This window comes from Aurantimonas sp. A2-1-M11, assembly GCF_036549475.1.
GTDB lineage: Bacteria > Pseudomonadota > Alphaproteobacteria > Rhizobiales > Rhizobiaceae > Aurantimonas.
Window position 1 is genome coordinate 1 of sequence record NZ_JAZHLI010000029.1, and the last position, 54,728, is coordinate 54,728.

General features: G+C 68.4%; 45 protein-coding genes and 1 pseudogene. 24 read left to right on the forward strand and 22 right to left on the reverse strand.

Annotated elements, in window-relative coordinates; genetic code table 11:
- The first annotated feature begins 966 nt into the window (after window positions 1-966).
- Entirely contained in the window at window positions 967-2,907 is a 1,941-nt protein-coding gene (locus VQ042_RS14100) for a M23 family metallopeptidase (protein ID WP_331820317.1), read from the forward strand.
- A gap of 170 nt (window positions 2,908-3,077) precedes the next feature.
- Here the strand turns inward: VQ042_RS14100 and VQ042_RS14105 are convergent, their stop codons facing one another.
- Window positions 3,078-3,296 (reverse strand): hypothetical protein, encoded by a 219-nt coding sequence (locus VQ042_RS14105; protein ID WP_331820319.1) that lies wholly within the window; start codon window positions 3,294-3,296, stop codon window positions 3,078-3,080.
- Between the two features lie 113 nt (window positions 3,297-3,409).
- Between VQ042_RS14105 and VQ042_RS14110 the strand changes: the two genes are divergently transcribed.
- Entirely contained in the window at window positions 3,410-4,309 is a 900-nt protein-coding gene (locus VQ042_RS14110) for a LysR substrate-binding domain-containing protein (RefSeq protein ID WP_331820321.1), read from the forward strand.
- A gap of 116 nt (window positions 4,310-4,425) precedes the next feature.
- On the opposite strand, the gene VQ042_RS14115 is transcribed toward VQ042_RS14110, so the two are convergent.
- The gene (locus VQ042_RS14115) at window positions 4,426-5,502 is read right to left on the reverse strand and encodes an extensin-like domain-containing protein (protein WP_331820323.1); all 1,077 of its coding nucleotides are present in this window, start codon (window positions 5,500-5,502) and stop codon (window positions 4,426-4,428) included.
- A 258-nt stretch (window positions 5,503-5,760) separates the two neighbouring features.
- Here VQ042_RS14115 and galE point away from each other — a divergent pair, with 258 nt between their 5' ends.
- Window positions 5,761-6,750 (forward strand): UDP-glucose 4-epimerase GalE, encoded by a 990-nt coding sequence (gene galE / locus VQ042_RS14120; RefSeq protein WP_331820325.1) that lies wholly within the window; start codon window positions 5,761-5,763, stop codon window positions 6,748-6,750.
- Window positions 6,751-6,853: 103 nt separating this feature from the next.
- The gene (locus VQ042_RS14125; protein WP_331820327.1) at window positions 6,854-7,927 is read left to right on the forward strand and encodes a phospholipase D-like domain-containing protein; all 1,074 of its coding nucleotides are present in this window, start codon (window positions 6,854-6,856) and stop codon (window positions 7,925-7,927) included.
- Here VQ042_RS14125 and VQ042_RS14130 read toward each other — a convergent pair.
- From VQ042_RS14130 to VQ042_RS14150, 5 genes are all read right to left on the reverse strand, one after another.
- Window positions 7,888-8,634, reverse strand: coding sequence for an endonuclease/exonuclease/phosphatase family protein (locus VQ042_RS14130; RefSeq protein ID WP_331820329.1), 747 nt, complete (start codon window positions 8,632-8,634; stop codon window positions 7,888-7,890). The genes VQ042_RS14125 and VQ042_RS14130 overlap by 40 nt on opposite strands.
- Before the next feature lie 200 nt (window positions 8,635-8,834).
- Entirely contained in the window at window positions 8,835-9,719 is an 885-nt protein-coding gene (locus VQ042_RS14135; RefSeq protein ID WP_331820331.1) for a PCC domain-containing protein, read from the reverse strand.
- Window positions 9,720-9,768: 49 nt separating this feature from the next.
- Window positions 9,769-11,394, reverse strand: a complete 1,626-nt coding sequence (locus tag VQ042_RS14140; protein WP_331820333.1) for an acyl-CoA synthetase — start codon at window positions 11,392-11,394, stop codon at window positions 9,769-9,771.
- 2 nt (window positions 11,395-11,396) lie between these two features.
- Window positions 11,397-12,566, reverse strand: coding sequence for an acetyl-CoA acetyltransferase (locus VQ042_RS14145; RefSeq protein WP_331820335.1), 1,170 nt, complete (start codon window positions 12,564-12,566; stop codon window positions 11,397-11,399).
- Window positions 12,563-13,498, reverse strand: a complete 936-nt coding sequence (locus tag VQ042_RS14150) for an IclR family transcriptional regulator (RefSeq protein ID WP_442880088.1) — start codon at window positions 13,496-13,498, stop codon at window positions 12,563-12,565. Before VQ042_RS14150 ends, VQ042_RS14145 begins: the two co-directional genes overlap by 4 nt.
- Window positions 13,499-13,688: 190 nt before the next feature.
- Between VQ042_RS14150 and VQ042_RS14155 the strand changes: the two genes are divergently transcribed.
- From VQ042_RS14155 to VQ042_RS14210, 12 genes are all read left to right on the forward strand, one after another.
- The gene (locus VQ042_RS14155) at window positions 13,689-14,714 is read left to right on the forward strand and encodes a DctP family TRAP transporter solute-binding subunit (RefSeq protein WP_331820339.1); all 1,026 of its coding nucleotides are present in this window, start codon (window positions 13,689-13,691) and stop codon (window positions 14,712-14,714) included.
- Window positions 14,715-14,784: 70 nt separating this feature from the next.
- Window positions 14,785-15,270 carry a TRAP transporter small permease gene (locus tag VQ042_RS14160; protein ID WP_331820341.1) on the forward strand — a complete coding sequence of 162 codons (486 nt, stop codon included), beginning with the start codon at window positions 14,785-14,787 and terminating at the stop codon, window positions 15,268-15,270.
- Window positions 15,263-16,588, forward strand: coding sequence for a TRAP transporter large permease (locus VQ042_RS14165; RefSeq protein ID WP_331820343.1), 1,326 nt, complete (start codon window positions 15,263-15,265; stop codon window positions 16,586-16,588). Before VQ042_RS14160 ends, VQ042_RS14165 begins: the two co-directional genes overlap by 8 nt.
- 96 nt (window positions 16,589-16,684) lie before the next feature.
- Window positions 16,685-17,827, forward strand: coding sequence for a glycine cleavage system aminomethyltransferase GcvT (gene gcvT / locus VQ042_RS14170; RefSeq protein WP_442880089.1), 1,143 nt, complete (start codon window positions 16,685-16,687; stop codon window positions 17,825-17,827).
- 17 nt (window positions 17,828-17,844) lie between these two features.
- Entirely contained in the window at window positions 17,845-18,207 is a 363-nt protein-coding gene (gene gcvH, locus VQ042_RS14175; protein WP_331820345.1) for a glycine cleavage system protein GcvH, read from the forward strand.
- An 11-nt stretch (window positions 18,208-18,218) separates the two neighbouring features.
- Window positions 18,219-21,071, forward strand: coding sequence for an aminomethyl-transferring glycine dehydrogenase (gene gcvP / locus VQ042_RS14180; protein WP_331820347.1), 2,853 nt, complete (start codon window positions 18,219-18,221; stop codon window positions 21,069-21,071).
- A 178-nt stretch (window positions 21,072-21,249) separates the two neighbouring features.
- On the forward strand, window positions 21,250-22,230 hold the full coding sequence (locus VQ042_RS14185; RefSeq protein ID WP_331820349.1) for a Bug family tripartite tricarboxylate transporter substrate binding protein: 981 nt from the start codon (window positions 21,250-21,252) through the stop codon (window positions 22,228-22,230).
- A 206-nt stretch (window positions 22,231-22,436) separates the two neighbouring features.
- The gene (locus VQ042_RS14190) at window positions 22,437-22,907 is read left to right on the forward strand and encodes a tripartite tricarboxylate transporter TctB family protein (protein ID WP_331820351.1); all 471 of its coding nucleotides are present in this window, start codon (window positions 22,437-22,439) and stop codon (window positions 22,905-22,907) included.
- Window positions 22,908-22,913: 6 nt separating this feature from the next.
- Window positions 22,914-24,425 carry a tripartite tricarboxylate transporter permease gene (locus VQ042_RS14195; protein WP_331820353.1) on the forward strand — a complete coding sequence of 504 codons (1,512 nt, stop codon included), beginning with the start codon at window positions 22,914-22,916 and terminating at the stop codon, window positions 24,423-24,425.
- 153 nt (window positions 24,426-24,578) lie between these two features.
- The gene (locus tag VQ042_RS14200; protein ID WP_331820355.1) at window positions 24,579-25,229 is read left to right on the forward strand and encodes a TetR/AcrR family transcriptional regulator; all 651 of its coding nucleotides are present in this window, start codon (window positions 24,579-24,581) and stop codon (window positions 25,227-25,229) included.
- Window positions 25,230-25,323: 94 nt separating this feature from the next.
- On the forward strand, window positions 25,324-26,508 hold the full coding sequence (locus VQ042_RS14205) for an efflux RND transporter periplasmic adaptor subunit (protein ID WP_331820357.1): 1,185 nt from the start codon (window positions 25,324-25,326) through the stop codon (window positions 26,506-26,508).
- Window positions 26,505-29,921, forward strand: coding sequence for an efflux RND transporter permease subunit (locus VQ042_RS14210; RefSeq protein WP_331820359.1), 3,417 nt, complete (start codon window positions 26,505-26,507; stop codon window positions 29,919-29,921). The genes VQ042_RS14205 and VQ042_RS14210 overlap by 4 nt, the downstream gene beginning before the upstream one ends.
- A gap of 22 nt (window positions 29,922-29,943) precedes the next feature.
- Here the strand turns inward: VQ042_RS14210 and VQ042_RS14215 are convergent, their stop codons facing one another.
- Window positions 29,944-31,092, reverse strand: coding sequence for a CaiB/BaiF CoA transferase family protein (locus tag VQ042_RS14215; protein ID WP_331820361.1), 1,149 nt, complete (start codon window positions 31,090-31,092; stop codon window positions 29,944-29,946).
- Window positions 31,093-31,270: 178 nt separating this feature from the next.
- On the opposite strand from VQ042_RS14215, the gene VQ042_RS14220 reads away from it, so the two are divergent.
- The 4 genes from VQ042_RS14220 to VQ042_RS14235 all read left to right on the forward strand — a co-directional run bounded on the left by VQ042_RS14220 (window position 31,271) and on the right by VQ042_RS14235 (window position 35,186).
- Window positions 31,271-32,800, forward strand: coding sequence for a fumarate hydratase (locus tag VQ042_RS14220; protein WP_331820363.1), 1,530 nt, complete (start codon window positions 31,271-31,273; stop codon window positions 32,798-32,800).
- 92 nt (window positions 32,801-32,892) lie between these two features.
- Window positions 32,893-33,393, forward strand: a complete 501-nt coding sequence (locus tag VQ042_RS14225) for a cupin domain-containing protein (RefSeq protein ID WP_331820365.1) — start codon at window positions 32,893-32,895, stop codon at window positions 33,391-33,393.
- Between the two features lie 84 nt (window positions 33,394-33,477).
- On the forward strand, window positions 33,478-34,443 hold the full coding sequence (locus tag VQ042_RS14230; protein ID WP_331820367.1) for a ribokinase: 966 nt from the start codon (window positions 33,478-33,480) through the stop codon (window positions 34,441-34,443).
- 200 nt (window positions 34,444-34,643) lie between these two features.
- Complete coding sequence (locus VQ042_RS14235; protein ID WP_331820369.1) at window positions 34,644-35,186, forward strand: cytochrome b; 543 nt, start codon at window positions 34,644-34,646, stop codon at window positions 35,184-35,186.
- A 16-nt stretch (window positions 35,187-35,202) separates the two neighbouring features.
- Here the strand turns inward: VQ042_RS14235 and VQ042_RS14240 are convergent, their stop codons facing one another.
- The 4 genes from VQ042_RS14240 to VQ042_RS14255 are packed head-to-tail and all read right to left on the reverse strand — an operon-like array spanning window position 35,203 to window position 38,436.
- Complete coding sequence (locus VQ042_RS14240; RefSeq protein WP_331820371.1) at window positions 35,203-35,991, reverse strand: methyltransferase domain-containing protein; 789 nt, start codon at window positions 35,989-35,991, stop codon at window positions 35,203-35,205.
- Window positions 35,988-37,034, reverse strand: a complete 1,047-nt coding sequence (locus VQ042_RS14245; protein ID WP_331820373.1) for a glycosyltransferase family 4 protein — start codon at window positions 37,032-37,034, stop codon at window positions 35,988-35,990. Before VQ042_RS14245 ends, VQ042_RS14240 begins: the two co-directional genes overlap by 4 nt.
- Entirely contained in the window at window positions 37,031-37,429 is a 399-nt protein-coding gene (locus tag VQ042_RS14250) for a 6-pyruvoyl trahydropterin synthase family protein (RefSeq protein ID WP_331820375.1), read from the reverse strand. The genes VQ042_RS14245 and VQ042_RS14250 overlap by 4 nt, the downstream gene beginning before the upstream one ends.
- Window positions 37,430-37,464: 35 nt before the next feature.
- Window positions 37,465-38,436, reverse strand: coding sequence for a zinc-dependent alcohol dehydrogenase (locus VQ042_RS14255; RefSeq protein ID WP_331820377.1), 972 nt, complete (start codon window positions 38,434-38,436; stop codon window positions 37,465-37,467).
- A gap of 349 nt (window positions 38,437-38,785) precedes the next feature.
- On the opposite strand from VQ042_RS14255, the gene ribA reads away from it, so the two are divergent.
- Window positions 38,786-39,925: a GTP cyclohydrolase II RibA gene (gene ribA, locus VQ042_RS14260; RefSeq protein ID WP_331820379.1), complete on the forward strand. Its 1,140-nt coding sequence runs from the start codon at window positions 38,786-38,788 to the stop codon at window positions 39,923-39,925.
- A gap of 10 nt (window positions 39,926-39,935) precedes the next feature.
- Here the strand turns inward: ribA and VQ042_RS14265 are convergent.
- The 5 genes and pseudogenes from VQ042_RS14265 to VQ042_RS14285 form a co-directional block, all read right to left on the reverse strand.
- Window positions 39,936-40,583 (reverse strand): annotated as a pseudogene (locus VQ042_RS14265) (FkbM family methyltransferase); the annotation flags it as partial.
- Window positions 40,584-40,696: 113 nt separating this feature from the next.
- Window positions 40,697-42,616: a glucans biosynthesis glucosyltransferase MdoH gene (gene mdoH, locus VQ042_RS14270; protein ID WP_331820383.1), complete on the reverse strand. Its 1,920-nt coding sequence runs from the start codon at window positions 42,614-42,616 to the stop codon at window positions 40,697-40,699.
- A 180-nt stretch (window positions 42,617-42,796) separates the two neighbouring features.
- A complete protein-coding gene (locus VQ042_RS14275; protein ID WP_331820386.1) occupies window positions 42,797-44,524 on the reverse strand; it encodes a CRTAC1 family protein in 1,728 nt (575 codons plus the stop codon).
- Window positions 44,521-45,951, reverse strand: coding sequence for a di-heme oxidoredictase family protein (locus VQ042_RS14280; RefSeq protein WP_331820388.1), 1,431 nt, complete (start codon window positions 45,949-45,951; stop codon window positions 44,521-44,523). The genes VQ042_RS14275 and VQ042_RS14280 overlap by 4 nt, the downstream gene beginning before the upstream one ends.
- Entirely contained in the window at window positions 45,948-47,192 is a 1,245-nt protein-coding gene (locus tag VQ042_RS14285; protein WP_331820390.1) for an ROK family protein, read from the reverse strand. Before VQ042_RS14285 ends, VQ042_RS14280 begins: the two co-directional genes overlap by 4 nt.
- Window positions 47,193-47,351: 159 nt before the next feature.
- Here VQ042_RS14285 and xylF point away from each other — a divergent pair, with 159 nt between their 5' ends.
- From xylF to VQ042_RS14300, 3 genes are all read left to right on the forward strand, one after another.
- Entirely contained in the window at window positions 47,352-48,395 is a 1,044-nt protein-coding gene (xylF, locus tag VQ042_RS14290; protein ID WP_442880090.1) for a D-xylose ABC transporter substrate-binding protein, read from the forward strand.
- 205 nt (window positions 48,396-48,600) lie between these two features.
- On the forward strand, window positions 48,601-49,911 hold the full coding sequence (locus VQ042_RS14295; protein WP_331820392.1) for a sugar ABC transporter permease: 1,311 nt from the start codon (window positions 48,601-48,603) through the stop codon (window positions 49,909-49,911).
- Window positions 49,908-50,738, forward strand: a complete 831-nt coding sequence (locus VQ042_RS14300) for an ATP-binding cassette domain-containing protein (protein ID WP_331820395.1) — start codon at window positions 49,908-49,910, stop codon at window positions 50,736-50,738. Before VQ042_RS14295 ends, VQ042_RS14300 begins: the two co-directional genes overlap by 4 nt.
- A 143-nt stretch (window positions 50,739-50,881) precedes the next feature.
- Here the strand turns inward: VQ042_RS14300 and xylB are convergent, their stop codons facing one another.
- Genes xylB through VQ042_RS14325 form a run of 5 tightly spaced genes read right to left on the reverse strand, consistent with a single transcriptional unit; the run spans window position 50,882 to window position 54,491 of the window.
- Window positions 50,882-52,339 carry a xylulokinase gene (gene xylB / locus VQ042_RS14305; RefSeq protein WP_331820397.1) on the reverse strand — a complete coding sequence of 486 codons (1,458 nt, stop codon included), beginning with the start codon at window positions 52,337-52,339 and terminating at the stop codon, window positions 50,882-50,884.
- A gap of 25 nt (window positions 52,340-52,364) precedes the next feature.
- A complete protein-coding gene (locus VQ042_RS14310) occupies window positions 52,365-52,763 on the reverse strand; it encodes a type II toxin-antitoxin system HicB family antitoxin (protein ID WP_331820399.1) in 399 nt (132 codons plus the stop codon).
- Window positions 52,760-52,957: a type II toxin-antitoxin system HicA family toxin gene (locus VQ042_RS14315; protein ID WP_331820401.1), complete on the reverse strand. Its 198-nt coding sequence runs from the start codon at window positions 52,955-52,957 to the stop codon at window positions 52,760-52,762. The genes VQ042_RS14310 and VQ042_RS14315 overlap by 4 nt, the downstream gene beginning before the upstream one ends.
- 39 nt (window positions 52,958-52,996) lie before the next feature.
- On the reverse strand, window positions 52,997-54,310 hold the full coding sequence (gene xylA / locus VQ042_RS14320) for a xylose isomerase (RefSeq protein ID WP_331820403.1): 1,314 nt from the start codon (window positions 54,308-54,310) through the stop codon (window positions 52,997-52,999).
- A 49-nt stretch (window positions 54,311-54,359) separates the two neighbouring features.
- A complete protein-coding gene (locus tag VQ042_RS14325; RefSeq protein ID WP_331820405.1) occupies window positions 54,360-54,491 on the reverse strand; it encodes a hypothetical protein in 132 nt (43 codons plus the stop codon).
- Between the last annotated feature and the right edge of the window lie 237 nt (window positions 54,492-54,728).

Consider the following 54,728-nt stretch of genomic DNA (forward strand, 5'->3'; position numbering starts at 1 on the left):
CAGGCAAACAATCCGCCGCCCACGCTTCTCTTTCTTCTCAATCTTCAATTGTCAAAGAGCACGCCAATCAATGATCGGCGGCGGGAAACCGGACAATATCCGGTCAAACCCTGTGGAGGGTCGCTACAGAGCGGCTCTCGATAGATGTCGACGATGGCGGCGCAAAACCAAACCGGTCAGAACAATTTGCCCCGAACCAGCTCCCGGCAGACCAACCGGCCCGCCCCGGCGCCACCGCCGTCGTCGATGAACGCGATATAGGCTACCCTCTTCCCTCCTGTCAACGACCCCAGTCGCAAAAACTTCGCAAAACAACCGGGGCGCCCGACGGGAGGTCGCCGACTACCGGCAGTGGTGGAATGGATTGCGCTTTACAGGATGGGATCCGGACGCAAACGCCGTCGGCCATCTCCCGTGCCCGGCGGCGAACCTGAACCGTCTGCGATACGCGAGCTCCTCAGGGCCGCTCGGCATTTCGCGGCGCCCCGCGGGACACAGCGTAGGAAAGGCGCGGCCACGCCGACGATCTCTTTCGCTGTGGAGCCCCGCTGGAGTGAGAGTCCAGGTCCCGTTCAGCGTCGTCGGTCGGGCGCCACAGGAACCGCAGACAGCCGTTACCTTCTTCAGCGGGATCGCGCGGTGCACTTCCCTCACCCCGACCCGGACCGGCTGCGACGGGCCGTAACAGGGACAGGACCGCATAGCCGCGCGAGATGGTGACGCCCGCGCCGGCGTCTCTCTGTAGGCAGATGTCTCCGCCTATAGGGAGGACGCCGCTTTTGCAGGGGAGCGTGGGCCTGGCCCTGCCGCAATCAGCGCCAATGGCTTGAGACCCGCCCGCCCGACCTGTATGCCCATGGGGCTCGGGTGACGTTCGACAATCCGGCGCCGGCACATGGTCGATATTTCGCCACCTTGTGCGCCGAAGGCGGGAACGGGGATTCCCACAGGGCGACGACGAGAGGGATGGTGCGCTTGCCGCAACTTATGCCGGCATTCGGGGACGAACCGCCGCTGATCAGCGACCGAAGGCGCAAGCCCGACCGTCGCCAGGTCTCGGCGCGCTGGCTGGCCGGCACGCTGCTGACCGGGCTGACCTCGACGGCATTGATGGGCATCGCTTTGTCTGCCGCCCTCGACGGTCATCGCGGCGCCGCCAGGCCCGCGGGTCTGGCCGCCGCCTTCGCCCCCAGCGACGATTTCAACGCCAAGGGTGAGCGCGTGGTGGCCACCGCCCTGCCCGTGGCGCGCAGCCGCCAGGTGGTCGAATTGTCGACCATGACCCGGGAGGGCGACCGCGAGGTCATCCGCACCCTGCCCTTCGGCTACGTCAACATGCTGCTCGGCGCCCGCCACCAGACCAGCGTCGACTACCCGGCCTTCGATCCCCTCAACATCTTCGCCGATCCCGAGACGGACGAGGAGGGCTCGGCCGACGACGAGACCCAGGCCGCCCAGCTCTATGGCGCGCGGGTCGAGGCCGAGGTGCGCCTGAAGGTCGAACCCTTCGCCTTCGACAGTGCCAGCTACGAAAGCGACACCGCCATCGCAGCCAGCGAGGTGGAACGTCTTGTCCGTCAGGTCTCGCCATCGCTCTCCTATGCGCCGGTCCAGGTCGCGTCGCTGAACACCGTCGATCCGCTGCGCTTCAATCTGACCAGCGACACGCCCGAATACGAGCCGGGCTCGGCCTTCCGGGTGATCGAGGAGAACGTCTCCCTCGCCCCGTCCGACGCCGGTGCCGAACGACCGCAATTCCACGAGGAAGTCATCCCGCTGCGCGAGGCGGCGAAGATCGCCGCCGTGCTCGCGGCCAACGGCTATGACGAGACCCGGAGCGGGCCCGCCGTCACGGCGCTGGGCGAGCGGCTGGAAACGGATGCCCTGGAGCCCGGAGACGCCCTGCGCGTCGGCGTCGAGACCATCGGCGAGACGGCCGAGGTGGTGCGCCTGTCAGCCTATCGCGGCGTCCGGCATCTGGGCACGGTTGCCGAGACCGAGGATGGCCCCTTCGAACCGGCCCAGGCGCCGGAAATGGGCGGCTCTGTCGCCGCCGCCTTTGACAGCAGCGAGAGCGAGGCGCCGATGCGCGCCAAGATGCCGACCGTCTACGACGGGCTCTACCAGGCGGCCCTCGCCTATGGCCTCAACGACCGGCTCTGCCAGCAGCTCGTCCATATGCTGGCGACCGAGGTCGACCTGCAGTCCCGCCTCAGCCCGACCGACAGGATCGCGGTCTTCTATTCGATGGAAGAAGGCAAGGAAGCGGCCACCGACGAATCCGAGATGCTGTTCGTCGAGGTCCGCTTCGGCGACACCGCCAAGCGCTTCTATCGATTCCGCCCCGAGGGTGCGGACAGCGCCGACTATTTCGATTCCGACGGCCGCAGCGCCAAGCAGTTCCTGCTGCGCAAGCCGGTGCCCAACGGCCGCTTCAGCTCCGCCTTCTCGACCGGGCGCAAGCATCCGGTCCTGGGCTATGTGCGCCCGCACTGGGGCGTCGACTGGGCGGCCCGCGGCGGCTCGCCGATCCTGGCCTCCGGCGACGGCGTGGTCACGAAGGCCGGCTGGGCCAGCGGCTACGGCCGGCAGACCATCGTCCGGCACGCCAATGGCTACGAGACGTCCTATTCCCACCAGAGCGGCATTGCCAAGGGCGTGAAGGCCGGCGCGCGCGTGCGCCAGGGGCAGGTGATCGGCTATGTCGGCTCGACCGGACTGTCGACCGGCAACCATCTGCACTACGAGATTTCGGTGAACAACCAGAAGGTCGACCCGATGCGTATCAAGCTGCCCTCGGGACAGGTCCTGGAAGGCGAGGAACTGGCGACCTTCCAGCGCGAGCGCGACCGCATCGACGAATTGCTGCGCGAGCGGGTGGAAACGCCCTTGCTGGCGGCCCGTTGAGACGGCGCCGGCATGCGAGGCGCCCGCACGTGTCGATCGCCTGACGGCGTCGAACCGCGGCGATGGTAGCAACGGCATCGGCAGATGAACGGCATCGGACGTCGGAACCACGATGCGGGGAGTCAACCTGTCAGAGCCTCTCGCGGGCATCCCGCCCGACGCAAGGCATTCTAATCGAAGGCGTTGAGGGAGCGCACGAAGCGGCTTTCCTCGACCATGCGCCAGCGCAGGCTCTGGGACAGGGGAACCACTTCGCTGGGACGTCCCATGTCGCCCACATCGGCTCGGATGTGGGAATCCAATCCCGCCATCGACCGCTCCAGCCGCTCGGCGGATTTCATGGCCGATCCGGCGCGCTGCGAGCGCTTTGCAAGCTTCAGTCCGAACATGTCGCACCCTTTCGACGCATCCCCATCGATCCTGGCGATGTGCGACACTCTGACTGGTAAATCCAGCGATAAGAATTAAACTGATCGGTGAGTTGCACTCATCGGTTATGCGCATGCCCCGGCACACCCATCTTCCCCTGATCGACACCGATCTCGTGCGGACCTTCGTGACGATCTGCGACACGGGGAGCTTCTCGCGGGCCGCGGACCGGGTCGCGCGCACGCCGTCGGCGGTCAGCCTGCAGATGAAGAAGCTGGAAGAGCTGCTGCGCCGCGAATTGTTCATGCGCGACGGGCGGGCCGTGCGCCTGACCAGCGACGGCGAGGCGTTCCTGGGCTATGCCCGCCGCATGATGGATCTGAACGAGGAGACGGTGGCGCGCTTCCTGACCCAGGGGATCGAGGGGCGCGTCATCTTCGGCGCACCCGACGACATCGGCTACATCGCCGTGCCGCAGATCCTCAAGCGCTTCGCCTCCACCCATCCGCAGGTGGAAGTCGACGTGAAGCTGCGCTCCAGCGACGACCTCAGGCGGCTCTGCGATGCCGGCGATCTCGACCTGGCTGTGCTGGCCTGCGACGATTACGGCCAGCGCAAGGTCACCATCGTGCACACGGAAAATCTCGTCTGGGCCGGGCTCCGGCACGGCCGGGCGATCGCCAAGCAGCCCCTGCCGCTGGCACTGGCCAGCCGCGGCTGCGCCTGGCGGGCCATTGCCCTCGACGCGCTCGACGCCGCCCATGTGCGCTACCGCATCGCCTATTCCAGCGGGCACTCCCAGGGCCAGATCGCGGCGGTCCTGGCCGATCTCGCCATCGCCCCGCTGCCCGAGAGCCACGTGACCGCGCCGTTGCAGCGGCTCGGCGCGGCCGAGGGCCTGCCGCCCTTGCGCCAGTACGAGGTGGCGCTGCTCAAGCGCCGGGGCTGCAGCGCCGTCGCCGAGGCGCTCGCAGAACATGTCGTGGCAAGCTTCGCCGACCTGCAGCCGACGGCGCCGCTGGCCTTGGCCTGATACGGGCCGTCCGTCGACGGGTTCGGCGCGCGCCTGCGCGGCGTCCATGCATATCCGCTGGGTCGGATCGCAGAAGCCGCCGTAAAGGCCGGCCTGTTCCGAGGCCGCGCCGCCGGTCACTTGCAGTAGGTGCCTCCCCGCCGGCGCGCGGCAATGTCGAGATGGAAGTGCGTGGCGTGGTCGGCGTCAGTGCCCGGGCCGAGCACGGTCTTGAACGGACCGCAGGCACCCTCGCGGACCGAGCGCTGGAACGCCTGTTCGGGCGAGCCCTTTTCCTGCGCCTCGACCCCCACCCTGCGTCCGCTGGCAAAACCGAAATCGGCGATGTCGATGGCACTGCCGCGGGCATGTTCGGAGATCCGGCTGCCCGAGGAACGGCTGCGGCAGACATAGGTGGAGGCATGGCGGAATGCCGAGAGCGTGTCGTCCGGAAACTGCGTCTTCGCCGCGGGCACCACGCTTGTCGTCATCCAGATCTCCAGCGCCAGCGCCGAGCGGCAGAGAAGCTGCGTCGGCTGGGACATGAGCACGCCCGACGAGAGGCGGTCGAGATCGATCGGGCGCAGGACGCCGCAATCGCCCTCGCTGATGCTCTCCCCGACCGTGTATTCGACGCCGCGGCGGGTGAGTTCGGCTTCGCAGGTCCTGGCATCCGCGATGGCCGCCGCCGCCTCCACCGCGGCAGCCGGCGTGATCGCCGGTTCCCGCGCGCGCAGCTCTTCGGGCGTCGCCCGCTCGTCGGGCTGCGCCGAAACCGGGGCCGCAGGCGCCGCTCCCGCACTGCCGGCAGGGCGACGTTCCGGCAGCGGAATGGCGGTGACAGGACGCTCGGCGGCCTCTTCGCCGGTCAGGGCAGGGTCGGGCATTGTTGCGGCCTCGTCCGATTCGGGGGACGGGGGCGGGGCCGCCGATGCAGCAGCCGTTGCCGCGACGGCCGGCTTGTCGTCGTCGCTGCTGGCGCTCGACGGCGAGTCGGCGCCGGGTGCGTCCGCATCCCCTTCATCAGGCCGGCTTGCAGGCAATGGTACGGCCTCGGCGCCCTCGCCTTGGGTTGTCGCGGCATCCGGCGCTTGCGCGACCACCGGGCCGGGGGCCGCCAGCATCGCCGCGACCAGCGCCGGTATTGATACGTCCAGAAGCCTCCGACGAAGGGACAGGATGCGGCCGGGCGAGCCGGTATCGGTTCTCAGCATGGGACTTCGCCTCGACGCTATTGCCTGTGACATGCCACGGCATGAAGGCAGATCGATGGTCGCACCTAGTGGCGCACGAACGGCTGGCCAGTATCCGCTGGGGAAGCTCGGCGACGATCCGCAAGACCTGGGCCCTGCTCTCCGGTATGACCGTAGTCTGTCCCGCGTCTGGCGCCCTCTTGCACTGCACCGCGGGATCGCGACACAGTGCCCCGGCAAGGGTCGACAGGCACCGGCGCAGACCGTGAAAGGGACAGGATGAGCGTTCTCGTGACCGGCGGCGCCGGCTATATCGGCAGCCACATGACACTCGCGCTCCTCGCGCGCGGCGAGGAGGTCGTGGTCGTGGACGATCTGCGGACCGGGTTCGACTGGGCGATTCCCGAGGGGGTCACCTTTGCCCGGGGCGACATCGGCGACGTCGCCTTTCTCGACCAGGTGTTCAGCGCCCACAAGCCGGAGACGGTGCTGCATTTCGCGGGCTCGATCGTGGTGCCCGAATCCGTCGCCGATCCGCTGCGCTATTATGCCAACAACACGGTGAATTCGCGCCTGCTCATCGAAACGGCGGTCCGTCACGAGGTCACACATTTCGTGTTTTCATCGACCGCCGCCGTCTACGGCATGCCGGGCGACGAGCCCGTGCGCGAGACCGCCGATCTGCGGCCGATCTCGCCCTATGGGCGCTCCAAGCTGATGACCGAAATGATGCTGGAGGATACCGCCCACGCCCACGCCATCCGCTATGCCGCCCTGCGCTATTTCAACGTCGCCGGTGCCGATCCGCAGGGCCGCACCGGTCAGTCGACCAAGGGCGCGACGCATCTGATCAAGGTGGCCTGCGAGACCGCTCTGGGCCTGCGCGACCATCTCGACATCTTCGGCAGCGACTATCCCACGCCCGATGGCACGGCCGTGCGCGACTACATCCATGTCTCCGATCTCGCGGCCGCCCATCTCGACGCCATCGGGTACCTGCGCGGCGGCAATCCCAGCATCGTCTGCAATGTCGGCTATGGCCGCGGTTTTTCGGTGCGCGAGGTGCTGGAGACCGTCCGTAAGGTGCATGGCCAGGATTTCGATATCCGCACGGCAGGCCGGCGGGCGGGCGATCCGGCGATGATCGTCGCCGATGGCAGCACCGCCCGTCAGAAGCTGGGGTGGACGCCGAAATACGACGATCTTCCTACCATCGTCGCCGACGCCCTCCGCTGGGAGGACCGCCTGCGCTTTCGCAACCTGCGGTAACGACGTACAGCCCCACGGCTTGCGACCGGCCGCACAGCAACCTTCCGCCACGCGGTCGGTTTCGTCTGTCCTTGAAATTTCGGCGAAACCCGAACGATTGTGCATGGATGAGATGAGCGGAAATGGCCTGAGGGCATACGGAACCGGCGCGGCGACCGGCCGGTGGGACCCGGAGGATCGCTCCGACTGGCAGATCTTTCACGCCAACCGGACAATCTGGGAGGCGGTGCTGTCGCTTTGCGACGGCGCGCGGACCAGCCTTGCGATCGAACAGTATATTTTCGGCGCCGACATCATTGGCACGCAGCTGATGGATGTGCTGACCGCCGGTGCGCGGCGCGGCGTCCATGTCCGCCTGCTGGTGGACGCCTATGGAAGCGCCGATCTGGTCCGAAGCGCCCAGGTCGAGACGTTCCGGCGCGCCGGCGGGGAACTCGTCCGCTACAATCCGGCAAGCCGGCTCCTGCGCAACCCGATCAGCGGCATGCACCGCCTGCATCGCAAGTCGGTCATTGCGGACAGCTGCCGGATGATGGCCGGTGGCGCCTGCTACACCGATCGCATGTCCGACTGGCGCGACACGATGGTCCGGATCGAGGGCCCGATCGTGCCGCACGCCCTCGCCGCCTTCGAGACGGCCTGGGCCTATGCCGAGGGATTGTCGGCGCAGCGCAGCCGCAGCCATGCGGCCGAGGCGGCCTGCGGCGCCGGATTCTGGAATTATCTGACCAGCGACCCGGTGCGCCCCGCCCGCCAGGAGATCTACCAGACGCTCCTGACGCGGCTGGACAATGCCCACCGGTCCATCGACCTGGCCACGCCCTATCTGTTTCCCGATTTCAAGATCTGGGCCGCGCTCACCGGCGCGGTCGAGCGCGGCGTGCGCGTGCGCCTGCTCATGCCCGCCCGCAGCGATCACACGTCCATCGATCTCGTATCGCAGCGCTTCGCGCGCGCGCTCGCCCGACGCGGCGTCGAAGCCTATGGCTATCTGCCGGCCATGATGCACGCCAAGCTCGCCATCATCGACGAGTGGAGCATGGTCAGCAGCTTCAATCTCGACATCCTCAGTATCGGCCTGAATGTCGAGAACGGCCTTGGCACGACGTCGCCGGCCTTCCGCGAGGAATTGCTGGGTCAGTACGAGTGCGACATCGCCACGTCGCGCCGCTTCTGATCGCTGCCGGCGCCGGTCAGCGACAGGTCGGCCCAGACCGGCAGGTGGTCGGAGGCCAGGCGGGCCCGTTCGGACGTGTGCACGGCCGCTGCGTCCACATGGATGTCGAGGCTGGTGATGATGCGGTCGAAGGAGACGAAGGGCATCTGCGAGTGAAAGCTGAGCCCCGGCGCAATGACGTGATGGTCCTCGGCGAAATGCGCCAGGCACCCGCCTTCCGTGTTCCACTGGTTGAGATCGCCCATCATCACCGTCGGCAACGGCTCTTCCAGCTTCGCCAGCTGGTCGAGAACCGCCCGGGCCTGCCGCTTGCGCCACAGGCCGACGAGGCCGAGATGCATGCCGACGACACGAATCGCCACGTCGCCGATCTGAAGATCGGCCAGCGCCGCGCCGCGCGGCTCCAGCGCCGGCAGAACCAGCCGCATCCGGCGCAGCAGCACGATGTCCTTGCGTACCAGAATCGTGTTGCCGTGCCAGCCGAGACTGCCCGGCCGCACGCCGAAGCGGATCGGCCTGAAATGCGTCATGTCGGAGATCAGGCTGGGCGACAGGGACGAGAGACGGTCGCCGAGCCGGCGATCGACCTCCTGGAGCGCGACGATGTCGGCATCCAGCTCCTGCAGGACATCGAGGATCTGTTTCGGCCGGCGGCGCCAGTCGGTGCCGACGCTCTTGCGGATGTTGTAGGATGCGACGCGAAACATGAGACCTCGTTCTCAAGCCGGGCCGGGATCATTGCCCCTGTCCGCCTGACCTGCAATGACCCTTCATGGGTGAAAGAGCCGGAATGCGGGATACGCCGGCCGCCGGCGCGCCGGTATCACGACCGGGGAAATGAGCCAGCGGCGAGTTCGATCCATCGTCCGGGGTATTCCGCGCGCCAGTCCGGATAGCCGGTTCCCCGTCAGGCCGGTTCCGGCATGGGATCCGGCCGGGCCGGCAGGATGACCAGTTCGAAGGTCACGCAGACCGGGTTGTCGCCATGGACCAGCCGGCCCTCGAAGATCCGGCCGTCCATCGCCACCACGCTGATGTCGAGCAGCGGCGCCGCCAGCCCGCCCTCGAGTCGGCCGTCGCGGAGCAGCAGTTCCGAGGCGTAGGACTCCATCGACGCGCCGTCGGCAAACCGGGCGCCGTTGAGGCTGCCGATGCCGAGGATGCGGGCCTCGCGGATGCCGCGCTCGGCGCAGATCGCCGCGATCGCGGTTCCCAGATCCTGATTGGGCCGCAGCGTGACGGCGAGCGCGCTGGCGGTATCGGTGCCGCCTGGATTGCCGGGCACAGTCTCGGCGGCAAACAAAGTGAAATTCGTCTCCGCGTCGTGCCGCGCAATGAAGCTGGCACCGACGAGCCCGGTGCCGCGCACCCGCAGCGGTTCGGCCGTGCGCGTTTCCAGCGGCAGCATGTGGCCCATGGCGCGCGCACCTTCCGGATCGGACCAGATGCCATGGCAATGGAGAAACGGCTCGCCTTCGCGCCAGCCCACGATGGCGCCGGCCGCCTCGACGGTCACGACGCCCTCGGGCGCGAAGGTCTCGCTGTACCAGGCGGCGTGGCTCGGGCCTGGGGACCCGGCGGGCATCACGTAGCGAAACGGTGAAAAGCGCCCGCCGGACAGGGTCACATAGGCGCCGTCGCATCCGGCGGTCCCCAGGCCCTGTGCGATCCCGGCATTGACGATCTCGCCCGCCGGCACGGTGAAGTCGAGCGGCACCGCCCGCGCCGCGGCGACGGACGATCGTTCGGCCGCCGGCGGGCCCGGATGCACGATCCGGCGCGGCGTCGTCATGGCCGGCCGGTTCCCCGGCAAGTCGTCGGACGGATTGCTCGCCCAAGGGTCACGCCGCGCGCTCCCCGTCGATCAGCCCGCGTTCTTCCAGCGCCTGGCGAACCAGCTTCTTTGTGATCTTGCCATAGGCCGATTTCGGCATTTCGTCGAAGAACACGAAGCGCTTGGGCAGCTTGTATCGCGACATCTTGCCGTCGAGGAATGCCCCAAGCTCGCTCTCGCCGACGCTCTCGCCGGAGACCGCCACGCAGACCGCGATGCCGACCTCGCCCCAGACGGGGTCGGGCACGCCGACCACCGCGACCTCGCTGATCTTCGGGTGCGCGAGGATCTTCTCCTCGATCTCGCGCGGATAGACGTTGGACCCGCCGGAAATGTACATGTCCGAGGCGCGGCCGGTGATCGACAGATAGCCTTCGGCGTCGAGATGGCCGAGATCGCCGGTGCGGAACCAGCCGTTCCGGAACGCCTTCGCATTGGCGTCGGGGTTGTCGTAATAGCCGGCAAAGACCGCCGGTCCGATGACGCAGATCTCGCCGGTCTCGCCGGGTCCGAGCTCGGCGCCGGCCTCGTCCTGGATCGAGACCGCCATTCCGGTGCGCTCGTAGCCGCAGCTGCCGATACGCGCTGTTCCGTCGTCGGCGGAATGCTCGTGCGCCGGCAGGACAGTGATGTTGCCGGTCACCTCGCCAAGCCCGAAATACTGCACGATGACCGGACCCAGAACCTCCAGCGCCCGCTTCTGGTCGGCGCGGTACATCGGCGCGCCGGCATAGATCACGTGGCGCAGCGAGGAATGGTCGTGTCCGGCCACTGCCGGATGCTCGACCAGCATCTTCAGGATCGTCGGCACCGTGAACATGTTCGACACGCGCCACTGCTCGACCAGGCGCCAGGCGGCGGCGATGTCGAAGCGCTCGGTCGGCATCAGGATGGTCTTGGCGCCCGCCGCCACCTGGGCAAGCTGGTGGACGCCGGCCCCGTGCGACAGCGGGGCGACCACCAGCGAGGCGTCGCGCGGTCCGGTCCCGGGCATGAGGTCGCAGAGATGGTTGGTCGCCACGAAGGACATCTGGCCGTGGGTCAGCACCGCCGCCTTCGGACGCCCGGTGGTGCCCGACGTGAAAAAGAACCAGCAGGGATCGTCGCGGTCCACCGCCGCATTCGCCACCGTCGCACCGCGATGGGCGGCAACGAGCGTGTCGTAATCCTCGCCGAATTCGGCCACGCCGATCGCGACGACGAAGCCGAGATCGTGACAGGCCGCCCGACACGCCGCGGCGTGGTCCGGAAAGGCGGCGTTGCAGATCATGCCCGTCGCGCCGCTCGCCTTGGCGAGATAGGCGACCTCGTCGGGGGTCTGGCGAAAATTCGTCGGCACCCAGACCGCCCCGAGACGGAAACAGGCGAACATGGATTCGAACATCTGGTTGCAGTTCTGCGATTGCACCAGGATCCGGTCGCCCTTCGCCACGCCGTAGCGATCGCGAAGCGCCACCGCCATGGCCGAGGCCCTGGCGTCGATCTCGGCCCAGTTCCACTGCGCCTCGCCCCAGACGAGGCCGACCTCGTCGCCGAGGCGGCGGGCGGCCCTAGTCAGGAAATGCGCGAGATTGGCGACCCGGGTCGATTGCGGCGCGACGCCGCCCTTCGGGCCTCCCGTCCCATCGTCCATGGTCACTTCGCACGCTCGAGGATGGAGACGTAATTGGCGACCGCTGCGCCGCCCATGTTGAAGACGCCGGCCATCTTTGCGCCCGGCACCTGCATGTCGCCGGCCTCGTTCATCAGCTGCATCGCCGCCATCACATGCATCGACACGCCGGTGGCGCCAATCGGATGGCCCTTCGACTTGAGCCCGCCCGAAGGGTTCACCGGCAGCCGGCCGTCCTTGGCCGACACGCCGTCGCGGATCACCCGGTAGCCCTGGCCGGGTTCGGCCAGGCCCATCGCCTCGTATTCGATCATTTCGGCGATGGTGAAGCAGTCATGGGTCTCGACGAAGTCGAGATCGTCCAGCGATACCCCGCCGTCATCCAGCGCATGGGCCCAGGCACGGCGCGCCCCGGCGAACTCGGTCACGTCGCGGCGGCTCAGCGCCAGGACGTCGTTCATGTGGCGGCGGGACCTGAAGGCGATCGCCCGCTCCAGGCCGGCCGCCGTCTCCTCGTCGGCCAGCACGATGGCCGCCGCGCCGTCGGAAATCAGCGAACAGTCGGTGCGCCGCAGCGGCGGCGCCACATAGGGGTTCTTGTCGGAGATCGTGTTGCAGAACTCGAAGCCGAAATCCTTGCGCATGTGGGCGTAGGGGTTCGCCATGCCGTTGCGATGGTTCTTGGCGGCGATCATCGCCAGCTCCGCGGAGCGGTCGCCGTGCTTCTGGAAATATTGCTGGGCGATCCGCCCGAAAAGACCGGCGAAGCCGCCCTCGACCTCGGCTTCCTCCTCGCGATAGCTGGCGCCCAAAAGGATGTCGCCGGTCTGGACGGTCGGGATCGCCGTCATCTTCTCGGCGCCGACCACCAGCGCGATGCGGCCGCGGCCCGATTCGATGAAGTCGATGGCACCGTAGAGCGCTGCCGAGCCTGTGGCGCAGGCATTCTCCATCCGCACCGCCGGCACCATGCCGAGACCCTCATGGGCCATGCCGACGAGGGCGCCCTGGAAGTCCTGCTTGGAGAAGCCGTTGTTCATGACGCCGACGAAGATGCCGTCGACGCTCTCGGCGCCGATGCCGGCATGTTCCAGCGCCGGGGCGACCACCTCGCCCATCAGCGCCTGGGTCGTCGGGGCCTCGGACTTGCCGAAATGGCTGTGCGACCAGCCGACCATCTGTGCCTTGCTCATTGCCTGATCCTCTCGGGTTCGATCCGCGCTACCGCCGTCCCGCTGTCGGAACCGGCCAGGCCTGCGCGCCTGCCTGCCTGTAGTGTCGCCTGCGTCCTGCCGCTGCCGCCTCGCGGGACGGCCCGTTCATCGCCGGCGGGGGCGAACATGCGCCTCAACCGTGCCTCGACCGCCTGCACTTCGCTGCCGATGAGGGCCGCCAGCTCGCGCTGCCGCGCCTCGCCCATGCGGCTGTCGATCGCCGACAGGCTGAGCGCACCGGCCACCCGGCCGTCGGGGTAGCGCACGACCCTGGCCACGGCCCAGGAATTGGGGAGGACCAGTCCCGGATTGACCACCCAGCCGCGCTCGCGGGCCAGCGCCACATGCTCGCGGATGATGTCGGAGGAATAGAGCGGATAGTCCGCCGACACGATCGCATTGTTGGCGGCCAGCACCCGGTCGATCTCCGCGTCGGGCAGCGCTGCCAGGATCGCCAGCGATCCGCCGCCGACGCCGAGCGGGTGGCGGTCGCCGACCTCCAGCGCATGGGTGCGGATCGGATAGGCGCCCTCCTCGCGATGCAGGCACACCGCAAAGGTGTCGCGCCGCACCGACAGGAAGCTGGTGTCGCCGCTGCGCGCCGACAGGGCAATCAGGCTCTCCATAGCGACGTCGAGAAGTCCGTAGCGGCGCGAGGCCAGCACGCCGAGAACGAAGGATTCCTCGCCCAGATGATAGCGCCGGCTGACCGGATCCTGCTCGACAAGCCGCGAGCGCATGAGCGCCAGGAGCAGGCGCCGCGCAGTGGCGCGGTTGAGGCCGCTTTCCTCCACCACCTCGGACAGGGCGACGCCGCCGGCGTGCCGGCTGATCAGCGACAGCAGCGCGAGCGCCCGGTCGACGCTCTGGGCTCCGCCGATCTCGCGTGCGACGGGTTGGTTCACACCCAATCGCGCCTCCTGGATGTCCACATGATGGATGGTGTTTCTCAAGGGCTCATTGTTCAGCAAACGATATCCGGTTGCAAGCGGTCCGCCATGCTGGCAAGCTTCGCCCCGCATGCAAGGTCGATGGTCCACCATGTGGATGCTCGGGAGGACGGAGCCGGCCTTTGACTTCATTCGATCGGGAGGACCGACCTTGAAATTTTCCAGACTCGTGGCCGCGACGGCCATCGCCACCACGCTCGCCGCCCTGCAGCTGACGCCGGCCTTCGCCGAGACCCTGCGCCTGTCCCACAACACCAACGACACGACGACGTGGCAGAAGGGCGCCGAGAAGTTCAACGAACTTCTGAAGGAAAAGAGCGGCGGCGAACTCGACATCCGCATCTTCCCGAACGCCCAGCTCACCGGCGGCGACCAGATGAAGCAGGCCGAGATGGTCGGCCGCGGCGCCCTCGACTTCGTCGTCACCTCGGCGATCAACGTGACCCCGCTGGTGCCGGAAATGGCAGTGTTCTCGCTGCCCTATCTCTACGGCGACTATGACGACGTCGACGCCACCACGGCGGGCGCCCCCGGCGACCGCATGGAAGAGATCATGGCCGAGAACGGCATCGTCGTCCTGGCCTGGGGCGAGAACGGCTTCCGCGAGGTGACCAACAACGTCCATCCGATCAAGACGCCGGACGACCTCAAGGGCCTGAAGATGCGTGTCGCCGGCCCGATGTATATCGATGTGATGAACGCGCTCGGCGCCAACCCGCAGCAGATGCAGTGGACCGAGACCTTCTCGGCGCTGCAGCAGGGCGTCGTCGACGGCCAGGAGAACCCGATCGGTGCCGTGATCATCCCGCAGCGGGTCTACGAGGTGCAGAAGTACATCACCCCCTGGCACTATTCCTACGATCCGATCTTCGTCGGCGTCAGCCAGAAACTGTGGGACAGCTGGGACGCGGAGCGCCAGGAGATGGTGCGCGCCGCCGCCGAGGAGGCGATGACCTACCAGAAGGAGATCACCCGCGAGGACACGGCCAGCGGCATCGAGTTCCTGAAGGAAAAGGGCATGGAGGTCTACGAGCCGAGTGCCGAGGAGATCGACGCCTTCCGCCAGGCGACCAAGTCCGCCTACGACACCTGGGCCCAGAAGGTCGGCCCGGATCTGGTCGCGCTGTTCGAGGACGCCGTCGCCGAGTCCGCCGGTGGGGCCAAGCCCGCCAACTGACGTTCATGGGCGGCGATCCACGGGTCGCCGCCCCCTCCCCACCCGACCCGCCGGCCAGCTGGATATGTCGATGCGCGCAGTTCTGGAGGATGCGGAGAAGATCGTCTGCGCGGTGATCTTCCTGGTGATGACCGGGATCGGCTTCCTCAACGTGGTCGTGCGCTACCTGACCAGCTATTCCTTCGCTGCCACCCAGGAAATCCTCCTCAACGGCTTCCTGCTGCTCACCGTCTTCGGGGCGGCGATCGCGGCGCGCCGCGGCGAGCATCTGGCCGTCACCCTGTTCGCCGACCTGCTGCCGGCCGGCGGCAGGCGGTTCGCTCTCTGGCTGTCCACCATCCTGTCGGTCGCTCTGCTCTGCCTGTCGGCCTGGTACTGCTTCGGCCTCGCCCAGAACCAGTATGCCAGCGGCGTCACCTCGCCCGGCCTGCAGGTGCCGGCCTGGTACTACACGCTCGGCCTGCCGCTGGGCTTCCTGCTGATCGCCGTCCGCCTCGTCCAGCAAACGCTGGGCTTCGACCGCACGCTGCGCGGCGGGGAAGACCGGCATGCCTGATCTCGATCCCGGCACCCAGATGGTGGTGCTGTTCTTCGTCCTTCTGTTCCTGCGCGTCCCGGTCGCCTTCGCGCTCGGCTTGTCCTCGCTCTACGCCATGTGGGTGATCGGCTTCGGTCTGGACCTCGTCGGCGACCTGCTGTCCAGCGGTATCTCGAAATTCTCGCTGCTGGCGATTCCGTTCTTCATCCTCGCCGGCACGCTGATGGGCACGGTCGGCATCGCCGAACGCATGATCCGCTTCTTTCGCGTGCTGGTTGGCTCGCTGCCGGGGGGCATGGGCATCGTCGGCACCGTGGTCTGCCTGTTCTGGGGCGCCGTCAGCGGCTCCGGCCCCGCCTCGGTCGCGGCGATCGGCCCGCTGATCATCAAGGGCATGGCCGAGGACGGCTATCCCCGCCCCTTTGCAGCGGCGCTGGTCTGCACCGGCGCGGCCCTGTCGATCGTCATCCCGCCCTCGATCGGCCTCGTCATCTACGGGGTCATTGCCGAGACCTCCATCGCCGAACTGTTCATCGCCGCGATCCTGCCGGGCGTGGTGATGGGCGCGCTGATGCTGCTGACCTTGCCATTCGCCAACCGCGCCCGGGCGGCCGCCCATGCCGGCACCGGCCTCGCAGGGCTTGCCCCGCCGCCCTATGCCGACCGGCCCTATGGCGAGCGGCTGGCGCGGTCTTTCGTCGACGCCATCTGGGGCCTGCTCACGCCGGTCGTCATCCTCGGCGGCATCTATGCGGGAATCTTCACGCCGACCGAGGCGGCGATCGTCGCCACGGTCTACGCGCTGCTCGTCGGGCTGTTCGTCTACCGCAGCCTAACCTGGCGCACCCTGTATGCGGCGCTGGTCGAGGCAAGCTCTTCCTCGGCGGTCGTCATGCTGGTCGTCGCCTTCGCCAGCCTGTTCGGCTGGGTGGTGACCATCGACGATCTCGTCGGCAAGTATTCCTCCGTGCTGCTGGGGCTCAGCGACAACCAGTGGGTGATCCTGGCCGTGATCATGCTGGTGGTGCTGATCGCCGGGATGTTCATGGACGCGATCACCATCATGTTCATCACCCTCCCGATCTTCCTGCCGGTGGTGCGCGAACTGGGCTGGGACCCGGTCTGGTTCGGCGTCGTCCTGATGGTCAATCTGGCCATCGGCCTGTTCACCCCGCCGGTTGGAATCAATCTGTTCGTCGCCGCCAACATCACCCGCCTGTCACTGGAGAAGATCGCCCTGGGGGCCATTCCCTTCCTCCTGACCAGCCTCGTCGGCCTCGCCCTCGTCGCCGCCTTCCCGGACCTCTCCAGGCTTCTCATCGCCTTCATGGGGTGATCGCCGCGCGGTGCCGTCGCCCGCGCCCATGACGAGCGCGGCGAAGACGGCTATCGTCGCACCGACGGCACCTGTCGCCCCGCAACGGAGATTCCCTTGGCCGAGACCCCCGCCCTTCACACGACGCCGCTCGACGCCCTGCATGTGGCGCTCGGTGCCCGGATGGTGCCCTTCGCCGGCTATTCGATGCCGGTGCAATACCCCGCCGGCGTCATGAAGGAGCATCTCCACACGCGCGCGGCCGCAGGCCTGTTCGACGTCTCGCATATGGGTCAGGTGGCGATCCGGCCGACATCCGGCGAACTCGCCGACGCGGCGCTGGCGCTGGAAACGCTGGTGCCCGTCGATGTCGCCGGCGTGAAGGAAGGCCGCCAGCGCTATGCCGTCTTCACCAACACCTCGGGCGGCATTCTCGACGACCTGATGATCGCCAATCGCGGCGACCATCTCTTCCTCGTGGTTAATGCCGCCTGCAAGGACGAGGACATCGCCCATCTGCGCGCGGGCCTGGAGGGGACCTGCGAGGTCACGCCCCTGACCGACCGCGCGCTGCTGGCGCTGCAGGGCCCGGCCGCCGAGGCCGCGCTCGCCACGCTGAACCCGGCCGTCGCCGAGATGCGCTTCATGGACGTGCGCGAATGCGACCTTCTGGGTGCGGCCTGCATCGTCTCGCGCTCGGGCTACACCGGCGAGGACGGCTTCGAGATCTCGGTTCCGGCCGAGGCCGCCGAGCCGCTGGCAAAGGCGCTGCTGGCACTGGAGACGGTGGAGCCGATCGGTCTCGGCGCGCGCGATTCGCTGCGCCTGGAGGCCGGCCTCTGCCTTTATGGCAACGACATCGACACGACGACGACCCCGGTCGAGGCGGCACTGGAATGGTCGATGCAGAAGGTCCGCCGCACAGGCGGCGAGCGCGAGGGCGGCTTTCCCGGCGCGGACATCATCCTCCGGCAGATGGCCGATGGTGCGACGCGCCGTCGCGTCGGCCTGTCGCCGGAAAGCCGCGCACCCGTGCGCGGCGGCACCCGCCTCTTCGCCGAAGCTGAGGGCGGCGCGCCGATCGGCACGGTCACTTCCGGCGGTTTCGGTCCGACACTGGAGGCGCCGGTCGCCATGGGTTACGTTCCCGCCGAACAGGCCGGATCGGGCACCCGGCTCTTCGCGGACGTCCGTGGCAAGCGGCTGGCCGTGATCGTCACCCCCCTGCCCTTCGTCACACCCGGCTACAAGCGCCGCTGAAGCGAGAGGACGTTCATATGCTGAAATTCACCGAGGAACACGAGTGGCTGCGGATCGAGGGCGACATCGCGACCGTCGGCATCACCGAGCATGCCACCACCCAGCTCGGCGACCTCGTCTTCGTCGAACTGCCGGCGGTCGGCGCCAGCTTCGCCAAGGGTGACGACGCCGCCGTGGTCGAATCGGTCAAGGCCGCGTCGGAACTCTACGCGCCGCTCGACGGCGAGATCACCGAGGTCAACGAAGCGATCGCCGACGACCCGTCCATCGTCAACAACGACCCGCTCGAGGCCGGCTGGTTCTTCAAGATGAAGCTGTCCGATCCCTCTGCCGCCGACGCGCTGATGGACGAGGCCGCCTACAAGGCGATGGTCGGGTAAGGACGAAGACTATGGGCACCGAATTCACCGACTACGATCCGTATGATTTCGCCAACCGGCGTCATATCGGCCCGTCTCCCGCAGAAATGGAGGAGATGCTCCGGCTGCTCGGCGTCGACAGCCTCGACGCACTCATCGACGAGACCGTGCCGGCGTCGATCCGCCAGGCCGAGCCGCTGGAGTGGGGCCCGGCGATGACCGAGCGCCAGGCGCTCGACGCCCTGCGCGAGACCGCCGACCGCAACGCCAAGCTCATCTCGCTGATCGGCCAAGGCTATTACGGCACGATCACGCCGCCGGTGATCCAGCGCAACATCCTGGAGAACCCGGCCTGGTACACGGCCTACACGCCCTACCAGCCGGAGATCAGCCAGGGCCGGCTCGAGGCGCTGCTCAACTTCCAGACGATGATCTCGGACCTGACCGGTCTCGACATCGCCAGCAGTTCCCTGCTCGACGAGGCGACGGCAGCGGCCGAGGCGATGGCCATGGCCCATCGCGCCTCCCGGTCGAAGCGCGACGTCTTCTTCGTCGATGCCGACTGCCACCCGCAGACCATCGCCGTGATCCGCACCCGCGCCGAGCCACTCGGCCTGTCGGTGGTGGTCGGCGATCCGATGCGCGACCTCGTGCCGTCGGATGTCTTCGGCGCCATCGTCCAATATCCGGGTACCTACGGCCACGTTCACGACTTCACCGCGACCTTCTCCGCGCTCCACGCCGAGAATGCCCTTGCCATCGTGGCGGCGGACCCGCTGGCGCTGGCGCTTCTCAAGACGCCGGGCGACATGGGCGCCGACATCGCCATCGGCTCCATGCAGCGCTTCGGCGTGCCGATGGGCTATGGCGGCCCGCACGCCGCCTACATGGTCGTCAAGGACGCCCACAAGCGCGCCATGCCCGGCCGCATCGTCGGCGTGTCGGTGGATTCGCGCGGCAACCGCGCCTATCGGCTGGCGCTGCAGACCCGCGAGCAGCACATCCGCCGCGAGAAGGCGACGTCGAACATCTGCACCGCCCAGGTGCTGCTCGCCGTCATGGCCTCCATGTACGGCGTCTTCCACGGCCCGACCGGCATCAAGGCAATCGCCCAGCGGGTGCACCAGCGCGCAGCTCTCGTCGCTGCGGGCCTCGAACGGCTGGGCTACACGATCGAGCCCGGCGCCTTCTTCGACACCATGACCGTGGAGGTCGGCCGGCTGCAGCGGGTGATCCTCGACGCGGCAGTGGCCGGCGGCGTGAACCTGCGCAGGATCGGCGACGACCGGATCGGCATCAGCATCGACGAGCGCACCCGGCCCGGCAACATCGAGGCGGTCTGGCGCGCCTTCGGCGGCGATTTCGCCTTCGAGGATGTCGATCCGACTTATCGGCTGCCGGAGGGCATGCTGCGCAAGAGCGAGTACATGACCCATCCGGTGTTCCACATGAACCGGGCCGAGAGCGAGATGACGCGCTACATGCGCCGGCTCTCCGACCGGGATCTGGCACTGGACCGGTCGATGATCCCGCTCGGCTCCTGCACGATGAAGCTCAACGCCACGGCCGAGATGCTGCCCATCACCTGGCCGGAATTCGCCGAGCTGCATCCCTTCGTGCCCCAGGACCAGGCCCTCGGCTACAAGGCGCTGATCGACGATCTGTCGGCCAAGCTGTGCCAGATCACCGGCTTCGACGCGGTGTCGATGCAGCCCAATTCCGGCGCGCAGGGCGAATATGCGGGTCTTCTGACCATCCGTGCCTATCACCACGGCCGCGGCGACACCCACCGCGACATCTGCCTCATCCCGACATCGGCCCACGGCACCAATCCGGCCTCGGCGCAGATGGCCGGCATGAAGGTCGTGCCGGTGCGCTCGGCCGAGAACGGCGACATCGACGTCGAGGATTTCCGGGCCAAGGCCGAACGTCACGCGGACAATCTGGCCGCCTGCATGATCACCTATCCCTCGACCCACGGTGTCTTCGAGGCGAGCGTCGCCGAGCTCTGCGACATCGTCCACGCCCATGGCGGGCAGGTCTATCTCGACGGCGCCAACATGAACGCCCTGGTCGGCCTGGCCCGGCCCGGCGACATCGGCGCCGACGTCTGCCATCTCAACCTGCACAAGACCTTCTGCATTCCCCATGGCGGCGGCGGTCCGGGCATGGGGCCGATCGCGGTGAAGTCGCATCTGGCGCCGCATCTGCCGGGCCATCCGCAGACCGGCGGCGAGGCCGGCCCGGTCTCCGCCGCGCCCTTCGGCTCGCCCTCCATCCTGCCGATCTCCTGGAGCTACTGCCTGATGATGGGCGGTGCCGGCCTGACCCAGGCGACCAAGGTGGCGATCCTCAACGCCAACTACATCGCCCGCCGGCTGCAGGACGCCTATCCGGTGCTCTACAAGGCGCAGAACGGTCGGGTCGCCCATGAGTGCATCATCGACACCCGCATCCTGCAGGAGACGGCCGGGGTCACCGTCGACGATGTCGCCAAGCGGCTGGTCGATTGCGGCTTCCATGCTCCGACCATGAGCTGGCCGGTTGCCGGAACGCTGATGATCGAGCCGACCGAGTCCGAGCCGAAGGCCGAACTCGACCGCTTCTGCGACGCGATGCTGGCGATCCGCGAGGAGGCCCGTGCCATCGAGAAGGGCCGGATCGATCGCGAGAACAACCCGCTGAAGAACGCCCCGCACACGGTGGAGGATCTGGTCGGCGACTGGGATCGGCCTTACAGCCGCGAGCAGGCCTGCTTCCCGCCGGGCGCGTTCCGCGTCGACAAGTACTGGGCGCCGGTCAACCGCGTGGACAACGTCTATGGCGACCGGAACCTCGTCTGCTCCTGCCCGCCGATGGACGCCTATCAGGAGGCCGCCGAATAGCGCCGGGCATCGGTCGGCCGGCTAACGTATACATTGACAGGAGGGGCTGCGGCATCGATAGTCACAGCCGGAGTGAGGGCGCCGCCGGCTGGGCGGCGCTTCGGAGGAAACGAGGCGGGACACCCTGCCTCGGCAGTGGGTTGCCATGTGCCGCCCCGCAATCGATCTGGGAGGATCCATGTACAGACGCACCTTGATGTCCATCGCCGCGGCGCTGATGGGAACGACGCTGCTCGGCGTGGGCGCAGCTTCCGCGCAGAGCTATCCTGACCGGCCGATCCAGATGATCGTGCCTTGGGGCGCCGGCGGCGGCACTGATGCGGTGGGCCGCATTTTCGCGTCGCTGCTGCAGGAGGAACTGGGCGTTCCGGTCAATGTCGTGAACCGCACGGGCGGCTCCGGCGTGGTGGGGCACAGCGCCATCGCCAATGCCGAGCCCGATGGCTACACGATCGGCGTCATGACGATCGAGATCGACATGATGCACTGGCAGGGCCTGACCGAGCTGACCTACGAGGATTTCGACATCCTCGCCATGGTCAATGCCGATCCGGGCGGCGTCATGGTCTCGGCCGATTCCGAGTATGATTCCCTCGAGAAGCTGCTCGAAGCCGTCAAGTCGCAGCCCAAGGGCACCTTCAAGGCCTCCGGCACCGGCCAGGGCGGCATCTGGCATCTCGGCCTCGCCGGCTGGCTGCTCTCCGAAGGCCTCGAGCCGGACCAGGTGACCTGGGTGCCGAGCCAGGGCGCGGCACCGGGCATCACCGACATGGTCGCGGGCGGCGTGGACATCGTGCCGTCGTCGCTGGCCGAGGGCCGCTCGATGATCGACGCCGAGCGCGTCCGTCCGCTGGCCACCATGGCGGCCGAACGCCAGGACGCGTTCCCGGACGTGCCGACACTCAACGAGGCCACCGGCTCGGACTGGACCCTGGCGGTCTGGCGGACGATCGTCGGCCCCGACGGCATGCCCGACGACGTCAAGGCCACGCTGACGGCGGCCATCGAGAAGGCCTACAACAGCGACCAGTACCAGTCCTTCATGAACGACCGCGGCTTCGGCATGCGCTGGGCCTCCGGCGACGAGGCGACCAAGATCGTCGCCGATGACGACGCCAGCCTCGGCGAAGTCATGAAGAAGGCCGGACTGGCCCAATAGCAGGACAGATGGCGGCGCCTTCGGGCGCCGCCATTGCTTTGCAGTCACTGCGACATGTCGGCCGACGTTTATGCCGGCGGGCCGCAGCCCGATGCGTCCTGTCCGCGCGCAGGCGGCCGCCTGCAATGACCGACGTCAATCCCCGGACCGGCCTGTCGCGCCGTGTGCTCTTCCGATCAGTTCCAGGCGAGGATGGCTCCGCGTCCATGAAGTTGAACGATCTCTCCCTCGGAATTCTCGTGTTGCTGTGCGGCGGCGGGATCTACCTCTCCGCGCTGCAGTTCTCGCCCATCCCCGGGCAGTCCTACGGGGCCGAGACCATGCCGACGACCATCGCCCTGGTCGCGATCGGCCTTGGCATCTTCATGATCGGCAAGGCCGTGGTGGCCCGCAGCGGCCAGCCTGCCCTCGCCCTTGCCGACTGGGCCCGCTCGCCGGTGGCGCTGCTCGGCCTGTCGGTCGCGCTCGGCCTGGTCCTCTTCTACATCCTGTTCTCCAGGGCGATCGGCTTCGTCCCAACCGCCTTTCTGGTCATCGTCACGCTGATGCTCACCTTGCGCACCCGGCCGGTGACCGCGATCGTCGTGTCGCTCCTGGCGACCATCGTCATCCAGCAGGCGTTCGGCCGCCTGCTCCTCGTTCCGCTTCCGCGCAGCGCCCTCGGATTTCTCTGGTAGTCGAACATGTCCGTCATCGTGGAAGCCCTCGGGCTCGTCTTCCAGCCCTACGTCCTTCTCGTCATCCTCGGCTCGGCGTGCTTCGGCATGTTTGTCGGGGCGATCCCCGGCCTCACCGCGACCATGGCGACGGCGCTGCTCGTGCCGATCACCTTCTTCATGGATCCGGTCCCCGCCATCGCGGCGATCGTCACCGCCACGGCCATGGCGATCTTCGCCGGCGACATTCCCGGCGCGCTCCTGCGCATGCCCGGCACGCCCGCCAGTGCGGCCTATGTGGAGGACGCCTATCGGATGACGCGCTCGGGCCGATCCGAGGAAGCCCTCGGCGCGGCGCTCGTCTTCTCCGCCATCGGCGGCATCTTCGGCACCATCGTCCTCGTCACCGCCTCACCGGCGCTGGCGGAGGTTGCGCTGAAATTCTCGTCCTTCGAATATTTCTGGCTGGTCGTCCTCGGCCTCTCCTGCGCGATCTTCGTGTCGCCGGGATCGGTCACCCGCGGGATCATCTCCCTGCTGATCGGCCTGTTCGCCGCCACCATCGGCATCGACAATCCGGCCGGTGAGCCGCGCTACACCTTCGGCAATGTCGAATTGCTGGCAGGCGTCCAGTTCATTCCGGCGATGATCGGCCTCTTCGCGGTCTCGGAGGTCCTGCGATCGGTGGTCTCGCGCACCGACCGGCCCGCCGTGACCCGCTCCACCGGCGACGGCGTTTTCAGGAGCCAGTGGGCCAATTTCAAGCGCTATCCTGTCCAGGTGTTTCGCGGAAGCGTGCTGGGCACCGCGATCGGCGCCCTGCCCGGCGCCGGCGCCGACATTGCCGCGTGGATTTCCTACGCCGTCAGCAAGCGCTTCTCCAAGCAGCCGGAGAAATTCGGCACCGGCCATGTCGAGGGCCTGGTCGAATCCGGCGCCTCCAACAACGGCGCCGTCAGCGGCGCCTGGATTCCGGCGCTGGTCTTCGGCATTCCCGGCGATTCGATCACCGCGATCGTGATCGGCGTTCTCTACATCAAGGGCATCAATCCGGGGCCGACCGTCTTCATCAACGACCCGCAGCTGATCTACGCGGTGTTCATCGTCTTCTTCCTGGCCAACATCATCATGCTGCCGCTGGGCTGGGTGGCGATCAAGTCGGCCGGGACCATCCTGGCGATCCCCGAGCGCGTGCTGATGCCGATCATCCTGATGTTCTGCATCGTCGGGTCCTTCGCCATCAACAATTCGATCTTCGGCGTCATCCTGATGCTGATCTTCGGAATCCTCGGCTTCCTGATGGACGAGAACGACATCCCGATCGCACCGGCGATCCTCGGCCTGGTCCTCGGCCCCATGCTGGAGCAGAACTTCATCACCTCGATGATCAAGGCGGACGGCAGCTTCCTGGCCTTCTTCGAGCGCCCGATCGCTGCCGGCCTCGGCCTGTTCACCATCGCGATCTGGTGCCTGCCGCTGATCGTGATGATGGTCGCCCGGCGTAGCCGGACAGCGCCCGACCTCAACGCGGCCGACTGAACGCCCGCCGCGCCACGTGGTGCGTTCCCCTGCAATACCAGTCCCGATACGGCTCGCATGCTGATCGGCCGGCGATGAATTCAGACGATTCATCGCCGGCAAACGACTTTACGGGCATTGCAGCGAGGATTATGAGAACGATCGTTCGCTCTCATGCTCGGTTCGCTGCCCGTGCCGCTGAATACGCTTCCGTCCGACAATTCCGCCATGACGGTCCCGGACCAGCGCCGCTGCCAGGTTCTGGTCGCCGCGCGCGCCTGTTTCGCGCGGGCCGGGTTCCATGGCGCGTCGATGCAGCAGATCTGCGCCGAGGCGAAGATGAGCCCGGGCGCGCTCTACCGCTATTTTCCTTCCAAGGACGCCATCATCGAGGCGATCGCCGAGGAAGAGCGCGGCAACGCCGCCAATTGCATGGCGCTGCTCGGGGGCCCCGGCAGCATCTTCGACCGCATCACCGCGGTGGCGATGGACTATCTGCGCCAGACGCTGGATCCCGACACCGGCGGCCTGATGGTCGAGATCTGCTCCGAGAGCATCCGCAACACGGCGGTCGGCAAGCGCTTCCACGAGATCGAGATGGACGTGCGCCGGGCCTTCCGCGAGGCGCTGCAGCAGTCCCATGATGCGGGCGAGATCGCCGCCGACGTTGATATCGAGGTCGCGCTGACGGTTCTCCTGTCCGTCGGGGACGGACTGGTGATGCGCCTGCAGATCGAGAACGACTTCGACATCGAATCCATCGAACCGTATCTGCGGCGCATGGTGGTGGGGCTTCTGGCGCCGCCGCAGCCCGGCACACCCTAGCAGCGAGCCGCTGCAAGGCGAAATCCGAAGCCGGGCGGACCGGCGACGGGGCGTTTCATCAGGCGGGCCTGTCCCGCAAGACATCGAGGCCATCATGTTCCTCCGACCCCTGGTCCTCCTCCTGGCCGCCGCAGCCGTGATGTCGCCGATCACCGCCATTGGGCAGGAGGCCCCCGTCGCCACCGCGCAGCCACAGGCACCGAGCGTGTCGGTGGTCGAGGCGACCCGCCGCGAGATCGTCTCGACCGTCACCGTCACCGGCACGCTGCGGCCGCGCGAGATGGTTGTCGTCGGCAGCGACGTGGAAGGCCTGCGGATCGAGGCGCTGCTGGCGGACGAAGGCGATACCGTCTCGGCCGGCGACGTTCTCGCCCGTCTCGATACCGAGATGATCGAGATCGACCTGGCCCGCAATGAATCCCAGACGGCGCGCGCCGAGGCGGCGATCGCCCAGGCCAGGAGCCGCATTCTCGAAGCGGAGTCGATCGCGACCGAGGCACAGTCCGCCCTCGCCCGCACCCGGCCCCTGGCGCAGAAGGGGATCGTCGGCCAGGACGTTCTCGACCAGCGCGTCTCGGCTGCCGCGTCCGCCGATGCCGCCCTTGCCAGCGCACGCCAGGGCGTCGCCGTCGCCGAGGCCGACAAGGCGCTGACCTTTGCCGAACGGCGCGAACTCGAACTGCGCAGGTCGAAGGCCGAGATCAAGGCGCCGACCGACGGGCTGATCCTGTCGCGCGCGGCGCGCCTCGGCAGCGTCGTGTCCGCCGCCAGCGGCAGCCTGTTCGAGATGGCCCGGGACGGCCTGATCGAGCTGGACGCGGACGTCGGCGAGACGGCGCTTCGCAACCTCGCCGAAGGCCAGGCGGTCACCGTGACCCTGCCCGGCGGGGGCGACACGATCGACGGCACCATCCGTCTCGTCTCGCCTCTGGTCGACGCCACGACCCGGCTTGGCCAGATCCGCGTGGCGCTGCCCACCTCGCCGGACCTGCGCAGCGGCAGTTTCGCCCGCGGCGTCGTCGAGATCGCCCGCTCCAGCGGCATCGTCGTGCCGCGCACGGCGATCATCGCCGACGCCGACAAGGCGGTCGTGCAGGTCGTGCGCGACGGCATGATCGAGACCCGCGCGGTCACGCTGGGCATCACCACCGGCAGCGACGCGGAAATCCTGAAGGGTCTTGATGCGGGCGACGCGGTCGTGGCGCTGGCCGGCACATTCGTGCGCGACGGCGACACGGTGACGCCCGTGCCCCTCAGGACGGCGGAGATCGAGGGATGAACTGGAACTTCTCGGCATGGGCGATCCGCAATCCGGTCCCGCCGATCCTGCTCTTCTTCGTGCTCGTGTCGCTGGGCATCGTCAGCTTCATCAACCTGCCGATCACCCGCTTCCCGAACATCGACGTACCGGTCGTCGCGGTGACGATCACCGAATCCGGCGCGGCGCCGTCGGAACTGGAGACGCAGGTCACCAAGAAGGTCGAGGATGCCATCGCCGGCATCTCCGGCGTCAAGCACGTGACCTCGACCATCACCGACGGATCCTCGGTGACGGCGGCCGAATTCCGGCTGGAGATCGACACCGACCGCGCCACCAACGACGTCAAGGACGCGATCGCCAAGATCCGCTCCGACCTGCCGCGCACGATCGAGGAACCGATCATCCAGCGCATCGAGGTCGAGAACCAGTCGATCGTCACCTATGCGGCGGCAGCCCCCGGCAAGACGCCGGAGCAATTGTCCTGGTTCGTCGACGACATCGTGATCCGCGCCCTGCAGGGCCTCAACGGCGTCGGCCGGGTCGAGCGCATGGGTGGTGTCGAGCGCGAGATCCAAGTGCGGCTCGATCCCGACCGGCTGGCCGCTCTGGGCGTGACTGCCGGCGACGTGAACCGGCAGCTGCGGTCGACCAATGTCGACCTGTCGGGCGGCCGCGGCGAGTTCGGCGGGCAGGAGCAGGCGATCCGCACCCTGTCCTCCGCCGATACGGTGCAGGGGCTTGCGGAGACGCGTATCTATCTGCCCGGCGGGCGCCAGGTGCGGCTGGCCGAGCTCGGCGAGGTCGTCGACAATTGGGAGAAGCCGCGATCCTTCGCCCGGCTCGACGGCCGGCCGGTGGTCGCCTTCTCGATCTACCGCTCCAAGGGGGCGAGCGACACCACCGTCGCCGACCGCGCCGCGGAAGCGGTGGCCAAGCTGGCGACGGCGCATCCGGAGATCACCTTCTCCAGGATCGACGACAGCGTCACCTATACCTACGGCAATTTCGAATCCGCCATGGAGACACTCGCCGAGGGCGCGCTCCTGGCCGTGATCGTGGTGCTCCTGTTCCTGCGCGACTGGCGCGCGACGGCCGTCGCGGCGATCACCCTGCCGCTGGCCGCCATCCCCACCTTCTGGGCGATGGACCTGATGGGCTTTTCGCTCAATCTCGTCAGCCTGCTCGCCATCACGCTGGTGACCGGCATCCTGGTCGACGACGCCATCGTCGAGATCGAGAACATCGAGCGCCACATCGGCATGGGCAAGAAGCCCTATCGAGCGGCGATGGAGGCGGCCGACGAGATCGGCCTCGCCGTCATCGCCATCACCATGACGATCATCGCCGTGTTCTCGCCGGTCAGCTTCATGGGCGGCATCGCCGGCCAGTATTTCAAGCAGTTCGGCCTGACGGTGGCCGTGGCGGTGTTCTTCTCACTGCTGGTCGCGCGCCTGATCACGCCGATGCTGGCGGCCTTTTTCTTCCATGCCCATGCGGTGGGGGGACCGAGCTTCGGTCGCATCCTGCGCCGCAGGCTGATGCTGCTGGCGCCGCTGGCGGGCCTTGCGATCGGCGTCCTCTTCGCCCTCGCCTTCCTGCCGATGGCCGGGTCGGACAACCCGGTCGCCTCCGCCCTCGCGCCCTATGCCGCCATGTTGCCGGCGCTGAGGCTCGACCAGGCGACGGAACTGTCGCTCGCCATCATGGCAGGGGCCGTGGTGCTTGCCATCCTCCTGGCCTATCTCGGCATGCCGCATCCGACCGAGCAGAAGGACGGCCTGCTCATGCGTGCCTATACGCGCTTCCTGCGCGTCACGGTGCGCTGGCGCTGGATCACGCTGGCCGTCGGCATCGGCCTGTTCGCCCTGTCGATCGATGCCGTGAAGTACCTGCCGACCGGCTTCATCCCCAAGGAGGATGCCTCGCGCATCGTCGTGTCGCTGGAACTGCCCCCCGGCTCGACCCTCGAGACCACCCGCGCCGTCACCGACGACGCCGTCGCCTCGATCCGCGAACTGCCCGAGGTCCGCAGTGTTCTCGCCATCGGCGGATCGAGCCCCACCGGCACGCTTGAGGTGCGCCGCGCCGCCCTGACCATCAATCTGGTGCGCAAGTTCGAACGGACCCGCAGCCAGGGTGAACTGGAACCGATCATCGACGCCAAGCTGGCGGCGATCCCGGACATCCGCTCCTATTACGTCAACGATCGGGGCGAGCGCGAACTGTCCGTCGGCGTTCTCGGCGACGACGGCGAAAAGGTCGCGGCCGCGGCCGCCGATCTGGAAGCCCAGATGCGGAGCGATCCGATCTTCGCCAATCCCTCGGCCATGGCCTCCTTCGCCCGTCCGGAGATCCGCATCGTCCCGCGGCTCGACAAGGCGGCTGATCTGGCCAAGTTCAATGTCGGCACCCGCCAGGTGCCGATCCGGGTGGAACTGCGCGAAAGCGCCCGGCAGGACCTGTCGACCATCCGCAATCTGCGCGTGACGACCGGCACCGGCGCCTCGGTCCCGCTGGACAGCGTGGCCGACATCGGCTTCGGCCAGGGTCCGTCCACCATCGACCGCTACGACCGCGAGCGGCTGGTCAAGGTCGGCACCTCGATGGCCCCCGGCTACGAGATCGGCCAGGGCAGCGAGCGGATCATGACGCTTCCGGCGGTCAAGAACCTGCCGCCCGGCGTGCGCATCCAGGAAGTCGGCGACGCCGAGATCCAGGGCGAGGTCTTCGCCGGCTTCGCCTCGGCCATGAGCGCCGGCATCATGATGGTCCTCGTCGTGCTGATCCTGTTGTTCGGAAGCGTCTTCCTGCCGATCACCATCCTGGCCTCGCTGCCGCTGTCCGTCGGCGGTGTCGTCGGCGCGCTGCTTCTCACAAACACGGCGATCTCGATGCCCGTGGTCATCGGCATTCTGATGCTGATGGGCATCGTCACCAAGAACTCGATCATGCTGGTGGACTTCGCCGTCGAGCAGGAAAAGCACGGCATGGCCCAGACCGACGCGATCATCGACGCCGGGCGCAAGCGCGCACGGCCGATCATCATGACGACGCTGGCGATGGCGGCGGGCATGGTCCCGGCCGCCCTGGCAACCGGCGAAGGCGGCGAGTTCCGCGCACCGATGGCGATCGCGGTGATCGGCGGCCTCCTGGTCTCCACCGTCCTGTCGCTGGTCTTCATCCCCTCGCTCTACACGCTGATGGATGATCTCAGCCACACGGTGGGCCGGATGTTCCGCTGGCTCCTGCGGCCCAATGCCGGCGACGAGAGCGGTGCGGACGCTGGCGACACGGCGCCTCATGGGAAACAGGCGGAGACGGATACCACGCAGGAGGAGCAGGATGCGCCGTCCTGGCGCCGGGTCACCGAGTTTCCCCAGCGCGCCCGCGACGAGCTGCGGCCGCCCAAGATGCAGCCGGCAGCCGAATAGCCGACGGCCGCAGCGCGCTGCGTCAGCCGGCCTTGTCGTCCGATCCGGCCAGGCCGAATTCCGCCAGGACCCGCTCGGTGTCCTCGCCAAGCGCCGGCACCCGGCCGAATTGCGGCAGCTTGCCGTCGACCAGGAAGCCCGGCGCCAGCATCGTCACCGGGCCGGTGGGGGTTTCAACCGTCACCGTGCGGTTCTGGGCGTGGTGCCTGACGTCCTCCATCGTCGACAGCCGGCCATAGGCGATCTTCGCCGCCTCCAGCCGCTCGGCCATGGCGTCGCGGGCGTAGCGCGAGAAGACGTCCTGAATGATCGCCTCCAGCGCCGGCCGGTTGGCAACCCGCGCATTGTTGGAGGAGAAGCGCTCGTCGGTGGCGAGATCGGGCAAATCGAGTGCCTTGGCGCACAGATTGCCCCATTCGCGCTCGTTCTGAATCGAGAACAGGATCGCGCGCCCGTCGGCGCAGTCGAACGCCCCGTAGGGCGCAATGGTCGGATGGCTGAGCCCGTTGCGCGGCGGCGTCTTGCCGCCATAGACATATTGCAGATACGGCACGTTCATCCAGTCCGACAGCGCGTGGAACAGCGACAGCGAGATATGCCGCCCCTCGCCGGTGCGCTCGCGCACGAACAGCGCCTGCATGATCGACGACAGCGCCGTCATGCCCGCCGCGATGTCGCAGACCGAGACGCCGACGCGGGCAGGCCCCTCGGCATTGCCGGTCACCGAGGACAGGCCGGTCTCGGCCTGGACCAGCAGGTCGTAGGCTTTCAGATGCGCGAAGGGCCCGTCGTCGCCATAACCGGAGATGGCGCAGGTGATCAGCCGGGGAAAGCGCTTCCGCAATTCCGCCATGTCGAAGCCCAGCCGCGCAATGACGCCGGGTGCGAGGTTCTGGATGAACACGTCGGCCTCGCCGATCAGCACCGCCAGGCGCTCGCGGTCGGCCGGGTCCTTCAGATCCATCCGGACCGATTCCTTGCCGCGGTTCAGCCAGACGAAATAGGCGCTCTCGCCGTGGACGAGGCTGTCGTAGCCGCGGGCGAAATCGCCCTCCGGCCGCTCGATCTTCAGGACCCGCGCGCCCGCATCGGCCAGCCGCCCCGACACGTAGGGCGCGGCGACGGCCTGCTCGACAGAGACGACGAGAATGCCGGCGAGATCATCGTTCATGGGGCTCTCCGCAGGTTTTGAGCGGCATGGCGAGCGCTCGCATGGGGACCGTAACGGCCGAGGCGGCCATCCCGATGGCGGTGACATCGTAAGGCCGGAAATGCAATAAGCGCCCGACCGACGCTGCGCATCCGGCGGCAGGTGCTCGGGCGCAGAAACCGGCGGAAGGGGTCGCAAGATGGGCGGAACGCCGATTGCCGAGGCGGACTTCGTCCGGTCCGTCGCCGACGCACTGCAATACATCTCGGTCTATCACCCGCCGGATTTCGTCGCCCATCTGGCAAGCGCCCATGCGCGCGAGCAGAGCCCGGCGGCGAAGAACGCCATGGCGCAGATCCTGGTCAATTCGCGCATGGCCGCGATCGGCGGCCGGCCGATGTGCCAGGACACCGGCACCGTCAACGTCTTCGTCAGGATCGGCATGCAGGCGCGCATCGACAGCCGCCGCCCGATCGCCGAGCTCGTCGACGCGGCTGTGGCCGACGCCTACACCGATCCGGCCAATCCGCTGCGCGCCTCGATCGTCGCCGACCCGATCTTCGAGCGCCGCAACACCGGCAACAACGCCCCCGCCGTCACCCATGTGGAAATGGTCGCCGGCGACAGCGTGCGGGTCACGGTCGCGGCCAAGGGCGGCGGGTCGGAGAACAAGGCGCGGTTCGCCGCGCTCGACCCCGGCGCCTCTCTCGTCGACTGGGTGCTGCGGACCGTCGAGGGACTCGGTGCCGGCTGGTGCCCGCCCGGCCTCCTCGGCATCGGCGTCGGCGGCACGGCCGAGAAGGCGATGCTGCTGGCCAAGGGAACGCTGATGGCGCCCATCGACATGACCGATCTTCTCGCCCGCGGCCCGTCGTCGAAGCTGGAGGAACTGCGGATCGAGATCTACGAGGCGGTGAATGCGCTCGGCATCGGTGCCCAGGGCCTCGGCGGCCTGACCACCGTGCTCGACGTCAAGATCGCGACCCATCCGACCCATGCCGCCTCCAAGCCGGTCGGGCTGATCCCGCAATGCGCCGCCGACCGGCATCTGAGCTTCGTCCTCGACGGCTCCGGTCCCGCGACCTTCACGCCGCCCCCGATCGACCTGTGGCCGCAGATCGCCCTGAGCGGCGCCAGCAAAACGCGCCGGGTCGGCCTCGACCACCTGACCCGCGAAGAGGTCGCGGGCTGGAAGGCCGGCGAGACGCTGCTTCTGTCCGGCCGGCTCCTGACCGGCCGCGACGCGGCACACAAGCGCATGGCGGCCATGCTCGACCGCGGCGAACCCCTGCCCGTCGATCTGGAGGGACGGGCGATCTACTATGTCGGCCCGGTCGACCCGGTCGGCGACGAGGTCGTCGGCCCGGCAGGCCCCACCACGGCCACCCGCATGGATCCGTTCACCGACCAACTCCTCGCCGCCACGGGGCTCCTGGTAATGATCGGCAAGGCCGAGCGCGGCCCCGCCGCCATCGACAGCATCCGCCGCCACGGCGCCGCCTATCTCATCGCCGTCGGCGGCGCGGCCTATCTGGTGTCGAAGGCCATCCGCTCGTCCCGCCTCCTCGCCTTCGACGATCTCGGCATGGAAGCGATCCGCGAATTCACCGTCGAGGACATGCCGGTGACCGTCGCCGTCGACGCCGCCGGCACCTCGGTCCACACGACCGGCCCGGCCCGTTGGCGCCGGCCGCAGATCCGTGTCGGCGGTGCGCCGGTCTCGCCTTGAGCCGCCCGGCCGGGACGCAGCGTATCAAGCGACGATTGCGGCCCGGGCCGATCAGGCGATAACGTCGCGCAGACAGGGATGGGGAGACCGCCATGGGTGATGCACCGACGGACGAGGGGCGCTGGAAGCATGACGGCGTGCGCGTCATCAAGGGCGACCGGCTGGATTCTAACACGGCGCAGACGCCGGGCATGTTCCGGCAGGCCGCGATCAACCACGCCCGCGTCGGAGCGCAGAAGATCTGGGCCGGCACGGTGACCATCGAGCCGAATGCCAAGACCGGCGTGCACCACCACGGCGCCCTGGAGAGCGTCATCTTCGTCCTGCGCGGCAAGGCGCGGATGCGCTGGGGCGAGCGGCTGGAATATGTCGCCGAGGCCGAGGCGGGCGACTTCATCTTCGTGCCGCCCTACGTGCCGCACCAGGAGATCAACGCCGATCCGGACGCGCCGCTTGAATGCGTGCTGGTGCGTTCCGACAACGAGGCGGTGGTCGTCAACATCACCGATGTCGAGCCGGTCGAGCGTCCCGAGGAAGTCTATTGGGTCGATCCGATCCACAGCCATCCCGATGCCGACAAGGATGCGTCTTGAGCCGGCTTCCCGGATCGGCGACAAACGCGACCGGACGAGGAACGGGTTCCGGCCAGGACCAGCCCCGCAGAGGAGACGCGACCGATGGCCGACAGTGACGACACGACGGCAGCCGCCGTCCTGGTCTTCGGTTCGCTGAATGTCGACCTCGTCTGCCGGGTGGCGAGTATCGCCCGGCCGGGTGAGACGGTGCTGGCCCCGCGCTACGAGCAATTGTTCGGCGGCAAGGGTGCCAACCAGGCGGTCGCGGCGGCGCGCATGATCGGCGGGGCCGACAAGGTCGCCATGGTCGGCGCGATCGGCGACGACGTCCTCGGCCGCGCAGTAGCGGACAATCTGCGCGCCGAGGCGATCGACGTCAGCGGGCTGCAGACCGCGCCGGAGCGCACGGGCTGCGCCTTCATCTCGATCGACGCGGCGGGCGAGAACGCCATCACCGTTGCGAGCGGCGCCAATGGCTGCTTACGGGCCGACGCGCTCGCCCCCGGCCGGCTCGGCCCCCGGAGCATCCTCGTCCTGCAGATGGAGGTTCCGCTGGCCGAATGCGTCGCCGCGGCAACTGCCGCACGCCAGGCCGGCGCCCGCACGGTGGTCAATCTGGCGCCGGTCCCGCCCGATCTCGACGAGGCGGCCATGCTGCAGCTGATGGAACTGGCCGACGTGCTGGTGGTCAACGAAAGCGAATTGCGCGCCGCCGCGGCGATCTGCGCCGTCGAGAGCGAGAACGCCGCAGAGCGGGCCCACACCCTGTCGGAGCGCCTGGACCTCGCCGTCATCGCGACACGGGGCTCGCGCGGCCTGATCGTTGCCGACCGCAACCGGCCGCCGCGCTCCCTTCCGGCGATGAGCGTGGAAATCGTCGACACGACCGGCGCCGGCGACACCTTCGTCGGCGTCTTCGCGGTCGGCCTGTCCGAAGGCCGCGAGGTCGGCGCGGCGGCCGAACGCGCCGCGGTCGCAGCCTCCCTCGCCTGCCGCAAGCTCGGCGCCCAGTCGGCCATGCCGACCGCCGTCGAAGTCGAGCGCGCCATGGCGCAGCAGACCGCCTAGAACCGGGCAGCGAGCGCTACCGTCGTCAGCCCCAAGACCGGCGACACTGCGGACCCCGCCATCGCCGGACGTTGCGCAGTTCAGCTTCGCCTTGCCCGGCCCGGACTGGCGACGGCTGATCTGCCGCAACTGTCCGGCATTTCAAAACTGCGGCCGGCTGTCCTAGGATCGCAGCATCCATGGCGGAGGCCCGACGAACGATGACCGATCATGCCACGATAGGCTCGCACCCCCTCGCCTACCCGGTCGCCTCGCGCCTGATGCACTGGCTCGTCGCGGTGCTCCTCCTCGCGGTCTGGCCGCTCGGCGCGGTGATCAAGGTGGTCCAGGACGACGCCAAGACCGGCTTCTACCTCTTCCACGAATCGCTCGGTTTCATGATCCTCTGGCTGATGCTGGCCCGGCTGTGCCTCCGGCTGCTCTATCCGCCGCCGCCCCACCCGCCGATGCCCCTGTGGCAGAAGCGCGTGGCGGACATCGTCCATGGCCTTCTCTACGCCGTGCTGATCGTCCAGCCGATCATCGGGTTCCTGGCCACCAATGCCTTCGGCTTCCCGCTCGATTGGTTTGGTCTCTTTACGGTCTGGAGCCCGCTCGGCAAGTCGCCGGATCTCGCGCCGATCCTAATGAATGTGCATGAAATCCTGGGCTGGTCGATTCTGGCCCTCTTCGTCCTGCATATGGGCGGCGTGCTGCACCACCACATCCTGCGCCGCGACGCGACGCTGCATCGCATGATCTGACCGGCCGCCCGGCCGGTCAGCGCGGCAGGGCCAGGACGTCGAGATGGCCGACGCGGCAGCTGCCGCGTTCGACATTCTCCATCCGCATGCGCTGCCAGTCGGCAAGCTCCGGTGTGGTGATCTCGCCAGTTTCGGCCACGGCGTCGGCCATGCCCGCGACGAAGAGGCGCTGCAGCGACACCGCGCGCGCGTCCAGAGCCCAGGGCGAGGATGCCGTGCGCACGTCGTAGCCCCGCGCCGCAAAGGCGTTGACGAGCGCCGGCCCTGCGTCCGGGCCGAGCGCCGCGCCCAGTCCCTTGTCCCGGCGCTGGTGGCTGTTGAATGCCTTCACCACCGCCGCATCGAGCGGATGCGCTTCGCTCCAGGCGACGTTGCCGTCGTAGTTGAGCGCCGCATAAAGACCCGCCTGCTCGGCGACCAGCCGGTCCGCCAGCCCCTCGACGAAATCGCGCGAGGCGAGATCGAACAGGGCCGAGGCAGTGGCGAGCCGGATCCATGCCAGATCAAGCGCATCCAGATCCGTCAGATTCGCCTGAACCGTCTCCACGTCACTGGCCGCGGACAGCCGCCGCGTTGCCTCGGCCAGCAGCGCGGGATCGTTGTCGACCAGCCGCCAGCGAAGCTTCGGCGCATGGGGCGCAACCGCGCGCAGGGTCGAGCCGGTACCGCAGCCGAGATCGACGGCGAGAGCTGCCTCGCCTGCCCTGGCCAGCCAGGCGACCGCGCCCTGCAGCAGCGCCGCGTCGCGGGCAGCGCCATCGGCGGGCTCGCGCAGGTCGAGCCAGGTCGTATCGAAACCGCTCATGCCATGGCCTTCTTCAATGTTCGGGAAAGACTGTCTGCGGTCTGCCGCCAGGAGGGCAGCGCCTGCCCTGCCGAATGGGCCGCGGCCGCCATGGTGTGGCGCCGCTCCGGATCCGCCAGCATCATGCGCAGAGCCTCGGAAAACGCCACGGCGTCACCCGGCGCAACGAGCGTGCCGGCCTCCGAAGGTACCACGTCGGGCACGGCGCCCCCGGCGCATCCCACGACGGGCAGGCCGTGGGCCAGCGCCTCCGCAAACACCATGCCGTAGCCCTCGTAGCGGCTGGCAAGCGCAAAGATGTCGGCGCCGGCATATTCCGGGCCGGTCTCGGCGATGGCGCCGCACAGCGTGACCCGGTCGCCGAGCCCGAGATCGGCGATCCGCGACCTGAGGGCGGCCGCAATTGCCGGGTCGGCCCCGTCGTCGCCGACGATCCGGCACCGCCAGGCAAGATCCTCGATCCTCGCCAGCGCCGCCACAAGGGTCGCGTGCTCCTTGCGCGCGATCAGGGAGCCGATCGCAAGGATCACCGGGACCTCCCCGCTGCCTGGCGCCTTCGCCGCAGCCTCCGTCCCGGGCACGGCGACCGACAACCGGGCTTCGGCCACGCCGAAATGCGCCACCAGCTCCCGTGCCGTGGCGGGGCTGGTCGTCACGATCTGCCGTGCAAAGCAGAGCGCCAGCTTCTCGCTCCCGGCCAGCGCCACCGCCGTCGCCGCGTCGAGCCCGGTTTCCAGCGACAGAGGGTGATGGACCAGCGCCACAAAAACCAGCCGTTCGGCCTCGGCCGCGACGACGTCGGGCATCGCCCCGAAGGCCAGGCCGTCGACCAGCACCAGAGCGCCGTCCGGCAGTCCGGCCAGCGCCTGCGCGGCCCCTGCCAGGGCCGCCGCGTCCGGTCGCGGAAAGCCGCACGGCAATGGCAGATGCACAACCTGCCAGCCGAGCGCGCGGAGTTCGGCGATCACCCGCCGGTCGTAGCCATAGCCGCCGCTGCGGGTGGCCAGGTCGCCGGGAATCGCGAAATGCAGCGTTCCGATCAAAGATCGGCCTCGTACCAGCCGCGCGCCACATGGGATTCGTGCAGCTGCACCTTCAGCCGCTTCACCCGCGCCCCGCCCGGGCCCAGATCGCCGGCGGCGATCTTCGCCGCGATGTCATCGAAGAGGTGCTTTGCCAGGAATTCCGTCGTGGTGACCTTGCCGGCGAAGATCTCCAGCGTGTCGAGGTTCTGGTAGTTCAGCGGCTTGACGACGCTGACGAGAATCTCTGTCGCAAGGCCGATGTCGATGGCCAGGCCATCGGCATCGAGGCTGTCGGTAAAGAAGGCCGCATCGACGACGAAGGTCGCGCCGTGCATGCCCTGGGCCGGCCCGAAGACGGGACGCGGCAGGCTATGGGCGATCATCATGTGGTCGCGGACTTCGACGGCAAACATGGCAGGTCCTTTCGGTGGATCAGTCGTGTGGGTATTCAGTCGTAACGGACGCGATGGCACAGGGTCGCCGGATCAGCGAGAATCCCCGCATAGCGCCCGGGCAGATCGGTAAAGCGCGTCTCCCCGGACACCAGACCATCGAGGCGCGGATCGTCCAGCAGCGCCAGCGCGGCGGCCAGGCGTCGGCCGAGGCTCCAGCGCGCCCGACGCTCGGGCGGCACATGGCCCACCTGCGAGCCGACGATCTGCAGCCTGCGGCTGTGGAACGCGCCGCCGAGCGGCACGCTGACCGGCCGGTCCCCATACCAGCTCAGCTCGACGATGCGCGCCTCGAACCCTGCCGCATCGATCGCCGTGGCGAGGCCCGCCGCGCTGGCCGAGGCGTGGATCACCACGTCGCAATCATGGGGTATGTCGGCAGGAGCGGCGAAGCGGCAGCCCAATGCCCGTGCGATCGATGCGCGTTCGGGGTTGAGATCGACGAGGCAGGTGTCGGTGCCGGGGATGCCGGCCGCAAGCCACGCGACAAGCAGGCCGACGAGCCCGCTCCCGACGACCGCGACCCGGTCGCCCGGCGCGATCCGCGCGTCCCAGACCACGTTGAGCGCCGTCTCCATGTTCGCCGCCAGCACCGCACGCTCTGCCGGCAGGCTGCCCGGAACCGGCACTGCCATCCCCGCGGGAAGCTGGAACCGGTCCTGATGCGGATAGAGGCAAAAGACAGTTTCGCCGAGCCGTTCGCCCGGACCGGCGACGACCTCCCCGACCGTCGCGTAGCCGTATTGCACCGGAAACGGGAAGTCGCCGTCCTGGAAGGGCGCACGCATGCGCTCATGCTCGCTGGCCGGCACGCGTCCGGCCGCCACCAGCGCCTCGGTGCCGCGGCTGATGGCGCCGAAGCGGCTGGCGATCTCCACCATGCCGGGGGCGAGCGGGCCGAGTTCCTGCGAACGCAGGGCCGGCTGGTCCGGCCCCTCCAGCCAGAAAGCGCGACATTTGGTCGTCATGGGCGTGGCGGCCTCCCGACCGATTTTCTGGGCAGATCGCGTTGGCGGCGCCGCGATTGTGTACGCCGCCTTCGGGCATCGCCCCGTCGTGCCGGTGGCAAGTGATTGAAACTCCAGACACGGCGGCGTGAAGACCGCCGGGACTGGTGCATGTCGCGAGGGGAACTAAATCCGTGTCTCGTCCGGTCAACCGGGCTGCGACAGCCCGTCCGTTTCGTGAGGGGTGACGATCTATCTCATGTCGGGTGGTGGGGATTTCTCACCTCGACCCGACATAGGGTGCCAGCGGCCGATCAACGGCCCATGCAACGCGAGCGGTCCGCAACGGGGGCCAGAACGGGCGGGAAGGATGACCATCCACACGAACGCTTCGGCGGCACAACCGGCGAGCCTGGCACTGGCCTCCTTTGGCCCGGACGCGGCGATCCGCTGCGAGCGGGCTGCGGCGGAACTGCGGTTCGGCCGCCCGGTCAGGATCGTCGGCACACGCGGCGAGGCGCTGATCGCCCTTGCCCTCGACACCGCCACGCCTGCGACCTTCCAGGAACTGGCCGGCACGCTGGGCGACCGCCTACATCTGTACCTGACACCGCAGCGCGCCAGGGTCCTGTCGATCGACGCGCCGGGCGGCGCGATGGTGCCGCTCGCCGGCCTGGATCTCGACGCGGCCTGTCATCTCGGCTATCTGCGCGGCGCTCTCCCGCCGCAGGGCTGGCGCCCGGCGAACCCGCTGGCTGCAGAGGCGGTCGGAGTTGCCCGGCTGGCGCTGCTGCTGCCGGCCCTCGTCTGCGCCACCGTTGCGGCCGACGAACCCGTCTTTGCCGACTGCGCCACGATCGGCGTGGGCGACATCGACGTGGCACTGGCCGCCACGGCACGCCGTTTCCAGGTTGTTGCCGAGACCGCCGTTCCGCTGAAGGGGATCGACGAGGCACGCTTCGTGGTCTTCCGCGGCGGCTTCGCCCAGCGCGACCAGATCGCCATCGTCGTCGGCCAGCCCGATCGCAGTTTCCCGGTTCCGGTCCGGGTCCACTCCTCCTGCATCACCGGCGATCTTTTCGGCTCGCTGAAATGCGATTGCGGCGACCAGCTTCGCAACGGCCTGAAGACGCTGGAGGCGCGCGGCGGCGGGGTGCTGCTCTATCTCGACCAGGAAGGGCGCGGCACCGGCATCGCGGCAAAGATGCGCGCCTACGGCTTGCAGGCAGAGGGGCTCGACACGATCGACGCCGACGCCGAACTCGGATTCGGAGCGGACGAGCGCCGCTACGAGACCGCCGCCGCCATGCTCGACGGCCTCAACATCAAGCGGATCGACCTTCTGACAAACAATCCGCTGAAGGTGGCGTATCTCAAGGCCTGCGGCATCGACGTGGTCGACCGCACCCCGGTCACCGGCACGGTGACCGCCGAGAACCGCGGCTATCTGCGCACCAAGGCCGAGCGCGGTGGCCATATGCTGGCCGTCGACCGCCTGTACGGCGGCTGAGACGCAGCGATCAGGCGGGGTCGAGGAAGCAGTAGACGTCGCCGGAATTGGCCGCCTCGGGCAGCCGCGCAAGACGCTCGGCCATGGCCGGGGCGGATTCCTCCGCCGGTGTCTCCCAGGCATGGCTCTCGCCGATCGACAGCTTGAACCGGCGGTAGCCGAGCGCCGCTGCCCGGTCCAGCGCCGCCAGCGCCACGTCCCGCTGCAGCGTGGTGAACTCGAACGACAGGATCGGGACGGGCGGGCCGAGCCCGGCCAGCACCCGGTCTTCCAGCCCCTCCACGTCGATCTTGATGAAATCCGGCCGGCCATGGGCGGCGATCAGCGCGTCGAGCGTCGTCGCCGGCACGATGACCGCCCCGTCCCAGACCTGATCCTGCCATCCGGTCCCGCCGGTCGCCGCCGCAACCAGCGCGTCGGAGCCGGTGGTAACGGTCGGGTTGGCATGGTTCACGTGCAGCCGGATCTCGCCAGGCGCATCGCTCACCGCCGCCGCGACGATGGTGATGCGGCGACGCCAGCCGAAGGCGAGCCACAACAGCGCGGCCAGCCGCGGCTGCGGCTCTACCGCGACGACCCGCGCCCCGAGGCGGTGGAAGATGCGCGTCCGGTCGCCGACATGGGCGCCGATGTCGAACACCAGATCGCCCGGCCGCACGAAGTCGCGGTAGAAGTCGCCAAGGCTGCTCAGATGGCCCCCGTCGCCATGATAGACGGCCAGGCTGCGCGCGATCCCGGACCAGCCACGCCACACCGCCATGCCGGCGCCCGTCATCCGCTCCTGCCGATTTCGGCGTCGATCCGGACGGGCACCGGCGCGGCATAGGCGTTGCGGATGGCTTCGCCGGCGGCGGGCCGGCGCCAGCGCCGCGCCGTGGCCGGCACGAGGTTTTTCAAGACCAGCGGCAGTGCGGATTCCTCCGGCACGGCAAACAGGCCGGCGCGCGACAGGAACCGACCGAGCGCCGGCATCGCCGTCATGACGGTGAAGGGAACGGCCAACAGCAGGCCCGCCACGAAGGGCAGCGACCAGACCAGCGCCAGCGGCGCGGCGGCAAACAGCGTGACGGCCATGACGCTGCCGAACAGGGTCTGCGGCCACATCGCGCGCAGGGCCGAGCCCCAGCCGACGCCGAGCACGTCGCGGTTCTGGCCACTCCAGGTGACCGAGCGGCCGAAGGGCAGGCCGGCCAGGAAGATCGTCACATAGACCGCGGCGACCGGCGCCAGCAACATCGACACAAAGATTTCGGTGACCGTCGAGACGGCGAAGCGCAGCGGTCCGCCATAGGAGCGGACGGCGCCGCGGGTCAGCATCACGTCGAGCGCGCCGGCAATCTTGGGCGAGATGCTGAGAAGGAAGATGAGCACGAACAGCCCCAGTCCCAGTTCGACATAGCGGGCGTCGAACGTGCCGGTGACGGCCTTGGCGCAGGCTGCGATGGTCATCGCCAGCCAGGCCGGCGGTGCCAGATACATCAGGATCGCCTGCAGGACCTGGAACCGGCTGAGCGGTGCCAGGCCGGGCGCGAACAGGAACCGCCAGTACTGCATGTTGCCCTGGCACCAGCGCAGGTCCCGCTTGGCGAAATCCGGCAGGGTCGGAGGGTTGGTCTCGTAGCTCCGGGTCTCGACCGGAATCACCCGGACCTCGTAGCCCGAGCGTCGCATGAACGCCGCCTCGAGCTGGTCGTGGCTGAGCACCGGTCCGCCCAGAGGTGGGCGTCCCGGCAGGTCCGGCAGCCGGCAGAAGGCGCGGAATGCCTCGGTGCGGATCACCGCATTGTGCCCCCAATAGGAGCCGCAGTCGGCGTTCCACCAGGCCGCGCCCATGGTGAAGGAGCGCATGCCGTGGCGCATGCCGAACTGGAAGATCCGCGCAAAGCCGCTGTTCGCCGGCATGCCGACCACGAGGCTCTGCAACAGGCCGAGCCGCGGATGGCGCTCCATCGCCGCGACCATGCGCACGACGACGTCGCCGGACATCACGCTGTCGGAATCCAGCGGCAGGAAATAGTCGTAGGCGGCGCCCTCGTCGGCGAGGAAGGCCGCAATGTTGCCCGCCTTGAAGCCGGTATTGTCCCGCCGGCGGCGATACACGGGCTCCCCTTCCGGCGCGAAGATGGACGCAAAGCCGGCAAAGGCCTCCTCCTCGCGCCGGGCGATCGCTGCGTCGTCGGTATCGCTGAGGATGAAGAAGCGGAAACGGTCGGCAAGGCCGGTCTTGGCGAGGCTGTGCTTCATCGCCTCCAGGCGTTCGAAGCTCGGCTCCGGTGCCTCGTTGCGCAAGGTCATGACGATGGCGGTGCGGCTGGCGAGCTGCGTGGGGCGCCCTGCCGGCCCCTCGTGGAAGAACGGATAGACGCTTGCGGCGGGATCGGCCGGGCCGTGCAGCAGGCACAGGCCGATGACCGCGTTCCAGAAGCCCAGCACGGTCCAGGGCGTCGCCAGCGCGAAGCCGGCGAGGATCACCGCCTCGAGGGCATCGATGCCGTCGCCGGACAGGATGACGTAGACGCCGACGGCCAGCCCGCAGATCGTCACCAGATTCAGTGCGGCGACGAACCAGCGACGCAGGGCCACCGGCCAGCCGGCCGTCACTATGGGCGGGAGCGCGGCAGCGTCGGCAATCGGGCGGTCCTGCCAGACCTCATGGCGGGCTTCGCCGCGACTTGGGGGTATGCGGAGCACGTCTCGCACCTCGAATGACGATGATTGTCGCGGCCGGCGGACCGACGCATCGGATTCTCGCGCAATGCTGCGTGCGCGAACAACCGCATGAATGCCGAAAACGCGACGGTTCGATGACCGTTGCATGTTGGAACCGCGTCGGATCGCCTCACCGGAGACGATCGGCTGCGGCCGGACCGTCTATGGATCGGCCGCCGCGGTCGCGGCGGGTGCGAAAGCCGGCCGGTCCGCATCCAGATACCAGTACCGCGCCGCCGGCTTGTCGCGTTCGATCATCACGAAATTGTTGGCGAAGACCCGGTAGGGATGGCTCCATTCGCCGTCGGGCCATTGCACGCGGATCTCCGCCCGCTCGGCCGTCCCCAGGCCCAGATGCACGAAGCCGGACGTGCCCGCGGCGTGACCGCCGCCGACCTGGATCGTCCGGTTGAGCGATGTGGTGCCGATCTTCACCGACAGCTTGGCACCCAGCGCCGCGCGGTTGCCGCCCGTCTGGCTGAGCGAAACCTGCAGGAAATTGCCCAGCGGCCGCGTGCCGAAACCGGTCTTGCCGCCGAGATTGCGGAAGAGGCTGGCCGGCCCACCGCGATTGATCACCAGGATGTCCTCGGCCCCGTCGAGGTTGAAATCGGTGATCAGCGCGCCGCGCCCCTTGGTGGGCAGGGCCAGCCCGGCCGCCTCGCCGCGCTCGGTGAAGCGGCCGTCGAACCCGCCCATCAACAGGTTGTCCGGATCGTAGGCGGCGAAATCCGGCATCGCCTCGACATTGCCCTTGGCGATGAAGAGATCCAGCGCCGCGTCGTTGTTGAAATCGGCGAAGCCCGCGTGCCAGCCCGTCGAGGGCTTGCCCTGGTCGCCGGCATAAGGCCGGTGCGCGGTCGCCCTACGCTCGAAGGCCTCGTCGCGATAGGTCGGCGCATCCTCGAATTCCCGGTCGAGGAATTGCAGCTTGGTGTCGCCCATCGAGGTCAGGGCGTAGTCGGGATAGCCGTCGCCGTCGATGTCGCCCTCGGCGATGCCCATGCCCCAGATGGTCAGATGCCGCCAGCCATCGGCCTTGCGATAGGGCCGCGGCGCGCGGCCGGGCTCCACCCGCCACAGCTGCTCCTCGCCGCCGCGATAATATTGTCGGTCATTGGTGATCCGCAGCGACGGCTGGCCGGAGCGGTTCCAGTCGGTGAACAGCATCGACAGCGCGCAATAGCCGGGGCTCAGCGCCATCGGCTCGGAATAGTCCGGCCGGCCGTCACCGCTGTCGCGCGGGCGCACCAGCACACTGTCGGCGCAGGTGCCCCAGGGCGATCCCGGGGCGGTGCGGTCGACATAATTGCCGAAGGCGAGCGTCGGATAGGTCGCGCCCGGCTCGACGATGGCCGAGAAGGCGGTGGTCCAGGCGCGGCCGCCATCGAACTGCCAGTCGAAATTCGCCTTCTCGAAGCGACAGTCCGGCCCGCCCTTCAGAAGAAGGTTCGCACCGACCCGCAGCACCACCAGATCCTCGTGGCCGTCCTGATCGATGTCCAGCGGATATGCGCCGGTGACGTTGGTTAGGTCCTTCGGGTCGATGTCCTGCGCCAGCTTCTCGAAGGCGAGCGACCCGCCGGCCTGCGAACGGTTGGCGTAGAAGCCGGCTTCGCCCTTGCCGCCGGCCAGGAACAGGTCGGGAAAGCGGTCGCCATTGCAGTCGAAGGCCGCACCGCCGCCGCCGACGAAGAACTCCCACGGGCCGCCATAGCTGTGGACGATCCCGGCAGCCTTGGCTTCCTCTTGGAACAGCGGCGTGTCGCCGGCAAAGGGCAGCGGCACGTCCGCGGGCCCCGCGGCAAAAGCGAGGTGCGCCGAAGCCAGCAGGCAGAGCCCGGCGCCGATCAGGGCGCGGGTGTCGGCGAGATCCCGGCGGGCGATCATGGCGCGATCCTCAGCGTCTTGAGCCAGGCGATCAGCGCCGAGCGCTCGGCTTCGGCAAGATCGCGATAGGCCACAGCGCTGGCGCTCGCCGCGCCGCCATGGGCGCGGATCACCTCGTCCAGCGTCGTCATGTCGCCGCGATGACCGTAGGGCGCCGTGTCGGCCAGCCCCCAGAGTTCGGCGGTCATGAAGACGTCGCGCTCGACGAAGCGCTGGGCCAGCGTCTCGTTGCCGAGATCGGCGGTACGGGTGTCGGCGATGCGGTGGCGCTTCAGGTCGCCGAACAGCGGCACCAGCACCCGGCCCTGGGCATCGCGCGGCAGTTCCCTGGCCCATGCGGTCGCGGCGAGGTCGTAGATCGCCGGATTCTCCACGTCGCCGGCGCGCAAGGTGCCGGCCATGTCGACCGGGCCAGGATCGGAAAAGGCCAGGCTGTCCAGCGGCAGCGATGGCCGATGGCAGCTCCCGCAGCCCAGATCCGCGAAGACATTGCGCCCCTCTGCGGCCGCCTGTTGCCAGGCGGTGTCATCCGGGACCACCTCGCCTGGCGGCGGCAGCGTCGCCTGCCAGGCGACCATGGCCGAGACCTCGCCGGCGCCGAGCTCGTCGCCATGGCCATCGCCGTCGAAATCCGCCGTGCCGGTCCAGCGCACGCCCCAGCGTTCGTCGGGCTGCATGCCGTGATGCTGGTTGAGGGCATTGACCGTGAACTGGCGCAGCGAGGTCATCACCCCCTTCTGGGTGAACGGCCGCACCACCAGATCGTCGTCGACGCCGTCGAGTTCGCTCAAATCCACCGACCCGTCCGCAAAGGCAGTGATGCGGCCGAAATCGACGCCCTTGGACACGAGCGCGCGACGCACCTCGCCGCCGCTCGCCCGGGCCTGCCTGAGCGCATCGGCCCGTACCGCCGTGAGATCGACCGTCATCTCGCGCGCCAGGAGTTCGATCAGGCCGGCGCCGAAGAGATGATTGGTGCCGCGCTCGTTGGAAAACTGCGGATCGAGCGTGTCGAACTCGGCGCTTTCGAAGCCTTCCGAGACGAAGGCGTTGGCCACGAAGCCGCCGGCACCACCCGCCACCGGCTCGTTGTGGCAGGAGGAGCAGGCATTGGCATCGGGCCCGGCCAGGCGCTGGAAGGCGTTCTCGGCCGGCCGCCGGCTACGCGTCGGCACGATCGCCTGGGTCGCGCCGGGTCGCCCGGCCCCGTCGAGTATCGTGAAGCGTGCCTCGAACAGGGCGCGGCCCTTCTCGACCAGATCGGCGAGCGCGTCGGCGGACAGCAACCCGGCCAGCGTCGCCGGATCGATCCGCTCGACGACGACGCGTTCGCTCCAGGGCGGCTCCTCGGCGACTGCGGGCACGACCGGCGCGGCGATCACGATCGCCAGTCCGATGCACGCGGATGCCAGCGGTCTGGACATCATGCTGCCTCCCTTGCCTCGGCGCCGCCCGCCCCGGCGAACTCGCCATCGACCGCCGCCAGAGCCTTGGCCGCGGCCGCCTCGAACACCAGTTCATCGACATCCTCGACCCGCGAGAAGGGTGTGTCGATCCCCACGCCGTCGATGGCGCTTTCCCCGATGCCGGCGCGGATGGTCGGCTCCAGGAGGTCCATGGCATGGGCCCCGGCACCGGTGACCACGATCGGCAAGGGGTCGATCAGCGTGAACATGCGACCCAGGCTGTAGCCGATCGCCGTGCCGGCCTCCTCGAAGGCCGTCATGGCGTCGGCGTCGCCGGAGCGGGCGAGCGCCGCCAGACGGTGCATGTCCTCGTCCGAGATCCGCCGCGTCGGAATCTCGTCGGTCCCGCCATGGGCCCGCCGCCATATCGCGTAGTCGCCGGCATAGGCCTCCACGCAACCGCGATTGCCGCAGCGGCAGAGGGCGCCACCGGGAATGTGGTTGATGTGGCCGAACTCCACCGCGGAGGAGCGCTGGCCCTGGAAGGTGCTGCCGCCGAGCCGCAACCCCATGCCGACACCGAAGCCGATGAACAGCGTGGCGAAGTCGCGGCCGACGAAGTCGGGCTTCCAGCGGAACGCTTCGGGCATCAGCGAGCAGTCGTTGAAGACGTCGACCGCCGCTCCGGTGAGCGCCGACAGCGGCCCGGCAATGTCTAGGTCGCGGGCCTTCAGGGTCGGCGACCACAGGATGCGCCGGGCGTTGCTGTCGGTCTTGCCCTGGACGGCCAGCACGATCTGCCGGGCCGGCGGCGCGTCGGGGCGCGCCTGCCCCGCCTGATGCAGGAGATCCGCAAGCAGCGTCACCAGCCCGTCCTGGTCGAGATCGGCGATATCGCGTTCGCATGCAGCCGCGCCCAGCGTCGCGCCGCGATAGTCGCACAGGCGCACTGACAATTCGCCGACGGCGATCTTGGCGGTGGCAACGGTGGCCGCCGTTGCCTGCAGTCCGAGGCTTTTGCCGGGCCGGCCGCGGCGCGCGGCGCGTTCGTCCTCGTCAATCTCGACGATGAGATCGGCGCGCAGCATGCCGGTGGTGATGGCGGACGCGGCCGAGACCGACAGTCCCGTGGCGGCACTGATCGCCTTGCGCGTGGCGATTCCGGTGCGTCTGAGATGGTCTATCACCGCGCGGCGATTGTGAACGCGCACGGCATCGGCATCGGTCTTGGCGAGCATGATCCTCTGGTCCTCCCCCGCCATGGCGGCCGCCCTCCTCGGCGGACAGCCATAGCCCTATTGTCATGTTGACACGCCTGGAAATTGCTGTCACGATTTTTTCCGAGGCTTGGAAAAAGTCTCGACGGCCGGGATGTGGGCCGGAGACATTAGAGCGGGCGCCAGGGCGCCGGGAGGACAATCATGAAGATTCTGAAACTCGCGCTGGCTGGCGCGGTATTCTCGATGGCTGCCGCAGGATCGGCGGCGGCGCAGGACGGCAAGACCGTCGGCGTGTCGTGGTCGAACTTCCAGGAAGAGCGCTGGAAGACCGACGAGACGGCGATCAGGCAGGCGCTGGAAGCCGCCGGCGCCACCTACATTTCGGCTGACGCACAGTCGTCGGCCTCCAAGCAGCTGACCGACGTGGAGTCGCTGATCTCGCAGGGCGCGGACTCGCTGATCATCCTGGCGCAAGATTCGGCCGCCATCGGCCCGGCCGTGCAGGCCGCCGTCAACAACGGCATCCCGGTCGTCGGATATGACCGGCTGATCGAGAACCCGGACGCCTTCTACCTGACCTTCGACAACAAGGAAGTCGGCCGCATCCAGGCGCGCGAAGTGATGAAGGTCCAGCCGGAAGGCAATTACGCCTTTATCAAGGGCTCCGCCGCCGATCCGAACGCCGATTTCCTGTTTTCCGGCCAGATGGAAGTCCTCCAGGAAGCCATCGATTCCGGCAAGATCAAGAATGTCGGCGAGAGCTACACGGACGGCTGGCTTCCGGCCAACGCCCAGCAGAACATGGAACAGATCCTGACCGCCAACAACAACGAGGTCGACGCGGTCGTCGCCTCGAATGACGGCACCGCCGGCGGCGCCGTGGCCGCCCTCGAGGCCCAGGGCCTGGCCGGTTCCGTGCCGGTCTCCGGCCAGGATGCCGACTTCGCCGCGCTGAACCGCATTGCCCGCGGCACGCAGACGGTTTCGGTCTGGAAGGATTCCCGCGAGCTCGGCAAGCGCGCCGCGGAGATCGCCCTGGATCTGGCCGACGGTACGGCCATGAACGAGGTCGAGGGCGCGGAAGCCTGGTCCGACGGCCCGAACGGCACCGAGATGCAGGCGATCTTCCTGAAGCCGGTGGCGATCACCAAGGACAACCTGCAGACGATCATCGACGCCGGCTGGGTGTCGAAGGACGTGGTCTGCCAGGGCGTCGAGGCCGGTTCGGTCCCGGCCTGCAGCTAGGCCTAGACGACAGGACGGCCGCTCCCCTGAAGGGGGGGGCGGCCTTTCGCCCTTCGGCCCGCAGGGCCGCCCGGCCACCGGCCCGGCGCTTCCCCCGTGGCCGGTTTGGGTGCAACAATCCAACAGGACTGCGCTGACCGCGTTGCCCCGGACCGACGGTCCGCCGGGCCCCGTGTAACGGCGCCACTCCGCCAGGGAGGCAAGCATGAGCCAGTCGGCATCCGAACCCAGCGTCGGCGCGCGCGCGTCGACGAGCGGGGGCCTGTCCCGATTCATCCGGGCCACCGAGGTGGATACCCGCATGCTGGGTATGGTCGGCGCGCTTCTGGTGATCTGGCTGGTCTTTCATGTCCTGTCCGGCGGCATCTTCCTGACGCCGCGCAACCTCTGGAACCTGACCGTCCAGACCTCGTCCATCGCGGTGATGGCGACCGGCATGGTGCTGGTCATCGTCACCCGCAACATCGACCTGTCCGTCGGCTCGATTCTCGGCTTCACCGGCATGGCCATGGCCGCGCTGCAGGCCAACATCCTGCCGGAGATGCTCGGTTACGGCAGCCCCTTCACCTGGATCCTCACCCTGGCCGTCGGCGTCCTGATCGGTGTCGCGATCGGCGGCCTGCAGGGTTACATCATCGCCTTCCTGGGTGTTCCGGCCTTCATCGTGACGCTGGGCGGCCTGCTGATCTGGCGCGGCGGCGCCTGGTGGCTGACCTCCGGTCGTACGGTCGCGCCGCTGGACGACACCTTCCGGCTGATGGGCGGTGGCGCAGAAGGCTCGCTGGGCGAGACCTGGACGTGGATCCTCGCGGTGCTTGCCAGCCTCGCCGTCGTCGCCTCGCTGGTCTTCGTGCGCAAGCGCCGCGTGCGGTTCGGCTTCCCGCGGCGGCCGGTCTGGGCCGAGGTGACCATCGCGGCGTTCACCACCTTCGTCATTCTCGGCGCCGCATGGATCGTCAATGCCTATGAATGGCCCTCGGCGATCGCCCGGCGCTACGCCGAGTCGACCGGCATGGAAGTACCCGAAGGCGGGCTGCATATCGGCTACGGCGTCGCGGTCCCGGTCCTGATCGCCATCGTCGTCGGCATCGTCATGACGTTCGTGACCCAGCGCACCCGGTTCGGGCGCTACGTCTTCGCCATCGGCGGCAATCCGGAAGCCGCAGAGCTCGCCGGCATCAACACCCGCTGGGTCGTCATGAAGGTCTTCATGCTGATGGGCGGCCTTGCCGCCCTCGGCGCGGCGATCTCGACCGCCCGCCTCAACGCCGCCACCAACGCCCTGGGCACGCTGGACGAATTGTACGTCATCGCAGCAGCCGTCATCGGCGGCACGTCGCTCGCCGGCGGTGCCGGCACGATCATCGGCGCGATGCTCGGCGCCCTCGTCATGCAGTCGCTGCAGTCGGGCATGGTGCTGCTGGGCGTGGATTCGCCGCTGCAGTCGATCGTCGTCGGCGCCGTCCTGATCTTCGCCGTCTGGATCGACACCGTCTACCGCAGGAGGGCCGCATGAGCGCCACCCAGGAGTCCATCCCCGCACACGCCGCCGGCGACGGCGTCGACCACAGCGGCCCGCCGCTGGTGGACATGCGCGACATCTCGATCGCCTTCGGCGGCATCCACGCCGTCGACGGCGCGACCCTAGATCTGTATCCCGGCGAAGTGGTGGCCGTGCTGGGCCACAACGGTGCCGGCAAGTCGACGCTGATCAAGATCCTGTCGGGCGCCTACAAGCGCGATTCCGGCGAGATCAATGTTCGAGGCGAGCCGGCCACGATCACCAATCCCCGCGATGCCAAGGCCTACGGCATCGAGACGATCTACCAGACCCTGGCGCTGGCCGACAATGTCGACGCCGCGGCCAACCTCTTCCTGGGGCGCGAGATCCTCACCCCCTGGGGCACGCTCGACGACGGCGCCATGGAGGCCGAGGCCCGCAAGGTGATGGGCCGTCTGAACCCCAATTTCCAGCGGTTCAAGGATCCGGTGAAGGCGCTGTCCGGCGGCCAGCGCCAGTCCGTTGCCATCGCCCGCGCCATCCTCTTCAACGCCAAGATCCTGATCATGGACGAGCCCACCGCGGCGCTCGGCCCCCAGGAGACCGCACAGGTCGGCGAGCTGATCAAGGAGCTGAAGAAGGATGGCATCGGCATCTTCCTGATCAGCCACGACATCCACGACGTCTTCGACCTCGCCGACCGGGTGGTGGTGATGAAGAACGGCCAGGTGGTCGGCGGCGCGAAGACGGCGGACGTCACCAAGGACGAGGTCCTCGGCATGATCATCCTCGGCAAGTGCCCGCCCGGAGCGACGCCCGGCCCGGGTGCCATGCGCGAATAGGAGCCGCGTTGGCGCGTGCGACGCATCGCGCGCTCCCGACGGCGAGCGCGCATGCCCAGATCGGCCGGGTGCGGCCACAGCCATCCGCCCCGAAAAGCGTTTGCGACTGATTGACGTCCTGCGGCGGACAGCGCGGCTGGCGCTCAGTCCGCCATGGCGGCCCGCAGCGCCGGATAGAGCCTGCGATAAAACAGATAGGCTTCGTCGAAGGCGCGGGCGTGGGTCGGGTCCGGCCGGAACCGGCGGGCGATCGGCGGCTCGGTCATGACCGTCTTCGGATCGTTGCCGGTCGCCGCGCACAGGCCCAGCCGCGCCGCGCCGAAGGCGGCGCCGAAATCGCCCGCCTCGGGCAGCGCGATCTCCGTGTCCAGCACCGTCGCCATCAGCTGCAGCCAGTAGGCCGAGCGCGACCCCGCGCCGACGGCGATGAGCCGTTGCGGCCGTGCCGCTTCGCCGCCCGCTTCCAGGCAATCGCGCATGGAGAAGGCGACGCCCTCCAGGACGGCCCGGGTCATCGCCTCGCGGTCGGTGCCCGCCTCCAGTCCGGCGAAGACGCCGCGAATGTCGGAATCGTTGTGCGGCGTGCGCTCGCCGGACAGATACGGCAGGAAGGTCAGCCGGCCGGGCGCCTGCACCGTCTCGCCGAGCGCACCGGTGAGCACCCCCGGCTCCTCGTTCAGGATCTGCGACAGCCATTCCACCGAGCCGGCGGCCGACAGGGTCACGCCCATCTGGTGCCAGAGGCCGGGAATGGCGTGGCAGAATGTGTGCAGCGCCGTCTCCGGCGCCGGCTCGTAGCCCGCACTGGCGGTGAACAGCACTCCCGAGGTGCCGAGCGACAGGAAGCCGGTCCCCGGCTTGGCCACGCCGACGCCGCAGGCCGAGGCGGCATTGTCGCCGCCGCCGCCGGCCACCACCGTGCCGGCCGTCATGCCGAAGCGGGCGGCAAGCTCCGGGCGCAGGCCGCCGGAGACGTCCGTGCCCTCGACCAGGCGCGGCATGTGGTCGAGCGACAGCCCGGTCTTTTCCAGCATGCGCGTCGACCAGTCGCGGGCGCCCGTGTCGAGCCAGGCCGTGCCCGCGGCATCCGACATCTCCGAGACCGCCTCGCCTGTCAGCCACAGCCGCAGATAATCCTTCGGCAGGAGCACCCGGCGCAGCCGCGCGAAGATCTCCGGTTCATTGCGCGCGACCCAGACGATCTTCGGCGCCGTGAAGCCGGGAAACACGATGTTGCCGGTGATGGCCCGCGATTCCTCGTCGTCGAGTTCGGCGGCCTCCTCGTGGCTGCGGGTGTCGTTCCACAGGATGCAGGGGCGCAGGACGGCCTCGTCCGCATCGAGGAGCGTGGCGCCGTGCATGTGGCCCGACAGGCCGATGCCGGCCACGGTGACGAGCGCGTCGCCATGCTTCGCCGCGAGTTCGCCCAACGCCGTCTCGCAGGCCGCGATCCAGCTCTGCGGGTCCTGCTCCGACCAGCCGAAATGCGGCCGCTCGACGGTGAGCGGCACCGAGGCCGAGGCGACGACGCGCTGGTCCTCGCCGATCAGCAGCGCCTTGAGCGAGGAGGTGCCGAGATCGAGGCCGAGATAGTGGGTCATGGAGCGTCCTTCATCTGCTGCCCGCCTAGGCGGATTCGTCAAGCTTCCGCCTAGCCGCCGCGGCGAGAAAGCCCGACCGTGTCAGCCCGTGCCGCGCAGCATAGGCGTCAATTTCCGCCAGCTCGTCGGCGGCGATGGTCACGTTGACGCGGACGGAACGCGGTGCCCTTCGCGGTGCCGCCACCAGGATGGCGACGCCGTCGCGATTGCCGCGGTCCGTCATGACGGATTCCAGCGACGAGGGAGAAGGCAGGGCCGCCGCCTCCAAAAGCATGCCTTCCAAGTGCAGTCCCAGCGCTTCCCCGGCCATCGCCCGGGCTTCGTCGAGGGTTCGTCCCGCCGTAACGCAGCCCGGAAAGTCGGGAAAGGAAACGCCGAAATCGCTCTCGCCGTCCTTGTGGATGATCGCGATATAGTCGCTCATCTGGCTGTCCTCAGTACGATCCCGGCCTGTTTCTCGATGCTCCGCAGGGTGCCGATCGGCAGATCGCGCCTGGGATGGGGCAATGTCACGAGGCCAGGCTTCGTCGGATGCTTCAGCTGGGCATGGCTGCCTCGCCGACGGACTTCGCGCCATCCGTCGGCAAGCAGGGCGGCGAGGATGTCGCGACACTCCATGTGTATGAATACACACTATCGCTCGCCACCCTCAAGCCCTCAGACGTAGCGGTTGACCACGCCTTCGAGATATTCCTGGCGGCCCGAACGCGGCTGCGGGTCGAGGCCCAGCGCCCGCTCCGCGACCGCTTCCAGGCTGCGCTCGCCGGCCAGCACCGCCTTGCCCTCGCCGCCGTCCCAGCCGGCATAGCGTTCGCTGACCGGCGTCCGCAGCGCGCCATCGGCCAGCATCCGCTCGGCCGCCAGAAGACCACGGGCGCAGGCGTCCATCGAGGCGACATGGGCGATCAGGAGATCGTCCGGATCGATCGACTGGCGACGGATCTTGGCGTCGAAATTCAGCCCGCCCGTGGTGAAGCCGCCATGCTGCAGCATCTCGTGGAAGACCAGCGCCAGTTCCTTCACGTCCATCGCGAACTGGTCGGTGTCCCAGCCCAGCAGGTCGTCGCCGCGATTGACGTCGAGCGAGCCGAACAGATCGTTGGCATAGGCGTAGCGCACCTCGTGGTCGAAGGAATGGCCGGCGAGGATGGCGTGGTTCTGCTCGAGGTTGAGCTTCACCTCGCCGACGAGATCGTATTTCTGCAGGAAGGCGAAGACCGCTGCCGCGTCGAAATCATACTGGTGCTTGGTCGGCTCCTTCGGCTTCGGCTCGATCAGGATCGGGCCGGAAAAACCGATCTTGTGCTTGTAGTCGACGAGCATGGAGAAGAACCGGCCGAGTTGGTCCAGCTCGCGCTTCATGTCGGTATTCAGCAGGGTCTCGTAGCCCTCGCGTCCGCCCCAGCAGACATAGTTCGCGCCGCCGAGGCGATGGGTGGCATCGAGCGCCGCCTTCACCTGCCCCGCCGCATAGGCAAAGACGTCCGGATCGGGATTGGTCGCAGCGCCCGCCATGTAGCGGCGGTTGGAGAAGAGATTGGCGGTGCCCCAGAGCAGCCGCACCTTCTGGCTTTCCATCTTCTCGGCGAAGATGTCGGTGATCGCCTTCAGATTGTCGTTGGATTCGGCCAGCGACGCGCCTTCGGGGGCCACGTCCACGTCGTGGAAGGTGAAGAACGGAACGTCGAGCAGCCGGAACATCTCGAAGGCGACATCGGCCTTCTGGCGGGCCAGCGCCAGCGGGTCGGCGCCATGCATCCAGGGGCGCTGGAAAGTCTCGCCGCCAAAGGGATCCCCGCCGGGCCAGGTGAAGGAGTGCCAGTAACAGGCGGCAAAACGCAGATGGTCTTCCATCCGCTTGCCCATCACCTGCCGGTCCTTGTCGTAGAACCGGAAGGCGAGCGGGTTGGTCGACTGTTCGCCCTCGAAGGCGACCGGGCTGGCAAGATCGAAGAAGGATGCTTGGGACATGGGATTTCCTGATTGCCGGGCGTTGCCGCCCGCTTGACTGGCGTCGGGATCAGACGCGGGCGATTGAGGCGGGATGCACGCGGAGGGAGGCATGCCCCGCGGCCACTTCGCCGGCCACGAGGCTGCCGAGGGACGGCCGCCATGTGGCGCCGTCCGGCCGTGCTCCGGATGTGGTGGTCATCGCATCCTCCCCAGGCCGGCGCGAACGCGCTGGCACAGCGCCTTCGCAGCGTCTCTGCCACCATTATCGCGCAGGCCGGCGCAGTTTTGAAGTACGCACCTCAAAAATTCGCGACGCGCCGTCCACCCCAGGGCAATCGGGTGAAGAAGGTGATGACAAGCGGCTGAAGAGCTGAATCTTTCGAACTCCTCTGATTCTTGCGGGAGGAGATTTCGATGGTGGAGAGCGATGGCGATT

Excerpts from the sequence above, each read along its gene's own strand:
- VQ042_RS14100 (WP_331820317.1), top strand. The coding sequence starts at position 967 with ATGGTGCGCTTGCCGCAACTTATGCCGGCATTCGGGGACGAACCGCCG.
- VQ042_RS14105 (WP_331820319.1), bottom strand. The coding sequence starts at position 3,296 with ATGTTCGGACTGAAGCTTGCAAAGCGCTCGCAGCGCGCCGGATCGGCC.
- VQ042_RS14110 (WP_331820321.1), top strand. The coding sequence starts at position 3,410 with ATGCCCCGGCACACCCATCTTCCCCTGATCGACACCGATCTCGTGCGG.
- VQ042_RS14115 (WP_331820323.1), bottom strand. The coding sequence starts at position 5,502 with ATGCTGAGAACCGATACCGGCTCGCCCGGCCGCATCCTGTCCCTTCGT.
- galE (WP_331820325.1), top strand. The coding sequence starts at position 5,761 with ATGAGCGTTCTCGTGACCGGCGGCGCCGGCTATATCGGCAGCCACATG.
- VQ042_RS14125 (WP_331820327.1), top strand. The coding sequence starts at position 6,854 with ATGGATGAGATGAGCGGAAATGGCCTGAGGGCATACGGAACCGGCGCG.
- VQ042_RS14130 (WP_331820329.1), bottom strand. The coding sequence starts at position 8,634 with ATGTTTCGCGTCGCATCCTACAACATCCGCAAGAGCGTCGGCACCGAC.
- VQ042_RS14135 (WP_331820331.1), bottom strand. The coding sequence starts at position 9,719 with ATGACGACGCCGCGCCGGATCGTGCATCCGGGCCCGCCGGCGGCCGAA.
- VQ042_RS14140 (WP_331820333.1), bottom strand. The coding sequence starts at position 11,394 with ATGGACGATGGGACGGGAGGCCCGAAGGGCGGCGTCGCGCCGCAATCG.
- VQ042_RS14145 (WP_331820335.1), bottom strand. The coding sequence starts at position 12,566 with ATGAGCAAGGCACAGATGGTCGGCTGGTCGCACAGCCATTTCGGCAAG.
- VQ042_RS14160 (WP_331820341.1), top strand. The coding sequence starts at position 14,785 with ATGCGCGCAGTTCTGGAGGATGCGGAGAAGATCGTCTGCGCGGTGATC.
- VQ042_RS14165 (WP_331820343.1), top strand. The coding sequence starts at position 15,263 with ATGCCTGATCTCGATCCCGGCACCCAGATGGTGGTGCTGTTCTTCGTC.
- gcvH (WP_331820345.1), top strand. The coding sequence starts at position 17,845 with ATGCTGAAATTCACCGAGGAACACGAGTGGCTGCGGATCGAGGGCGAC.
- gcvP (WP_331820347.1), top strand. The coding sequence starts at position 18,219 with ATGGGCACCGAATTCACCGACTACGATCCGTATGATTTCGCCAACCGG.
- VQ042_RS14185 (WP_331820349.1), top strand. The coding sequence starts at position 21,250 with ATGTACAGACGCACCTTGATGTCCATCGCCGCGGCGCTGATGGGAACG.
- VQ042_RS14190 (WP_331820351.1), top strand. The coding sequence starts at position 22,437 with ATGAAGTTGAACGATCTCTCCCTCGGAATTCTCGTGTTGCTGTGCGGC.
- VQ042_RS14195 (WP_331820353.1), top strand. The coding sequence starts at position 22,914 with ATGTCCGTCATCGTGGAAGCCCTCGGGCTCGTCTTCCAGCCCTACGTC.
- VQ042_RS14200 (WP_331820355.1), top strand. The coding sequence starts at position 24,579 with ATGCTCGGTTCGCTGCCCGTGCCGCTGAATACGCTTCCGTCCGACAAT.
- VQ042_RS14205 (WP_331820357.1), top strand. The coding sequence starts at position 25,324 with ATGTTCCTCCGACCCCTGGTCCTCCTCCTGGCCGCCGCAGCCGTGATG.
- VQ042_RS14210 (WP_331820359.1), top strand. The coding sequence starts at position 26,505 with ATGAACTGGAACTTCTCGGCATGGGCGATCCGCAATCCGGTCCCGCCG.
- VQ042_RS14215 (WP_331820361.1), bottom strand. The coding sequence starts at position 31,092 with ATGAACGATGATCTCGCCGGCATTCTCGTCGTCTCTGTCGAGCAGGCC.
- VQ042_RS14220 (WP_331820363.1), top strand. The coding sequence starts at position 31,271 with ATGGGCGGAACGCCGATTGCCGAGGCGGACTTCGTCCGGTCCGTCGCC.
- VQ042_RS14225 (WP_331820365.1), top strand. The coding sequence starts at position 32,893 with ATGGGTGATGCACCGACGGACGAGGGGCGCTGGAAGCATGACGGCGTG.
- VQ042_RS14230 (WP_331820367.1), top strand. The coding sequence starts at position 33,478 with ATGGCCGACAGTGACGACACGACGGCAGCCGCCGTCCTGGTCTTCGGT.
- VQ042_RS14235 (WP_331820369.1), top strand. The coding sequence starts at position 34,644 with ATGACCGATCATGCCACGATAGGCTCGCACCCCCTCGCCTACCCGGTC.
- VQ042_RS14240 (WP_331820371.1), bottom strand. The coding sequence starts at position 35,991 with ATGAGCGGTTTCGATACGACCTGGCTCGACCTGCGCGAGCCCGCCGAT.
- VQ042_RS14250 (WP_331820375.1), bottom strand. The coding sequence starts at position 37,429 with ATGTTTGCCGTCGAAGTCCGCGACCACATGATGATCGCCCATAGCCTG.
- VQ042_RS14255 (WP_331820377.1), bottom strand. The coding sequence starts at position 38,436 with ATGACGACCAAATGTCGCGCTTTCTGGCTGGAGGGGCCGGACCAGCCG.
- ribA (WP_331820379.1), top strand. The coding sequence starts at position 38,786 with ATGACCATCCACACGAACGCTTCGGCGGCACAACCGGCGAGCCTGGCA.
- VQ042_RS14275 (WP_331820386.1), bottom strand. The coding sequence starts at position 44,524 with ATGATCGCCCGCCGGGATCTCGCCGACACCCGCGCCCTGATCGGCGCC.
- VQ042_RS14280 (WP_331820388.1), bottom strand. The coding sequence starts at position 45,951 with ATGATGTCCAGACCGCTGGCATCCGCGTGCATCGGACTGGCGATCGTG.
- VQ042_RS14285 (WP_331820390.1), bottom strand. The coding sequence starts at position 47,192 with ATGGCGGGGGAGGACCAGAGGATCATGCTCGCCAAGACCGATGCCGAT.
- xylF (WP_442880090.1), top strand. The coding sequence starts at position 47,352 with ATGAAGATTCTGAAACTCGCGCTGGCTGGCGCGGTATTCTCGATGGCT.
- VQ042_RS14295 (WP_331820392.1), top strand. The coding sequence starts at position 48,601 with ATGAGCCAGTCGGCATCCGAACCCAGCGTCGGCGCGCGCGCGTCGACG.
- VQ042_RS14300 (WP_331820395.1), top strand. The coding sequence starts at position 49,908 with ATGAGCGCCACCCAGGAGTCCATCCCCGCACACGCCGCCGGCGACGGC.
- xylB (WP_331820397.1), bottom strand. The coding sequence starts at position 52,339 with ATGACCCACTATCTCGGCCTCGATCTCGGCACCTCCTCGCTCAAGGCG.
- VQ042_RS14310 (WP_331820399.1), bottom strand. The coding sequence starts at position 52,763 with ATGAGCGACTATATCGCGATCATCCACAAGGACGGCGAGAGCGATTTC.
- VQ042_RS14315 (WP_331820401.1), bottom strand. The coding sequence starts at position 52,957 with ATGGAGTGTCGCGACATCCTCGCCGCCCTGCTTGCCGACGGATGGCGC.
- xylA (WP_331820403.1), bottom strand. The coding sequence starts at position 54,310 with ATGTCCCAAGCATCCTTCTTCGATCTTGCCAGCCCGGTCGCCTTCGAG.
- VQ042_RS14325 (WP_331820405.1), bottom strand. The coding sequence starts at position 54,491 with ATGACCACCACATCCGGAGCACGGCCGGACGGCGCCACATGGCGGCCG.